The organism is Tenacibaculum sp. E3R01, from assembly GCF_003318185.1.
Classification (GTDB): Bacteria; Bacteroidota; Bacteroidia; order Flavobacteriales; family Flavobacteriaceae; genus Polaribacter; species Polaribacter halocynthiae.
Genome location: NZ_QOCC01000012.1, coordinates 64,113 through 121,783 on the forward strand (window position 1 = coordinate 64,113; position 57,671 = coordinate 121,783).

Below are 57,671 nucleotides of genomic sequence, written 5' to 3' on the forward strand. Positions count from 1 at the left end.
AACAACATCACCAATAGCATATATATTAGAAACATTAGTTTGTAAATGGTCATTAACCTCTACCATTCCTCTTTCAGTAACCTTAACACCAGCTTTTTCTAAAGCTAATCCATCAGTATACGGACGACGACCAACAGATACTAAACAATAATCACCTGTAAAAGTAACTTCTTCACCTTTTTTATTAGTAGCTTTAACAATTACTTCTTCACCATTTCTTTCAACAGAAGTTACACCATGGTTCGCATTAAACTTCATTCCTTGTTTCTTTAAAACTTTAGTAAGTTCTTTAGAAACATCTTTATCCATAGTTGGAGTAATTGTAGGGGCATATTCAATAACTGTTACATTAGCACCTAAACGCTTGTAAACAGAACCTAATTCTAACCCAATTACACCACCACCTATTACTAATAAATGTTTAGGTACTTCTTTTAGTTTTAATGCTTCAGTAGATGTTATTACACGTTCTTTATCGATAGAAATAAAAGGTAATGTTGACGGTTTTGAACCTGTAGCAATAATAATATTAGTTCCTTCAATTACTTCAGAACTACCATCATTTTTTGAAACTTTAACATGCGTAGAATCTTCAAAAGAACCTAAGCCTTCAAAAACTTCAATGTTATTCTTATCCATTAAATACTTAATTCCACCTGTTGTAGTTTCAACTACATTCGCTTTACGAGCAACCATTTTTCCAAAATCGAAAGATGGTTTTTCAACAGAAATTCCATGCTCTTCAAAATGATGTACAGCATCATAGTAATGATGAGAAGAATCTAATAAAGCTTTTGAAGGTATACAACCTACATTTAAACAAGTACCACCTAGAGTAGAATATTTTTCTATAATAGCAACTTTTTTTCCTAATTGAGCAGCTCTGATAGCAGAAATATATCCTCCAGGACCAGAACCAATAACGATTACATCGTATTTCATGAGTCGTGTTTTTATTGTTTTGTATTTGCTAGTTAGTATTTTATGTTTCTACCTAGCTATCTGTTTTGTTTTTCAGAATAATAACCGCAAAATTACATATAATTGTTGATTTGTTGAAGAATGTTTAAGATTAGTTTTTAGACGAGTAGTATTAAAAGAGAAGATAAAGAATCTCAATATAAAACTACTATTTTTGCAAAATGAACCATCTTCTTATTATAGGGTATGTTTGGGTAGAGCCAAATTCATCTGCTGCAGGTACTAGAATGTTACAACTAATAGAGTTGTTTTTACAACAGAATTATAAAATAACATTTGCTTCACCATCACTTAAAGGAGAAAAAGCTTTTGACTTATCTTCTATAGGAGTTAATGAAGAAACTATTGAGTTGAATAACTCATCATTTGATGATTTTATACAAAAGTTAAATCCTACTACTGTACTATTTGATCGTTTTATGATGGAAGAGCAATTTGGTTGGCGTGTAGCAGAAAATTGCCCTAAAGCGCTACGTATATTAGATACTGAAGATTTACATTTTTTACGTAAAACACGTCATAATAAACTAAAAAGAAACGAAATATTTACTACTGAATCATTATTGACTTCAGATGATGCTAAACGAGAAATAGCCTCTATTTTAAGATGCGATTTAAGTATAATAATTTCATTATATGAAATGAAATTATTAATAGACGTGTTTAAAATTGATAAAGAGTTGTTATATCACCTTCCTTTTTTACTTCCTAAAATAGATCGATATGTTATTGAAAATTGGAAGCCTTATGAAAAGCGAAAAGATTTTGTTTTTATAGGGAATTTCTTTCATGCTCCAAATGTAGATGCTGTTTTACAACTAAAATCAATTTGGAAGGATATACGAAAGAAATTACCTGAAGTAGAAGTTCACATTTATGGTGCTTATGCTACCCAACAAATAAATCAATTACATAAACCAAAAGAAGGTTTTATAGTAAAAGGATTTGCAAAAAATGCACTAGAAGTAGTAAATAAAGCAAGAGTAATATTAGTACCATTACGATTTGGTGCTGGCATTAAAGGAAAGTTAACAGAAGCAATGATATGTGGAACTCCTAGTGTAACAACAAAAATTGGAGCCGAAGGGATGCATGGAAACTTACCTTGGAATGGCTTTATAGAAGATGATCTTGATCAGTTTTTAAAAAAAGCTATTGAATTATATACTAATGAAAAACTTTGGAAAAGTTTCCAGACTAATGGAATTGATATTATTAACTCAATATATGATAAAGATAAAATTAGTCAACCTTTTATATATCAAATAAAAATACTTCAAAAAAATATTGTAGACCACCGTAATAAAAATTTTCTAGGAAATCTATTGCAGCATCAAACTTTACAAGCTACAAAATACATGAGTAAGTGGATTGAAGAAAAGAATAAATGAAAAATGTCTATCACTTTTTTGTGATAGACATTTTTTTTAATTACTAATTAGTGTTCCTTTTTTTAATTTATTTTTAAAATTAATCCATGCTATACTTATGAAGAATAGAGAAAATAGACATAATGAAATTAGCTTTATTAATATAGAAAAAGATTTAGGAGCTTTGTATTCAAAGCTTGGAAGCTTAGAGTATAAGTTTGTGCTAAATTTTTCATTTTTATATAATAAAGGAACAAAGAAGTTACGCCATTCTTTAGCAAAAGAACTGGTTTGTTTTCTGTAATTTTGATAGTGTAAGGTTGATGTTCCTGCTAAGTTATTAAAAGCTTCTTGTAAAATTATAGCAGGGGAACTGTATTGCCACCTTTGTATCCATCTCTGTTGCTGTTCTAATTGAACATCGTAAGAGGTTATTAGAGGTTTTAATTCATCTTCAACTAAATCTTGAGAAGCCATGTATTTATGCCAAAAAGAGTAGTTTTTTGAAGAGTCATTGCTTGCATATTCCGGATGGTCTCTTAAATAATTATCTAAAATTTTATCTTGTTTTTTAGAAACTTTATCTTTTAGTTCTCTTACCTCACTTATTAATTTTGATCTTGAAGGGATGGGATAAAAAACATTACTAAGTTGACCAATTATAGCAGGAATTATCAAAATAATAAATACCCAAACTGCTAATAAACTTACAGCGTTTTTTGCTGAGTTATTGATAAATATGTTTATAAATAAGACTACAACAAACCAAAAAAGGATATAAGCTATAACCAGTAAAAGAGTATTGATATAAGCTATAAAGTTTGTTGAAAAATCAAATTCATTAATTACAAAAGTGATGGTTAAAATAACGAGTGTAATTAAGGTTAACCAAAGAAATCGCAAACCAATTTTTTGTAAAACCCAAGTAAACATTGAAACTGGTTGAGAGGCTAATAATTTTAATGACCCAGATTCTTTCTCTGAAGAAAATATATTATAGCTAAAAGCAATAACAATGAGAGGGAGTATGTATATAATAACAAAAGATAAATCGAAACTTCCAAAAAGCAATTGAATTGGGTTGGATAATTCAGCATAATTAAATAAAAAACTGTCACCATAGGCTTTTGGTTGTACATAATGCGTAAACAAGTCACTTTGCCCAGTCGATATAAAAGTTAAGGCTTGAGGAGGCATTGCTGCTACTCTTGGAAAAGAATATCCAATATGCATTGGCCTAGTTGGTTTTGCCCATGACCTTACACTAGTTTCAAATCCTTTTTCTAGTGAATCTAAGACCTTTAACATTTTTGAATCTTTCTTTTTTACTGCACTATACGCTTTTTCAATGTCTGAAAATCGTTTGTCTACTTTTTGTTTCCCATTATAACCAGCAAAAAGAATGATAGTAAGCATAGTAAAAAAAAGTAACAAGAGCCATTTACTACGGAGTAATATCTTTAATTCGTATTTAAAATTATGTATAAACATTTTAATAGGTTTTATTAGTGAATATTAATACTATAGCAGTAAACGAAAACCATAATGCAAGTATTAAAAACAAGAATGTGTTTTTTTTAAGCACAGTAGAAAATGTTGTAGCTTGATATTTAAATTTTGGTAGTTTACTCCAAGTATTTGCAGGAGCAACATATCGTTCTCCATATTTTGAATTTTTCTCAGTAGTTCCATTTAAAAAACGTTGTGTTTCAACTCTATATTTTTCTGCAGATTCTGCAAAATCCCAATGATTTTGATAATCAGTTTTTGCTACAGCCATTGATAAAAAACGTGTGGGAAGAAACGGAGAAATAATCGCTAATGATTTATAAATTCCATCTTGATTTTTAGCTTGTTCATTTAAATAATCATAATGCTTTTCATATACTTTCGCTTGATATTCTTCTCCTTTTTGCATTCTATAGGCACTATAATTAAATGGAAGTTTATGTACGCTGTCAACATTATATTTTTTAAGAACTTCTTTTTCAAGCTTTTTTGCTTCTTTATTCCAAGGATTATGGCCATCTAAGCCTTTTTTGTTTTCTTCTGAAATTCTCTTTGAAAATTCTTGATGTGTAGGGTATGGATATTTTGTATCTGCTAAATTACTCGCAACTTTTGGGGCTATAAAACAAGCTAATACCCAAAAAGATAAATTAATAACTAAAGAGATTCCTGATTTTTTTGCTAATGAGGAAATTAGTAATGTAATATTGGTGAAAATTAAATAATAGGTGATATATATAAGATATAAAGTGCCAAAAGCTGACCAGTTAAAAATACCATAATTTTCAATGCTTGATAAAATAATACCACCTAGTAAAAATAAAAATGTAGTGATTGTAACAGAAGGTATCAAGGTAGCAAACCATTTTCCTAACAATAATTTCCATCCAACAATTCCTTGACTTTTTAATATGTAAACTGTATTACCTTCAATTTCTTTTGTAAAACTGTTGTAGCCAATTAAAATAGTAATTAAAGGAAGTATGTATAATAAAATAAAGTCTACAGTTAATTCTCCAAAGCGAGATAAAGCTGTTTGATCAGAAGCATTACTAAATTGTGCTTGGTTTCTACTATGTGCTTCTAAAAAAATAGATATACCTGTGTATTTGTCTACTCCTTGATCGATAAGAGATAATGGAGATTTTGGTTTGAAAACATAATTACCATAATGAGCAGCCGAATGTGGATTTTTTTCCCCTTGAGAATCCCAAGCATTACGTTCACTGTTTTTAGCTTCATTATATTGAATATTTGTAGTTTCATATTGTTTAGCAGTAATTAATAGAGCTATAACCAACAATACTAAAACAATACTTAAAGAAATTTTAAAACGACCATCTCTTAAAATTTCTTTAAGTTCTTTTTTTATTATGTGATAAATCATACTGTCTCTTCTTTTAAAGTCATTGTTTCTAAATATAATTTCTCCAAATCTTGAAGTGAAATGTCTTCACTTGAGAAATAATGTTTTAGTTTTCCCTGTTTCATTATACCAATATGGGTACCTATTTCTTTAGCTCTAAATATATCGTGTGTAGCCATTAATGTAGCTACATTGTCTGATTTCATTTTTTTTAGAAGTACACCAAATTCGTTACTAGATTTAGGGTCTAAACCAGAAGTGGGTTCGTCTAATAATAAGACTTTAGCGTCTTTAGCAATAGCTAAAGCAATACCTATTTTTTGTCTCATTCCTTTAGAGAAATACTGAGTGTGTTTATGATAGGCTTCTTGTTGTAATCCTGCTTCATCTAAAAAGAACTCTAATTCTATTTTAGAAAACTTATAGCCACCTATACCTAAAAAATAATCTAAGTTTTCTACTGCTGTTAAAGCAGGGTATAGCATTAAGTTTTCAGGAATATAGGTTAAAAAAGATTTTGTTTTTTTAGTGTTCTTATTAACATCTAGGTCATTAATAAAAGCTTCTCCCGACGATGGAGTAATAAAGTTTAATAGTAAGTTTATAGTTGTTGATTTACCTGCGCCATTGGCTCCAAGAAGGCAGAATATTTCTCCTTTTTTTATTTCTATATTTAAATTGTCCAGAGCGGTAAAGTCGCCATATTTTTTAGTTAAGTTATTTGTTTTTATCATATCGTACTTTTTGTGATATTTATTCGTTTTTTGATTTATTATTGTTGAGGTTTCTTAATTTATAACTACTAAAATATCAAAGTTATGTAAGGCAAAACACCCTCTGTTTTATTTATAGAGAGCATTTTTTTTGATAATTAGATGTGCAGTAATAATTAATTATTAATATCCAGAAAAATAAGAGAATCAAAAAATGAAATAAATAAGTAGTTAATCATTTATCACAAAATGAAAGATGTCTTACAAATTATAGAAATTAATTTATGCGTTACTTTATAATTATAAAAAGAAGAGATATTATATAAAGTATGGGGGAGCTCTTAGTTTTTTAAGCGATTCAACACTAGTTAATTTAATAAAGTAATAATTATCAATTTTTACAGTATTGTAAAAAGAAGAGATAAAATATTGAATATTTAAATTAAGCGAGTAGAAACTTGAAAATGAAAAATAACAAATATCACAGTCATTAATGATTTCTTGATGTAAATGAGTTGATTCAGTTTTACAATCAATATGAGTATCATTTTCATGATGATGATGAATTGTTTTTATAACAATAGGGGCAATAAGAAAAAGCATCAAAAAAAGAGATGCTATTTTTTTTATTGAATTATTTTTTATTGTTAAAATCATCTTAAAGTAACAAAACTAATTACTTAAACTTTTTATTTATGATATATACTGTTAATTTTTTCAAAAAAGTAACTTTTTAAGTTAAAACCCTTGTAGTTATTTGTTTAAAGGTCGGTAATCTAAAGGAAGCATATTAGCAAAAGCTTCATATCCCCAATATCCTTCATGTAAAACAGTAAAAGGTTCAATTAAAACACCTTTTTTACTTATCGGTGTTTCTTTAGTATTAATAAGAGATATGAAAGATTGTTGATAGTCTAGCTTTGCTTTACCAAATCTATAGTTGTCTTCTTCTGGTTCATTAAGGTAATTAATTTCAAGTAAGTAAGGAAAACTTAAATAAAAAGCAGTACCCTTTTTAATAATAAAATCATCTAAAATTAAGTTTTTCTTTACAGGCTTATTAATATATTTTTTTAAATGCTCTTTCCTAGCTATGAAGCTTAATGAGTCAGTCTCTTTATCATATAATTTTGTTTTTGGTGTGGCATAATAAAGTCCTTTACTATCTTTTCTTACATGAAAAGGACCATTTATAATTTTATTTATTTCTTCTTTAGAGAATTTAATTTTAAACTTTTTTGTAAAGTGAGTTTCTTTTGTAAGCATTCTTCTAACTAATGAACTTCTTATTTTTTTATTAAAAAGATTCAATTTATTAGAGTGAAAAGTTGGGAGTTTTTTAAAATTATTGAAATTAGGTTTAGAAGCTAATTTTAATTTCGCTTCATTTATAATACTATCATGAGGCCTTTCTGGGTTAAGTACTTTTTGTAATTGATTTATTTTAAAACCAGCAATATCTAATTCATCTTTAATGATTGATCTGTAAAAATGCATACGAGAACCATTATATGCTTTTAACCTATTGGTTTTCCATTTACTTTTAATAGTAATATTTAAATTTTGATATTTAGTATATCCACTGAAAAGAATACGGTTATTGATTAATGAAAACTCTACTAAATCATAATATATTAAGTAACCTAAACCTTTATGTTTTATCTGAAGAGGTTTACTAGCATAAGCAGACAGTTTATTTGTTTTTTTGTCAAAGTCAAAATGCAAAACTTTAGGATTTAAAATCAAACATTGTGATGCTAATTCGGTTTTTCCTAAGAAAGCTTTTTTAAAACGAGATAAATTATATTTCCAATCATCATCGTATTTTGTTTTCTGAATAACAACTTCATTTAAAATATTAGTATCAGGTTTTAATTTACACAATAATGGCTTAGTTCTAATATTACTATTTATGTTAAGCTGTATGGTTTTAAATCCAATGAATGAAACAATTAATTCATAATTACCTTTATGACTTTTTAATTGAAATTCACCTTTTTCGTTAGTAGTGGTTCCAATAGTTGTGTTGTTTAAATAAACTGAAGCACCTTCTAAAGGTTCGTTTTTGTGAGTTGTAACTTTTCCTTTTATAATAGATTGAGAAAAACTATTAGCAGTAAAAAACAGTACAATAAATACAAAAATCCCTATTCTCATAAAAAATATTTTTTATAAAAATAGGAACTTATTTTTGTTATAAAAAAATAAAAAAGTTAAATGCTAACTTATTAACCCTGCACGTTTTAATAAGGCATCTGAGTTAGGCTTTTTACCTCTAAAACGTTTGTATAAATCCATAGGTTTTTCTGTTCCTCCCTTAGAAAGAATATTATCTTTAAATTTATAGGCTATTTTTTTATTGAAGATTCCTTCTTCTTTAAAATACTCAAAAGCATCTGCATCTAAAACTTCTGCCCATTTATAAGAATAATAACCAGCAGAATACCCACCTTGAAATATATGAGCAAAAGCTGTACTCATACAATTTTCTGAAACATCAGGATATAATTGAGTATCTGAAAAAGCGGCTACTTCAAAATCTTTTACATTTTTAATGTTGGTAGGATTTGTTCCATGCCATTGCATATCTAACAAGCCAAAACTTAATTGACGTAATGTTTGCATACCTTCATGGAAACTAGCAGATTCTTTTATCTTTTCTACATACTCCATAGGAATAGTTTCTCCAGTTTCATAATGCTTTGCAAAAAGCTCTAAAGCTTCTTTTTCATAACACCAGTTCTCTAAAATTTGACTAGGTAATTCAACAAAATCCCACGAAACAGATGTACCTGATAAACTATTATACGTTGTGTTTGCTAACATTCCATGTAAAGCATGACCAAATTCATGAAATAAAGTAGTAACTTCATTAAATGTAAGTAAAGAAGGTTTTGTATCTGTAGGCTTTGTAAAGTTACAAACTATAGATACCTGTGGGCGCTCATTTATTTCATTTTTTATTTGTTGAGATTTATAAGAAGTCATCCATGCACCATTTCTTTTTCCTGGTCTAGGATGAAAATCTGCATAAAAATGAGAGATAAAGTTATCTTTGGAGTCAGAAACAGTATATGTTTTAACATCTTCGTGATACTTATCAATAGTGTCAATTTCTTCAAATTTTAAATCGAACAATTTACCAGCAATAGCAAATACTCCTTCAATTACATTTTCAAGTTTAAAATAAGGTTTTAAGAGCTCTTGGTCTAAGTTAAATAATTCTTTTTTTAACTTTTCAGAGTAGTAAGAACCGTCCCATTTTTCTAACTTTTCAATTGAATCTAATTTTTTAGCATAATTTTCTAAGTTATTAAACTCACGAATTGCTGCTGGTTTTGCTTTTTCTAATAATTCATTTAAAAAAGTTAAAACATTCTCTGGAGATTCTGCCATTCGTTCTTCTAAAACAAAATTAGCATGTGTTTTATACCCCAACAAATTTGAACGTTTATGACGAAGGTTTACAATATCTAAAACAATTTTCTCATTGTTATATTCATTTTTTTGAAATCCTTTTTTCCCCATTGCAATAGCTAGTTTTTTTCGTAACTCTCTATTATCAGCATATGTCATAAATGGGATATAGCTAGGATAATCTAAGGTAATTAACCAGCCTTCTTTGTTGCGTTGAGTGGCCATCATTTTAGCAGCTTCTTTTGCACTTTCTGGTAATCCAGAAACATCTCCTTCGTTGGTAAGAAGCATTTCAAAAGAGTTTGTTTCTGCTAAAATATGTTCTCCAAATTGTAATGATAGTTTTGAAAGAGCAGCATCTATTTTTCTCAATTCAACTTTCTCATCATTATCTAAATTAGCACCATTACGTGCAAATCCTTTATATTGCTTTTCTAGCAACATTTCTTGCTCAGGCGTTAAGCTTAAATTTGTGATTTGATTATAAACTGCTTTTACACGTTTGAATAATGCTTCATTTAAAACCATATCATTTTTAAATTCGCTTAACCAAGGAGAAATTTCTTTGGCAATTTCTTGAATCTCTTCGTTTGTTTCAGCAGAATTGAGGTTAAAAAAAATGGAAGTTATTTTATCTAGTTTTTCACCTGTGTTGTCTAAAGCTACTGTAGTATTTTCAAAAGAAGGTGCTTCTGTATTATTAATTATGTCATTAATTTCTTTTTTAGCTATTTCAATAGCTTCTTTAATGGCAGGTTTATAGTTTTCTTCCTTTATTTTAGAAAAAGGAGGAGTATTAAAATCTTGTAATAATGGATTCATTTTTTACTTTCTTAAATAATTAATGAAACCTCATAAATTTAAAATCTATGAGGTTTATAACTATATTTTTTTACTAAAATACTTATTTTTTTACTCTTTCAGAAGCTTTTTCAACTTTGAGTTTTAAGCCTTCTTTATAAGCTATAATTTTATCTAAAACACATGTATCAGAAGCACCAATAATTTGAGCTGCTAAAATACCTGCATTTTTAGCACCATCAAGAGCTACGGTAGCTACAGGAACTCCTCCAGGCATTTGAAGAATAGATAAAACAGAATCCCATCCATCAATTGAATTTCTACTTTTTACAGGTACTCCAATTATTGGTAATGGACTCATACTAGCAACCATTCCTGGTAAATGAGCAGCGCCACCAGCACCAGCCACAATAACTTTCACACCTCTTTTGTGAGCATTAGTAGCATAGTCAACTAATTTTTCTGGAGTTCTGTGAGCAGATACAATATCAACTTCAACTTGAATATCAAAGCTCTCTAATATGTCTATCGCTTCTTGCATGATTGGAAGATCTGAGTCACTTCCCATTATAATACCTACCATAATTTTGTTGTTTTTAGTTTGTTTAAGTAGCTCTTTACTCCAAATTCTGGACTAGAAAAAACTTCTTTATTTAAATTTATAAGATGCTTCTTAGCATCTTCCATAGATGCTTGAGCAAGAAAAATAACATCTACTTGTGATGCTAATGTATTTATTTTATTAGCAATTGTAAGTTCATAATTGTCAAATTCATCGTTTTCAAAATATTTCCAAGAGCTTGAACAATTAATACTTACAATTTCAATTGTTTTGTTAATTAACTTAGCTTCATTAATTAACATGTCTTCACTTATTTTTTTAGTAGTGTTAACAGTAAAAGCAATACCAATTTTCTTATAGTTTTTAACTAAAAAATTAGCAATAGGTAAATCAATCCGTTCTACATCATCTCTTTTGTCACATTCTTCACCATAAGTAGAACAAGTACAAATGATAAGTTGAGGAGCATCGCTTTTTATAGTTAGTAGCTCTTTTTCAAAACCATCTTTGTGTAAAGAGTTATTTTTAAGAGCATACACTAATAAATCATTATTTACATAATGTTTCACATTAATTTTTTTGTCAAATTTTCTAACTAAATTTTCAAAACGATTAATGTGAATTTTTGATGTATGTAAAAAAGCAATCATTTATTTAAACATTACTTAGCTATAACCTGTATGGTTTCTTTTACTTGCTGAGCAACTTTTCTTGCTTCATTTATATCAGTGTTAACAATAGTAACATGTCCCATTTTACGGAAAGGTTTTGTTGTTTTTTTACCATATAGATGAGGTGTAACGCCATCTATTTTTAAAATTTCTTCGATATTTTTATAAACAACTTCACCAGTATGCCCTTCAGCTCCTACTAAGTTTACCATGATGCCAGCTAATTTACTATCCGTATTACCTAAAGGAAGGTTTAATATACTACGAAGGTGTTGCTCAAACTGATTTGTATAACTAGCTTCTATTGAGTAATGACCAGAGTTATGAGTTCTTGGAGCTACTTCGTTTACTAAAATGTCATCATTTTCAGTTTGAAACATTTCAACAGCTAATAATCCAACAAAATCAAAAATATCAGCTACTTTTAAAGCTATTTCACGCGCTTTTTTAGCTACGCTTTCTTCTATTCTTGCAGGGCAAATTACATATTCTACTTGGTTTGCTTCTGGATGAAATTCCATTTCAACAACTGGATAAGTTTTAACTTCTCCATTTGTATTCCTAGCTACAATAACAGCTAATTCATTTTTAAAAGGAATTAATTTTTCAGCGATACATTCGTCAGTAGGTAAATTATTTAAATCTGTAATAGATTTAACAATTTTCACACCATTTCCATCATAACCAAACCTTGCAGATTTCCATACAAAAGGAAAATTTACCGCTCCATTATCGATAGAGTGTTTTAATTCTTCTAAAGAAGCGAATCTAGAAAAATCTGCTGTGGGGATATTATGATCATGATAAAACACTTTTTGACGTGCCTTATTTTGTATTGTTCTTAAATTTTCTGGTTTAGGATAAATGGTATGCCCTTCAGCTTCCAGTTTATCTAAAGCATCAATGTTTACATTTTCAATTTCAATAGTTAAAACATCAACTTTTTTTCCAAAATTGTAAACAGTATCAAAGTCTAATAAATCTCCTTGATGAAATTCATTACAAATTTGTGCGCATGGAGCTTCATTATTTGAATCTAAGATAACCGTATAAATATCTAGCTTTTGTGTTTCTGTAAGTAACATTCTCCCTAATTGTCCGCCACCAAGAACGCCCAATTTAAAGTTTGAAGAAAAATAATTTTTCACGATAAATTTGTTAGTAAGTGTTGTTGTTACTGCAAAAATAAGAATCTATTTCATAGTATGTTTAAATTAATTACTTATTTGTAAACTACTTCCGTTTTGGGTAACAGTATAAATTCTAGCACCACCTTCACAATTATTAGTGCCTTTTATAAGGCTACCATTTAACATACTGTATTTACTGCCATCACAAGAACATTCCAATACAGGAGAATTTATTGTCATTGGAGTAGTACAATCTTTATTAGGGCATTGTCTATCTATTGCTATATAAGGAGAAAAAGATCCACCAGTTCCTTTATTAAATAGTACAATACCATTAATACCTCCGCTTATAGCAGCAGTTCCATTTGGAGTTAATAAACCATTTAATTGAGGATTGTTTAGAAATACGGTAATAGGGGCTATTGTATTTCTAAAACAGCTATTTATAGAGGGAGTACTACTGCAGTTTGATAAGATTGTAAGAAGTAGCAATAAAGATAATTTTTTCATGTTTTTTTGTGTATCTATAAATATAACGTCACGAATTTACGAAAATTTTGTACATTTGTAATACTATCTCATTCCGTTAGGGATGAGATTTTTAAATTTATTGAAGTTATGAGTAACGTATCATATTACACAGAAGAAGGGCTAAAAAAATTAAAAGAAGAATTAGCTCAATTAGAGCAAGTTGAAAGACCACGTGTTACACAAGAAATAGCTGATGCTAGAGATAAAGGGGATTTAAGTGAGAATGCGGAGTATCATGCAGCTAAAGAAGAACAATCATTATTAGAGTTTAAAATAGCAAAATTAAAAAATGTTGTAGCTAGCGCACGTATTATAGATGAAAGTCAGTTAGATACATCTAAAGCTTTAATTCATTCGGTTGTTAAAATAAAAAACTCAGCAAACGGAATGGAGTTTACGTATACTTTAGTAGCCGATTCTGAAACTGATGTTAGAAATGGAAAGTTATCTGTAAATTCTCCTATAGGAAAAGGATTGTTAGGAAAAAGTGTTGGAGAGATAGCTGAAATTAAAGTGCCAAACGGTATTATGAAATTCGAGGTGTTAGAAATTTCAAGATAATTAAAAAAATATACTAGTTAAAAGCGTTACAGAAGTAACGCTTTTTTTATTTTTACTAAAAATTATATTAATGGCAAGTATTTTTACAAAAATAATAACAGGAGAAATTCCTTCATATAAAATTGCTGAGAATGAGGATTTCATTGCTTTTCTAGATATTAATCCTAATGCAAAGGGACATGCTTTAGTTGTACCGAAGAAAGAAGAAAATAAAATTTTTGATTTATCTAAAGATGAATATTCTAATTTAATGTCTTTTTCTTATAGAGTGGCAAAAGCATTAGAAAAAACAATTTCTTGTGAACGAATAGGAATGAGTGTTATTGGGTTAGAAGTACCTCATGTTCATGTACATTTAATACCAATTAATACAATGGTAGATATGCAATTTACTCAAAAGGTAAAATTAACAAATGATGAATTTATTTCTTTAGCTCAACAAATAGGAAAAAACTTTGAATAATGAAAAAATGGACTAAGGTTGGCTTGTTATGGGGAGCAATAATGTTTGTAATTATGAGTATTATTTACCCGTTAATTATAGGAGAGAAAATAACAACAATAAGTATTTTAATTGGTGTTGTAATATGGACTATTGGCGGAATATTGTTTGGGTATTTACAGAGAAAAAGAATAGAAAAAGTGAATTAAAATTTATCTAATAAAATTTGAAATGTAGTTCCTTTTCCTATTTCTGATTTTTGAACAAAAATTTTACCCTTATGATAATCTTCAATTATTCTTTTAGAAAGAGATAAGCCTAATCCCCATCCACGTTTTTTAGTTGTAAATCCAGGTTTAAATACTTGTTTAAACTGTGATTTGTGCATTCCTTTTCCAGAGTCTGAAATTGTAATTTTAACTTTTTTAGAAGTGTTTTTTATAGATAAGTCTAAGGTGCCCTTACCTTGCATTGCATCAATTGCATTTTTGATAAGGTTTTCTATTACCCACCCAAATAATTCAGTGTTAATTTGAGTGTTAATTTCTTCTTGAGATGCGTTAAAAGAAAATGAAATTTGCTTAGAACTACGAGATTCTAGGTAATTAAATACTGTTTTGGTGATAGAAACAATATTGTGTTGTTTTAATTCTGGTAGAGAACCAATTTTAGAAAAACGATTCGCAATAATATTCAAACGATCTACATCTTTTTCTATCTCATCAACGTACATTTGGTCAATATTTTCTGTACGAAAAATAGCAATCCACCCTAACAAGGACGATAAAGGTGTACCAATTTGATGAGCAGTTTCTTTTGCCATTCCTGTCCAAAGCTTATTTTGTTCAGCAACTTTACTAGATTTAAAAACCATATATATTATAGTTATAAATAAACCTAGAATTAATAATAAAGCTAGTGGATAATATTTTAGTTTATATAATAAATCAGAATTTCTATAGTATACGTATTGCTTCTGAGTGTTTTTATAACTTATTTCAATAGGATCATTCTGATCCTTCATGATTTGAAGTTGTTTTTCTAAATATTTAGGGTTTAATACTTTTAAACTATCTAAATTTTGGCTTTCAATAATTTCACCTTTTTCACTTGTTAAAATTAAAGGTATACTTTTAGTATTTTCAATAACCTTTCCTTCAATATTAAAGACATCATCTAAATTTGAATTATTGCCAAATTCTTTCATAGCAGCAGCAAATAATTCCATTTTATTACGTTCTTCCTCTTTAAACTTCTGAAAGAAAATATACGTATTCCATAAAATTAAGGAAACAATAACAATAGAAATTAATACCACTATGCGTTTTAACCAAAATGTATTTTGAAAAAATTTCATAGAGAATAAAAAAACACCTAACTAAAAGTTAGATGTTTGAAGTTAATTAGTACATTCTTTTACCAAGTACATTCCATATCCTACCTGTTTCAGGATCTCTAAAATACATTCCTTTAGGTAGTCCTAACATATTTTTCTCATTAGTAACCATAAATCTAACAATCCTACCTCCTGATATAGAATTCATTTCTTTTTTACTTAAAGAATCATAGTTTTTTGTAAATGTTTCTAAATTTTTCATAATATTTGTTTTTTAATCAATTAGCAATATACAAAATAAATTAAACAATGTTATCCATAAATCCTAAAGATATACCAACAGCTAAACTTCATGGTTATTTATTAGGAGCCATAGCTCCTAGACCTATAGCTTTTGCAAGTACTATAGATGAAGAAGGAAACCCAAATCTATCACCATTTAGTTTTTTCAATGTTTTTGGAGCAAACCCTCCAATAATGATTTTTTCACCAGCAAGAAGTGTAAGAGCAAATAAAACAAAGCATACATTAGATAATGCTGAGGCAACTAAAGAGGTAGTAATTAATATTGTAAATTATGATATTGTTCAACAAATGTCTTTGAGTAGTTCAATGTACCCTAAAGGTGTTAATGAGTTTGAAAAATCTGGATTAACAATGTTGCCTTCAGATGAGGTTAAGCCTTTTAGAGTAGCAGAATCTCCTGTACAATTTGAGTGTAAAGTAACAGACATAATTTACACAGGAAACGAAGGAGGAGCAGGTAATTTAATAGTATGTGAGGTTGTTAAGTTACATATAAATGAAAGTGTTTTAGATGAAAATGGAGGTATAGATCAACATAAAATTGACCTAGTAGCCAGAGCAGGAGGTAATTACTACACAAGAGCTAAAGATGGTTTCTTTGAAATACCAAAACCCATAGCAACTTTAGGTATAGGTGTAGATAAAATACCATTTGAAATTAGAAATAGTACTGTATTAACTGGGAATAATTTAGGTATGTTAGGTAATGTAGAACAGTTGCCAACAGCTGAAGATGTTAATAACTTTGCTAAAGAACATCCACAATTAGTTGGGGTATCTGAAGAAAAAAAACATATTTTTGCACAAGAGTATTTAGATAACAATGAAGTAGAGAGTGCTTGGAAAGTACTTTTAATTAAATAAACAGTAATGGAAGTAATTGGTAAAATTAAATTAATTAACGAAACGCAAACCTTTGGAAGTAATGGTTTTAGAAAGCGTGACATAGTAGTGACTACTGATGAGCAGTATCCACAAATGATTTTGATTGAATTTATTCAAGATAAATGTGATTTGTTAAATAGCTACCAAGTTGGACAAGATGTTAAAGTATCTATTAATTTAAGAGGTAGAGAGTGGATTAATCCACAAGGTGAGGCAAAGTATTTCAACTCTGTACAAGGATGGAGAATTGAAAATTTAGCACAAGCTGCACCTCAAAATGTACCACCAGCAGATCAGTTTGCACCAGCACCAGATTTGTCTGATAATGAACCAGATGATTTACCTTTTTAAGTAAAAAAGTTATATCTATAAAAAAAGACCTATGAGTAGTATGTATTCATAGGTCTTTTTTTTGTTATAAATTTTCATGATTTTTTTCTAATAAAATTATTGATCTAGTTTTACGAATTATTTTTTTATTTAATTCTAAAGCTTTTAATCCTCTAGAAATTGCTTCTCTTGAAAAATTTAAATCTTCTGATATTTCTAATAAAGGAGTTTTAATTTCATTTTTATTGTATAGTTTTGATTTAGTTTTGATGTAATTAAATAAATTATTTTCTAATGATTGATTACTGATTTCTTGCATTTTATTAACAATTGACATGTAATGATATTGAAAGGAACTAATCATGAAATCACGTAATTCAATATACGTATTTGTCCATTCTAAAAATAAATTATTAGGAATTCTTAAAATAGAAATATCCTCAACAACGATACTACATATTTCATCTGTAGGTATGTTAGGAGAGTTTGTATAATTCATAATTTTTGAATTACTACTTTCTATATAATAGAGAAGCGTTCTTTTATTATGATGATTTATAGATATCTTAACGATACCTGTTAATAAAATACAAACTCCGTTATTGAATTCATCACAGTTTTGTAATAAATCTCCTTTTTTATAATGTAATATTTTTCCATAAGTTTCAAATAGTTTAATTACCTCTTTAGAGAACGGTAAATCTTTTAGCATATATTTAGTTTGGTTAAATTAGATTGCTTTTAAAATTCAATTAAGTAAAAAAGGTAGTAGGCTTTTTTAGACACCGGCATAGTGTCTTTTTAATAGGTAGTATGTGATATTGTGTTATTATACAACTAATTGTATGGACCTGGGTTTACCAATAACTCTATGTTGGTCTTCTAAACGTTTAATGGCTCTAGAAATAGATGAAAGTGGCACCTTTAAGTCTAATGATATCTCTGATCTTGAAATGCGAATATCTTTTTCCTTGTAAATTTCAGATTTGTTTTCGAGATAATAAAACAAACGATTTTCTAATGAATGAGTTAGTAAGTTTTTTATTCTAGAAAACATAGTACTAATATTATATTCACTAGAGTTAATTATAGATTTTTTAAATGATAAACATTCTGTTTGCCATTGAGCTATTAGTTCGTTTGGAATCCATAGTAGTGTACTGTCTTCAATAGCAGTAATTGAAATTGGAGCAGCAAAGGTTTTCGTCATATTCATTAAAGCAATGAAAGGGTTTTTTTGAGGATAAATATGATATAGAAGTAAGGAGTTGTTTTCTTGATCTAAATGAGCTTTTAGCACTCCTTTTATAACAATAGCTGTGCTGTCAATTGGCACATCTTTTAATAAAATAGGATCGCCAGAAACATATTTTTTTTGGATAGCTTGAGATTCAATTAATCTAGCTATTGATTTTTTACAATTAATGAGGGACTCTAAAATCATTATAAATTATTTTAAAATTAATTATTACATAAATCTTTAAGCTGTTACTGAGTAGTAAAATATAAAGTGTACTTACATTTTTTTAAACAATTCAAAAAAAGAAAACCCTATTTGTTTCTGATATAAAAAAATTATAAAGTATAAGAATTTTTTATCATAAGTCTTGCTTTGTAGTATTTACAGTAGGTGCGACTAATTTATTGAAAATGAATAATATGTTTTCTTATTGTTAGTTTTTTTTAAATAAAATAAGTAAGACAAGGTACAAATTTATTAAAAAGTGTTAAATAAATGTTAAAGAAAAAAGTTAAAAAAGTTTTTTTTACTCCATTTAACGTTTAAATAATAATGAAAAAGACTTGAATTAAACTATAAGAAACATAGTATTCCTAATACTTCAAGAGAATAAATCAATTAAAAATTAAATAATGAAATGTGATGTATGTCAAATATTGATGTATGTGAAATAGTGACTCTTGTAAAATAGAATGATTCTTCTTACTTCAATTTTGTGGACTTATAAATAGTTAAAAAACAATCATAACCATAAAAGAAGTATACATGAAAAAAACAATTTTAATAGTAATTGCATTAATATTTACTACCTATAATTTAAAAGCACAAGTAAGTGTAAGTGCAGGTTATAGTATTAGAGTAGATAATAACAATAATGATCCTGGTGTAGATTATTTTAGGATTTTTCAAGGAAAAGGAAATGACCCTTTCTTTAGAGGTTCAAATCAGTATGTGAAATTTAAGGCTGATGAAATACTCCATTATGCTAATGATAGATTCTATTTAATGTCTGCAAAAGACGTAGAAATGCGAATTGGAGATCATAGAAATACAAATGCGGTTTTTAAAGTTCAAATTGGGCATGATCAAAAAAATCAGGTTTTTAAAACTTCACTAAGCGAATCAGTTTTTCATACCAATTCATTTAAGTTATTTGGTTATAAGAAAACGAATAGTTTTTTTAATGTTAATGAAGGAACCTTTAATTCAAACCAAAGTGCATCGTTTAATATTCATATTGATACCAATAGTAATGACCCTAATGTAGATACTTTTAAAATATTTCAAGGAACACAAAAAAGTAAAATACTTGATGTAGGAATAAGTTATACTAAATTATTTTCAAGAAATTTTATTTCTGAAAACGATGGAGGGTTTGTAGTAAACATTGATAAAAATAACAATTCACAAGTAGATAAATTCAAAGTACTATACGGTAGAGAAAAGAGTGAAGTTTTAGTAGCAGGAAAAGATGATGTTACTGTTCATAAAAAACTTATAACTCAAAAGAACATTGAAACAAAAAATATAAAGGCACAAGACATTATAGCTAATAATGTGGTATTAAATGTTGGCTCATTTCCTGACTATGTTTTTTCAGAAGACTATGAGTTGATGCCTTTAAAAGAAGTAGCTACTTATATAAAAAAATATAAACACTTGCCTAACATGCCATCCGAAGCTGAAGTTATAGCTAATGGGATGAATGTAAAACAAATAAATACTGTTTTAGTAGAAAAAGTAGAAGAACTTACACTACACACTATTTTACAAGAGCAGAAGATAAATACACTTTTAAATGAATTAAAAGAAATGAAAGAGCATTCTGAAAAAATAATGAAAGTTCTTTCAAAAAAACTGTTGAGTATAGAACAACAGAAAAATTAACCAAAATAATATAAAATGATAAAAAAAATTACAATAGCCGGCTTACTATTATTAGGCGCAAGTACAGCAAAAGCACAACATGTTATACAAACAGTTAGAGGTATACATATAAAAGCAGATACAGATGCAAAAGGAGGTAACGAAGGAATTTCATTGTTTGCTGCAAATAAAGAACTAGCTTATTTTACTCCAGCTAATAATGTTCATTTAGTTAGAACCTTTTTTAAAAAAGAAACTATTTTTCAAGATTTAACTCGTTTTTATGGAGTTGCTCATTTTCATAGAGATGCTAATGTTTATGGTAATTTTAGTGTGTCGGGCAATAGTACATTTTCAAAGATAGGAATAGGAATTACACCACAAGAAGGAATACACCTTAGTGGTAGAAATATTAGAGTAGATGGAGGGGAGTTTCAAAGTCATGGACCTATAGTATTGCATCCAGATGTAGATAATAATGGAGATGATATTATTTCTTTTAGAAATAGCACAAACGTAGAAATGGCAAAAATACACGATGGTGTTTTAACTACGAATGCAGGTGTATTTAATACTAATATATCAACAGATAATGCTCAAATACAACAAGGTACTTTTGGAAGTGTTTCTTACACAAAAAGTACTGGGAGACTTAATTTAGGCCATGGGAAAAATGATAAAATATCTTTTATAAATGGAGATAATAATGAAATGGCTAGTTTGCAAAACGGAATTATGACTTTAGATAAAGTAGTGTTAAATATAGGATCATTTCCTGATTATGTTTTTTCAGAAGACTATTATTTAATGCCTTTAAAAGATGTAGCTACTTATATTAAAGAAAATAAGCATTTGCCAAATATGCCTTCTGAAAAAGAGGTAGTATCAAAAGGTATGGATGTGAAACAAATTAATACTATTTTGGTTGAAAAAGTTGAAGAGTTAACATTACATACCATCGCACAAGAAGAAAAAATAAATATTCTTTTAAGAGAACTAAAAGCGATTAAAAACCAACTTAAATTGAATCAAAAATAGTTTATAGATATGGGAAACAAACTTATTTTGTTCTTGTGTCTATATGTTTTAGGTACAGGAATAACAATGGCTCAAGATATAGAGCTATTCAGGTTTACTAATGCAAGTATAGTTAGTGGAAATGAAATGATACTACATCATAATTATTCTGATAACTCAGCAAGTTTAATTAAGAAATCGAGCTCAAAGCTTAATGAAAAAGATGGCTTTTTACAATCATTTATATTAAAGCGCTTAGAAAGTGGAAAAGTATTAATAGCGTCAGCTAAAGAAAAAAAATACTTTTTACACTATAATCCTACGTCTAATAAAGTTAGTTTTTTAACGATTCAAGACTCTAAAAAGTTAAATAACTATACTTGGCAAGTTCAATTTGCAGGAAAAGGAAAAGTATTGATTTCACCTTTAAATAACTTAGATAAAGGATTGGTAAAAAGAAATAATAATGCAATTGAAGTAGATGTTTTTAAGTCTTCTGAAAATGAATTATTAACCAATGGTAAAAAAGTAGGAGATCAATACAGATTTATGATAGAGAAAATAGCTAACGTACTTTAAAATATTAATAATGAGAAAAAATAAAATTATAGGCTATTTATTAATAGCCCTATTAAGCTCTTTTTCTTTTGTTCATGCACAACAATCGTATGATTTAGCAGTGTTACAAATACAAAGTAAAGGAAAATATAGTAGAGTTTTTAATCCACAAACTAATTTAAACAGTTTATTAAGCAAAGGAATAACTAATAGGGCAACTGTTGAATTTTGGGCAATGCATAACACAGCAAGTTCAGGTAATTCAGAAGCTGTAAATTGGGAATTTTCAAATTTGAAAACAGGAAGCGAAGAATTCAAATTAAGTATCCAAGAAAATAAAGTTTCTTTAAAAATAGGAGTAAGTGAGCAAGTTAAAAACTTGCTGTTAGATAACAAAGTATTTAAAAATATATGGCATCATTATGCTTTTTCAATAGATAAAAGTGCTAATGAATTACGAGTGTATATTGATGGAATTGAGCACTTTTTTAAAAATATTTCCAATTTTAATGTAGAGGAAATATATTTTTCAAGTGATAAAAAAACGGACTTGTTTTTAGCTGAATACAGAGGTTGGTCAACTGCAAAGAGGAAAAAACAAATCAAAGAGCAGCAATATCGTACTTTTTATAAAGAAGCAAAAAATTCATTATTAGAACAAAAAAATAATGGGCTAGAAATTGTATATACTAATACAAATTATAAAAATGAAGACTTCTTTGGTGGTGATGTATTAACATCTATTTCTTGGCAAAATTTATTATATGAATATTTTCCTGATGAAAATTTAATAAAAGAAGCTGAGTTTTCTTCAAAATTAAAATCTAATAATATTAGTAATATTAGTTCAGAAATTCAACATCCAGTATTAAACTTGAATAAAATTATTGTAAGAGCGAGTGATGGAGATGGTATTGATAACCCTTTGCTATCAGGGAGTGATGGCATATTTGTAGAATGGCAACATGTTAGAAATGTTGATGAATATATTATAAAAAGAAGAAACTTAAGAGCTGGTACTATAAGTTCGGTAGTACATACAATGAAAGATACAAAAACAAAGAATCCTTCAGAATCATTGTTTTATGTTGATAAAGGAATTTTGCCAAACGAGTTGTATGAATACACTATTGAAGCAAAGCATAATGGAGTAACTACCTTAACGGGGAAAGACGTTGGCTTTGTATTGCCAAATGGTAAAGTTAAAGGACTTATAGAAACCTCTTCTAGTGTTGCTACTAAATTTGCAAAAGTAGAAGCTATTGCTTCTGGAAACATTAATCCAGGAGGTGCTTTAAAGTTTATTCAAGGTAAAAAACCGCTGTTAATAAAAAATATAGACGCGTTTAGAAAAGCAAAAGGTGGTGCAACTTTTGAGTTTTGGTATAAAACTCCTACTATAACCGAAGGAGAGAATACCGTACTTTCAATTGGAAATAGTGAGCTGATCTTACAAAAGAGTAAAATAGTTGTGAAGTTAAACGGCTCTACTTATGTTGCAGGAACAAGAAAGTCAGATACTAATTGGCATCATTATGCATTTACATTTAATGCATCTGGAGGAACTTTATTTGAAGATGGGACTCCTATTTCTAATGGAAGTAGTGCTACTTTATTTGCGTTGAGTTTAAATAATGTAAATACTTTTTCTTTAAACAAGATAACGAATGTTACGTATTATATAGATGAGGTTCGATTTTGGAATGCTCCTCGTTCGCCATTACAAATTAATGAATACGCAAATCATATAATTGGAGGTAATGTTGAAAACTTATTTGCTTATTATCGTTTTGATTTTAATGATGCACATAAAGCATACAATTTTTCAACAAAAAAAAGAGGTGAGTATTTAATTGAAAGTGAAAGTGTATTAGAGCACTTGTCAGCAAACGAACAACCCCAAATAACGTATGCTACTTATACAAATAAAAAAGGTGATTATAAATTTACATCATTAAATACAGGAATACAAGGAATAACAAATAATGATAATAAGTTTGAGTATACTATAAAACCTTCAAAACCTCGATTTGAATTTTTGCCTAAAACGAAACAGGCAAGTGTACCTAGAAGATTAAATGGTGACTTAGCAACTAATGTGAACTTTACAGATGTATCTAGTTTACCAATAACAGGTGTTATTTCTTATAGAGTAGGAGATGAATTATATCCTGTACTTAGGGGGACAGCTTTAAAAGTTGATGGCTCAATCGTACAAAGTAACGAAGATAGTAAGGTAACTACTGATAATACTGGTACTTATGCAATTAAAACAGCTCCAGGTAACCATGTAATAACGCCAAATCCTATGCCATCACTAGCTAATGAAGAGCGTTTAAACGAAGGAAGTTTACGATTTGATGGAAAAACAGGATATGCTCGTTCTATAAATTCTATTACTAATAATGGAAATAGTTTTACCTGGTCTGGTTTTGTAAAACCATATCTTAAAACTAGTAATGAAGATAAAGTACCAGCTATACAAACTGTTTTGCAATGGGGGAATTTATCTTTAAAACTAATTAACAATACAATATTAAAAGTATATACAGGAACTCAAGAAAGGTTGTCAGAAAACTTACCAACTAATAGCTTAGGACAGTTTTCTTTTTTTAGTATAAGTTTCGATAAAGAAAAGGGAACGATGTCACTTTATGTGAATGATAGAAGAAAAAATACTTCAATAAATAGCTTAGAAATAGCGAGTAATTTAATAGTAGGAAGTGAAGAGGAATCTAATACATTTAAAAACTTTTCAAAATCACATATTGATTTATTAGAATACAGAGCAGTGTCACTTCTAGAAGATGACATAGCTAAATTAAAACAAGGAAAGTATTTAGCTATTGAACAATCAAAGTTACAATTATCATATAGTTTTGATCAAAAATATGGAACTAAAGCAATTAATACAGTTGTTGATGGGGTAAATAATAATTATTTACAATTTGAAGGAGGGTGTAATTTTGATAATACATCGCATAAACAATATGTCAGAGAAATTAAGTACACCTATAAAGCAACTAATTCTAAATTTAATCCAACAGGAAATCATTATGAAGTAGTATTAGAAGAGCCATTGCAAAATGTAAATTTTGAAAATATAACTAGACGTAGTTTTATAGGTAATATTGTAGTACCTTGTAATAATAGTGTTGGGGCATGGACTGGAAAAATAATTCGAACAGATATTGAATTTCCAAAGTTTGAAAAAACAATTAGTTCTGCTGATTTTAATAATGATACAACTGTTTTTACAATAAATGATTTGCTACCTGGTCAATACCGAGTTGAAATTACAAATACAAATGCAAATAGAGTTTTGAAAAGTCCTATAATAGATTTACGACGTAAAAATATTGTATACGATTTTGAATTTAGAAATCCTATTGAATTAGAAATTGAGTTGTTTAAATTTGATATGGCTGGTGTTAGAGATATAAAAAACATGAGAGATTATGTTGGAGATAAAATTAGCAGTACTTGTGAAGGAAGTTTTACTTTTAAGTCTCATGATGGGTTTAAAATGAATGTGAATGTTTTTGAAAGGTATGGAGTAAATAAATGCCCAGTTGAAGGAGCCGATGTAACACTTGGTGGTGATGCTGTTTTAGCAGATAGTAATTTAACTGATAGAACTTTAAGTAAAGGAGTGTTAGAGTTTTTTACACAAGTTTCATCTCCTAATTTTTTAGGAGATCATTCAAGAAACTTCTTAATATCAGTAAGTCATAACGGTAGAACTGCATCTATAACTAAAAAAGCAATTATACTAGGTGCTCGCCAAGGAAATTCAGATTTTACATTGATAGAACCTCAAGTTGGTTTTGTATTACATGATCCTCCAGGAGATAATAGTTCTGCAACTTTAGCAAAAGGAGCTACATATTCGTACTCATTTTCTGCTGAAAATGGAATAGGTTTAGAAATAGATAATTCAATTGGAGCTAAACTAAAAGTAAAAAAACAAATTTTAACAGGAATTGTTGCAGCTCCATTAGGAGTAGGAACTGTAGCAGGATTTGTGAACCCTGTTTTACAAACTAGTAGTGATACTCAAGGTTTAATTGGAGGAAAGTTTGATTATTTAAGGCATAGCGGTAATTCAGAAACAGTTACTTTAGAAAAGTCAATTTCTACACCTTCAGATCCTACGTATGTAGGAGAAGATGCCGATGTATTTATAGGTACATCTAAGGTAATAACTTTTGGAACTGGTCAGGTACTTAAATTGAATGGATGTTCACCAGTTGTGCAAAATTCAAATAAAGTAGCTAAACCTTCGTCTGTAACCCCTTTTGCATATACAAAACAAAGTTTAAATGATATTGTAATACCTAACTTATACCAATTAGCAATTGCTAAATATGATAAGAATAATGGTATTGTATCACCTCCTAAAGATAGAAATCATTTAGATTTAAAAGGTACTTTGGAAAAATTATTAGCGAAAACTCCGAAGGATAAAGAAGATAAAGATATTATTAATTATTTACATCAAATTAGTAGATGGACTTCTATCATTGATAAGAATCATAACAAAAGAACGAAGGCATATTTTGATAGTGCACCTAATTTTAGTAGCACTACAAAAAAACTAACAAATGATAATGATGTAGGACAAAGTGGAGCTGGGTTAAACGCTTCTGCTTTAGATAAACGAATTACATTTGATGCGTTAACTGAAATCAGTTACACATTATCAAGAGAGAAAACGAAGAGTTCTGGAAACTCATTTAGTGGTGGTCCATATGTAGGTGTTAGTTTCTCAACAGATTTTACAATTTTTGGAGCAGGTCTTACATTTAATAATCAAACGAAGGTTCATAATTTTAATAGTAGAACTGATTCAGACGAAAATGGAAATAACAGAGTAGATAGTTTTACATTAAACGATGATGATGCAGGAGATCATTTTGATGTATTAATTAGAAGAGATCCTGAATATGATACCCCAATGTTTTTAACCAATGCAGGTAGAAGTTCTTGTCCGTTTGAATCAGGAACTGTACCTAGAGAAGGTGTTGAGTTGATTGTTGATAAAGTAGTAGGATATGGTACTGGAGATGAATCGATATTATATAACTTAACGTTACGTAATACACAAGTAGCGAAAGATGCTACTAGAAAAACGTATATAGTAGGAATGGCAGGTGCTTCAAACTCATTAGGGGCAGTTGTAAATTTGAATGAGTCACCTATTTTTGAGCCAACAACTTCTTCAAAGTTTGTTTTTGATTTAGATCCAAGTTCACCAACTGGTGTAAAACAAGAAATTAAAGCTCAATTGCGTATTGCAAGAGGAACCGATGCACCTTCGGTTATTTCTTATAAGGATATAAAAATTCAAATGTATTCTGAATGTGAACAAGCTGGTGATCGATACCGTTCGTATGGAGTAGATGAATATAATGAAGTAGGAGTGAAGCCGTATGCAGAAATTTTAGTAACAGCTCATTTTACAGGAGCTTGTATTGAAACGATTACTTCAGATTCACCTCAAAATGATTGGATTGTAAATGGTTCTGATAAAAAGAAGTTAGATTTTAATTTTAGAATACCTGAATTAAAAGGAATGTCAGAGAGTACTGATTTTTCAGTGGATTTAGAATATACAATTAAAGGGAATAATGATCCTAAAATATTAAAGAAGTTAGATTTAAAAACATTAAAAAAGTATTTAAATTCTGAAACTGATCAAGTAGAGTACAGTGCAGATGTATCAGCTTTAACAAACGGAGAGTATAATTTTAGAATTGTACCAGTATGTGGAGATGGTGGTTCTGATAATCCTAATAATCGTAAGAACCCAACTCCTTTTGTAAAAGGGAAAATAGCAAGAAATGCTCCACAGTTGGTGCTAACAACTCCAGATAATGGAGGGATATTTACTTCAGGAACGATTTCTGCAAAATTCTCAGCACCAATAAATCCAGCTACTGTAAATTTAAATTCGTTAGCAATGAGAGGTGTTTTAGGTGGAGTTCCAAAACCATTAACATCTGTTAAAATGGATAATGTTACTGATGTTATCAACATTCCTCATAATAATAAATTTAATTTAGAAGATAAATTAACTATTGAAATGTGGGTAAATCCATTAAAATACCCCTCAGGAGTTAATGTTCCTATCATTCAAAAAGGAGGAAACTATCATGTTTCTTTGATGCCAGATGGTAAAATAATAACGAATGACGGCGTTAAATCTTCTAAAGGAATTCAACCATTTACATGGACACATGTATCTGTAGTTTATGATAAAACTAATGGAAATGCTGTTATTTATTTTAATGGAGAAAATGTAGGTTCTGGTAATATTTCTACTATTGAAAATAAAGTAAATTCAGAAAAGCTTGTAATATCTCCAATGGTAACTACTGATTCTTTTGTAGGTTCTTTAGATGAAGTACGAGTTTGGCAATCAGCAAGGTCCCCATTACAAATAGCTAGTAATATGAAAAATCAATTATTAGGTAATGAAGATACTTTAGAAGCTTATTTCGTTTTTAATGATAACACATTAGCAAAGCAAGGTATAAATGGTGCTCCTAATGAAGCAATTCAAGATTTTACAGGAAATGCTCAAGGAACAACAGCTACTGGAATTAATTTTGTTACTAATGAAGAAGCGGCTCCTTTAGATAAAACGAAAACCGTAGAAGATATTCAGTTTACAACAACTATGTCTGAAAATAATACGATTATTAATTTTAATATGAAGATATCAGATTTAGAATTTGTTGAAGGTGCTAGATTAACAGTTTTTGTAAAAGATAAAAAACTACAAGATCCTTTAGGAAATAAAATAGATAAAACCTCATGGAGTTTTATTATTAATAGAAGTAAGTTAAAATGGAGTCATAATAATTTATCAATAAGTCAAAATCAAGGAGAAACGACTATCATTGATAATATAGATTTAATAAATTCTGATGGAGGGATTGATGTAGCGTATACTTTTGAAAATCTACCGGTTTGGTTTAATGTGAAAAAAGGAGCTAACCCAGCTAAAGACGCATTAAATATTATTAGGGCTACGGAAACGAATAGAGATTTAGAGTTTGAAATAAAAAACTATTTAAACCCAGGAGTACATACTGCTATTATTTATATAAAAACAAGTAATAAAAATACGGGACAAAAATTAGGTGTTGAAAGTTTTAGATTGGAAGTTACAGTTAATTGCCCAGAGCCAGCAATAGCATCAGGGTTTGAAAACAATTATCCACTTTCAATGAATTTTAAAGGAAATTTAATTATTAATTCTCAAAATTCAGTAGATATAAATGATGTTGTAAAAGTATATGTTGGTAATCAAATACGAGGTTATGCTAAAGTAGGAGCTTCTGGTTTGGTTGATTTAACAGTGTTTGGGAATATTGGAGAAACATCAGTGCTAAATTTTAAAGTATGGGATGCTTCAAAATGTACCGAGTATGAAGGAATTATTGAAAATTATAGCTTTAATTCAAATCAAACTATAGGTTCTAATTCAGTGCCTGTTAAATTTACGGTTGGTGAAAAAGTTACTAGAAGAATACCTGTTGTACAGGGATATCAAGAATTAAGTTTCAATTTAAAGGACAATCAAGCTTCTAATAAATTGTCTTTAACAGCTATTAAAGGATTACCAGTGAATTCTCAAATTCTTGATTTGTTAAATAATAAAGTAGCGGTTTTAGGAAGTAATAATATTTTTACAGGTGGATTAACTGAAATTGACGTAACTAAAGCTTATTTAGTAAGTATAGCTCCTACTCATGAGGTTGTAAAATATATAGAAATAAGTGGGGTGCCAGTTGATTTAGATAATAACTTATCAATCAATGGAGGAAATATTAAAAATGCAATTCCTTTTTACCCTAATGATTTACAACGAACAGGATATGCATTGCGATCATTTACATCAACAAAAGTAAGTGAAGGTGATAGAATTGAGCGAAGAGGTTTATTTGCAGAATATACAACTTCTAGTGGTTGGCGTGGTAGTTTAACGCATTTAACACCAGGATTAGGATATATCTTTAAATCACAAAATGCAGGAGCAATTAATTATTCCGGAATTATTAAGAATGCAGTTGCAAGATCTGTAGCTAAGAATACTAAAGTTAATAATGCTTTATCAAATTCATCAAGTGAGTTAGAAGAAACACCTTCATATAAGGAGTTAGATTTAACAATTGATCTTAATCAGTTTGCTGACTTTATGTATATCAATGGAGTACTTGAGACTGCTGATTTAGATACAAATAAAGCGTATACTATTTTAGCATTAGTTGATAATGAATTAAGAGGAGCTTCTAAAGCTGAATTTATTAACGGAGAATACCATTATTATATCGGTATTGGAAGTAATAGTGATGAAAATGTTCAGTTTAAGTTATACGATGGAAATAGCGTTTTAGATTTAGAGAATACAGAAATGTTCTTTTCAAATAAAACAATAGGTACCATGAATAGTCCTTATAGCTTTACCGTAAAATCAAAAGAGGTTGAGTTAAGTAAGAATTACACATTAGCATTATCTCAAAACAGACCAAACCCAATGAACGAACATACGCAAATTAGCTTTAGTACCCCTAAGGAAGTATTTGTGGATCTTAGTTTATACAATATGTTAGGTCAAAAACTTCATACTTTTGTAGCAAGAAAAGTTACAGGAAATAGAATGCACACTATAAATTGGAATGGTGTTGCACAAGGTCATAAATTGCAAAGTGGAGTTTATGTGTATGAGTTAAGAGTTGAAGGAAAAAGATTACAACGTAAGTTAATTATTGAATAAAAAATGTAAGAACCTTAAAGAAAAAGAGACTGATAAATTATCGGCCTCTTTTTTTTATTTAGTTCTAATTTTAAATAGCTTAAAATTAGAGTAAAATATATTCCATTTATTTTCAATCTACTTTTTTATTTTTTATGTTAGAATTAAACTCACCAGTTTTTTTTGAATTATTTTTCTTATTCTTTTTATTAATTATTTGTGCTATTATTTTTAATAATAGAATATCTCACACTTCTGTAAAAAGTGAATATTTATTGAAGTTTCTTTTAATAAATTTAATATTTGAGTCTATTGAAAGACTATATGAAATTAAATATAACACTTATATTATTCCAACAAAGTATTATTATTTTTCAATATCAGAGACTATTCTATATTCATTTTTAATTGAAACTTTAAGAATTAAATCTAAATATATTTATCCTATAATAATTACATATATACTGGGAATTAATATCTTATATAATCCACAATATCCTCCTTACTTTATAGCGTTAGATAATGTATATAATTTTGTAATGCTGCTTTATTTTTATTTTAAACTAAAAACTTTTATAAGGGGTAAGTCTAAACGATTTTTTATTCAAAATAAATTTGTTATTTATTTTGTTTTTATATTACTATTTTTAGGGTTCACTTATTATGCTTTTAATTCTTTTTACGTAATAATCTTTTATTTTTTTCCTAGTCTAATTAAGCAACTTTCTTATTTAGATGGTATAGTAAGTATTATTTACTTAGTTTGTTTTGGGGTTTTAATAAAGCAAAAAATTTCATTTAAGTTTAGAAAAGTTAGAAAGAGAGTAGCAGTTTTTAATTATAATAAAAGAAAGAAGGAAATATGCAGTATTAATGAAAAAAAGGATTTTGATGAATTAATTAAAACGATAACATTAAATAGCATCTATAAACAGTCTAAAGTAACTATATTAAATATTTCTAATAGTACTCAAATGCATCCGAAGTATATCTCTAAACTGATCAATACTTTTTCAGATGGGAATTTTAACGATTTTATAAATAGGTTAAGAATAGAGGAGTTTAAAAGAAATTTAGAAAAAGAAATTTATAAAAATTATTCCATATTAGGAGTAGCAAAAGAATCAGGCTTTAGCTCAAAGTCTACTTTTTATAAAGCTTTTAAAAAACATGAAAACATGAGCCCTAGTATGTATATAAAAAAATAATAATATTTAAAAAATAAGTTTATTTAAACCAGAGAAGTTAACTTCTCTGGTTTTTTATTGTCTATAAAGTTTCAAGTTTTCATTTTATTAGGGGAATGTAGTTTTTACTAAAATAAATATTAATAGGTTTCTTTGTTATTGGTTTGAACTCTTGATTATTTTAATAGTGTAATAAATCGATTTTACGCAAACTTTTTAACACTAATTAGAATGAAAGTTACTAATTAGGGATGTAAATGTAACTAGTTTGTAAATTAATTTTAAACAAGTTAATTTTCTTTTTTTTATCCTAAAAATTAGTATAAATATTTAAAATACTAGGGAATGCTATTAGAGGAGTGAGTCCTAAAAACTGAATTAGGACTTTGTTACAGAGATGTTGTTTTTTACAAGGTCTCGTATTCAGATTTTAGGACTTTATGGTCTTGTTTTACAGTGGGGTAAGTAGGAGTTTTGCTGTCTTACTATTAAACAATCCCTCGAAAAATGAATTACTTAAAGCACATTTTATTACTTTGTATTAGTCCTGTTTCTAATACCATTTGTAAACAATTACAATCACCAAATATGTTAGCACGATATGGAATTTGTATCGGTATACTTCGCATATGATTATCAAATAGTCATCACTGTTTGTGTGAAATTCAAAAAAACTTATTGAAATAGTATTTCATGAAATCTGATTCTATTCAATTGGAAAAAGGAAGTATTGATCCTTCTATACTTATGTGTAAAGAAGCAGAAGGTCTCCTGTTTTTTATCGAAACAATTGATTGAACTCTAATAGTAAAAAATACAGGCATAAAAAATAATCACTTTTAATTAAATAAGATAAAATGAAGATTTCTATGTATCATTTTATGATACGAAAATTAAAAATCAAAATGAGCAAATCCTCTTTTTTTGACCCTTAAATAAATTAAGTAGACATATAAAATATTTAAAGTAAGAAATGTTAAAGTCTAAAAACAAATACATAAATAATAATATAAAAATATATAAGAATGAAAAAAATAATATTTATAGGACTATTACTATTGTCAACTAGTAATTTTAAGTTAAATGCACAAGATTTTAAGGAACCAATACTCAATTTTTTTAGGGAAAAAGTTATTTCGAATGGAAATGCAATAGTCTATAAAGCAGATACTAATGGAGGTTTCTTTGATCGTGTAGAAGGTCATAGTTTTGTTATTGGTCGTACACAATATGCTGCATTTTTACCTGAATTTACATGGTTTCGTAATAAAATGAAACTAGCGGGAAGTTTAGAGGTTAAAAACAATGCGAAATTTTATAGCAGTTTAAGTGTAGTAGGGGGATTAACAGTTCTTTCAGCTTCTAACTTTAGTGGTAAAGCTAATTTTAGTGATGAAGCTAATTTTACGGGTAATACAAATTTTACGGGTAATGCAAATTTTGATAATGGTACTGTAGCTTTTAAAGGAGCTGATTTTTCAAATCTTGTATCTTTTAAAGGAACAACAAATTTGAGCGGAACAACAAATTTGAGCGGAACAACAAATTTCTCTAAAGGTTTTTCAGCCAAAGAAGGCACAAAGAAATTATTGGTGGTAGATAAAAATAAAGTTGAATCTCAGTTACCTTTTTCTTCATATTCAGTAACAACAGGAGATATAATAGCAAATAAAGTTACCTTAAGAGTGGGGTCTTTCGCAGATTATGTATTTGCCAATGACTATGACTTAATGCCTTTACAAGAAGTAGCATCTTTTATTAAAAAATACCAGCATTTACCAAATATGAAATCTGAGAAAGAAGTGGTAAAAGAAGGGATGGATTTAAAAGAACTTACATTAAAATTAGTAGAAAAAGTAGAAGAGTTAACCTTGTATACCATAGAACAACAAAAGTTAATAGATGATTTAGAAACAAAAATTGGAACAAACAAAAGTAATACAAAATGAAAAAATCAATTTTAGTACTAGGTGCCTTTTTGGCCACCAGTTTAACAACAATTAATGCTCAATATGTAATAGGTAGTCAGAGATCTATCAATATAAGTTCAGATACAGATAGTGCAGGAGGAAATGAAGGTATAAGTTTACTAGCTAGAAATTCAGTAATGGCTAGTTTTACACCTGATAATATAAGCCATAAAATACGCACTTTTTTTGAAGCTCCAACTATTTTTAAGGGTACTGCACATTTCGATGGAATTCCTTTTTTTAACAAAGCAGCCAAATTTGGTCAAGAAGTTGATTTTAAAAATGGATATAAAGTAACATCTGGTTCTGTAGATTTTAATATAGGTAGTTTTACTTCAAAAAGTTTTGCTTCATTCATTGCTCATATAGATAGAAATAGTAATGATCCAAATGTTGATACGTTTAAAGTTTTATATGGTACCGCTGGGACCAAAATATTAGATGTAGGAATAAGTAAAACTCAATTACTTTCGAGAAACTTTGAATCAAGAAATGAGGAAGGATTTGTGGTAAATGTTGATATTAACAACAATTCAGTAGTTGATAAATTCAAGGTGTTGTATGGTAATGAAAAAAGAGAGGTTTTATCAGCAGGAAAAGATGATGTAACTATTAGTACCAAGCTTGTAACAAAAAATGATATTTCAACGAATAATATAAAGTCTAAAAATATTGCAGCAGAAGATATTGTAGCGAATAAAGTTACCTTAAGAGTTGGATCCTTCCCAGATTATGTATTTGCCGATAATTATGAATTAATGCCTTTAGAAGCAGTAGCATCTTTTATTAAAAAACACCAACATTTACCAAATATGAAATCTGAGAAAGAAGTGGTAAAAGAAGGGATAGATTTAAAAGAGCTTACCTTGAAATTGGTAGAAAAGGTAGAAGAATTAACCCTGTATACAATACAACAACAACAATTAATAAACGAACTACAAGCAAAACCAACTGTAAATAAAAACCAACAGTAAATGAAAAAAATTAGTATAACAATGCTGTTTTTATTACTTGGATTCGTAGTAAAAGCACAGGATGATATTACCTTATATCGATTAATGAATAAACAACTTACAGCAGGAGGTCTTATGGCTTTACAGCATAACACAGTTACTAATAAAGCAACACTTATACAACCTCATGGAGTTAAGTTTGATTTAAATACGGGGTATTTACAAGCGCTAATTATTCAGCAAGTTAAAAATAAAGATGGTGTAGTTTTTATTAGTTCCTTAAAAAATAAGGGCTTTTTTTTAAAGTATAATGAACCTGGTAATTTCAGTTTTGCTAAAATGGATAAAACAAAGCAGGCTAATTTCATGTGGGAAGTTAATTATGCAGGGCCAAGAAAAGATGGTATTCTAAACGAAGATTTAGTGTATTTATCTCCAATAAATGAACCAAGCTTATCGATAGTAAATGAAAATGGAGAATTAAAGCTGACTTCTATTTTTGATGGAAATGGAGCTGTAGTAGATAATGAAAAATCAAAATTAGCGGATAAATTTATTTTTTATTTACAAAAAATGAATAACGCTTTTTAAACATATTATAGAATGCAAAAAATAAAAATAAATAAAAGACATAAACTACTTAGGTTATTGTTAGTAGTTTTATTGAGTCCTTTAGGATTATTGCAAGCACAAGATAGTGAGTTATCTGTATTGCATGTACAAAGTCATGGGAAATATGAACGAATATTTACACCTCAAACCAATATAAAAGAGTTATTACAAGCAGGAAGTAACAAACAAGCAACAGTTGAGTTTTGGGCAAAGCACAATACAGCGGGAAGTACAAATGGTGCGCCTGTTTATTGGGGAGTAACTAACTTTGAAGGTGGAAATGCTAAATTTTCTTTAGATGTTTCTTCAAATGAAGTGTCTTTATCAATAGGAGGTAAAGAAATAAAAAGCAGTTTGTTGTTGAACGAACAGTTGTTTAAAAATAGCTGGCATCATTTTGCAATTACCTTTGATGCTAATGTGAATGAAGTTAGAGGTTATATAGATGGTCAAGAAAAATTATTTATAAAAAACTCTAATTTCGATATTGAAGATTTGTACCTGATAAGTGATGCAAAAACAGACTTGTTTCTAGCGGAATACAGGGCTTGGTCAGCAAAAAAGAGTAAAGAACAAATTCAATTAGAACAATACCGAAGTTTTTACCAAGAGAGTAAGAATAGATTATCGGAGTTAAAAAACAATGGATTACAAACATTGTATACAAACGATATAGTTTCTAATGAAGATGTTTTTGGAGGAAAAGTGATGGTAACCACTTCTTGGAAGAATTTATTATATGAACATTTTCCAAATGATAATTTGGTAAAAGAAGCCTCTTTTGTAAGTGCATATAAAAATACTGGAATAGCTACAGTTAGCTCAAAACTTAAACATCCTATTTTAAGCCTGGATAAAATTATTGTGAAGGCAAGTGATGGAGATGGTAGTAGTCATACCTTATTGTCTGGTGCGAATGGGGTTGTTGTAAGTTGGTTACATGCAAAAGATATGGATGAATACCAAGTACTAAGGAGGAATATTCGTGCAGGTACAACCAGTACGGTAATTCATACAGAGCGTAATGTAAGTAGTAAGCAGCCCTCAGATGAAATAATATATGTCGACAGAGGAGTATTACCTAATGAGCTATATGAGTATACCATTCAAGCAAAAAAACAAGGTGCAGATGCCTTAGTAGGTAAAGATGATGGTTTTGTGTTACCAAATGGTAAGGTAAACGGAACCATTGAAACCTCTTCTAAGGTAGCAACAAAGTTTGCAAAAGTAGAAGCGAAAGCAACTGTAAATCCAGGAGGAGCTTTACATATAGAAAAAGATGCAATACCTATTTTTATTAGAAATATAGAAGCTTTTAGAAATGATAAAAATCAAGCCACTTTTGAGTTTTGGTATAAAACACGAGTAATAGGTACAGAAACTAACAAAATTCTAAAAATAGGAAATGCCGAGTTAGAAATGGCTAAGAATACTATTGTTGTAAAGTTGGCTGGTAAAGAATATGTAAAAGGAATAAGAACTTCTGATACGCAATGGCATCATTATGTATTTACTTTTGGATCAAAGGGTGGAAAGTTATTTGAAGATGGAAATTTAATAGAAAATGCTAGCACTTCAAATTTGTTCAATATTGATTTAAGAGGAACAAATTCTTTTTGCTTAAGTGCAGTTACTAAGACAGGATATTATTTAGATGAGGTACGTTTTTGGAATGTAGCAAAAACATCAGTAGAGGTAGCGAATTATGCAAAGCATATTGTAGGAGGTAATGAAACTAATTTATTTGCCTATTACCGTTTTGACTTTAATGATCCTCATAAAGCATATAATTTTTCTTCAAGGAAAAAGGGAGAATATATTGCTGAAAGTAAAGGTGTTTTAAAACATTTAACTGCGAACGAGCAACCTAAAATAAGTTATGCTACTTTTACCAATGAAACAGGTAATTATGAATTTACATCATTAAGTACAGGGGTTCAGGGAATAACTAATAATGATAATAAATTTGAATATACCATTGAACCTACAAAACCTCGATTTGAGTTTTTGCCAAAAACAAAACAGGTAGGAGTACCTAGGAGATTAAATGGAGCAGAAGTAACCAATGTAAACTTCACAGATGTTTCAAGTTTACCTATTACGGGAGTTATAGAATATAATTTAGGAGGTGAAAATAAGTTTCCTGTAATTCAAGGAACTTCATTATTCATAGATGGGAAGCCAATTCAAAGTAATGAAGACGCTAAAGTTACTACAGATAATACAGGGACCTATGCTATCAAAGCTGCTCCTGGAAAACATATCATTACGCCTAATCCTAGACCAAATTTAAAAAATGAAGATCGTTTAAATGAAGGGAGCTTAGGTTTTGACGGAAAAACTGGATATGCAGAGTCAAAAAGTTTTGTGACTAATGAAGGAAAAAGTTTTACTTGGTCAGGATTTGTAAATCCTCATGTAAAACTAGGGAATAAAGACGAAATACCTGCCATTCAAACTATTCTAGATTGGGGAGACTTAAGTTTAAAATTAGTGAACAACAATGTTTTAAAAATTTATATTCAGGAGCAAGAAAAGTTATCTGAAACAATAAAAAGTAGCTTAAAAGGTCAATTTGTTTTTTGGGCGATAACTTTTGATAGTGAGTCGAATACATTAAGTTTATTTTTAGATACAACTAAGAAAACAACGGCATTAAATTCTTTTAACACGAATGATGTAGTAATTTTAGGGAAAGATACCAAACAAGGTAAAAATGTTAACTTTTCTAGAGCGAAATTAGATTTGTTAGAGTATCGAAAGGGAGCACTTTCTCAATCAGATATTGCAAAGGTTAAAGATGCTAAAATAATAAATAATGATGCTAACTTATTAGAATTATCTTACACTTTTAATCAAAAATACAGTACTAGAGCTGTTAATATGGTTGAAAAAAATGAGAATAATAACTATTTACAATTAAAAGGTAATTGTCGTTTTGATAATAACAATATTAAACAATATTCGAGAGAAGTAGTTTATGCTTATAAAGCAACGAATACAAGATTAAACCCCAAAGGAAATAGTTATGAGGTAGTAATAGAGGAACCTTTACAAAATGTGAATTTTGAGAATATAACTAGGCATAGTTTTATTGGTACCATTGTAGTTCCATGTAACAATAATGTGGGGGCATGGACAGGTAAAGTTATACGTACAGATGTAGAGCACCCTAGATTTGAAAAAACAATTAGTAATGCTAACTTTAATAGTGATAATACTATTTTTACTGTAAATGATCTGGTACCTGGGAGGTATAGAGTTGAGATTACGAATGAAGGGTCAAATAGGAAATTACTAAGTCCGGTAATCGATTTGCGACGTGGTAATGTAGTATATGATTTTCAATATAGAAATGAGCTTCAAATCGAACTTGAAATGTATAAAGTTAAAGATGTGGCAGGAGTAGCTTTAACACCTAAATTGGCTGAAAAATATGTAGGAGATAAAATAGAACCAAGTTGTGACGGAAAGTATATTTTGAAGAGTAGCGATCCATTTAAAATGGTAGTTAAAGTTTTTGAGAGCTATGGTGCTAATAAATGCTTAGTGGAAGATGCAATAGTTACTTTAGGAGGAGATGCTCTTTTTTCAAATAAAAACTTAGTTATTAATAAACGTGCTAGTATTAAAAACTTTTTTGCGAAAACTTCTCAACCTAATTATGTAGGTGATCATACAAGAAACTTTTTAATATCTGCTAAACTTAATGATAGAAATGCTTCATTTACTCAAAAAGTAATCATTACAGGTGCCAGTCAAGAGAATTCTGATTTTACGTTGATAAATCCTCAAGTGGGATATGTATTACATGATCCACCAGGAGACAACAGTTTTGCAACCTTAGGAAAAGGAGCTAGTTATACGGTTTCAATGTCTACTGACGAAACAGTTAATCTTAATATTGATAATTCAATTGGTGGAGTTGAAGTAATAGAAACAGAATTCTTAGCAGGTGTTGTAACAGGTGTTGGAGCAGCTACTATAACGGCTACAGGTGTACGTGTTTTTAATGCGAATTCAGAGCATACAATAGATATTAATGGAGAGTTTGAACATATAACACATAATGGTAATGAAACAACAGTAGTTTTAGATAAAGAAATTTCTACGCCATCAGATCCAACTTATGTAGGGGAAGATGCAGATGTATTTATTGGTTTGTCTAGAATAGTTTCTTTTGGAACAGGGAAAGTACTTGAAATGAATGGTTGTACTCCAGTGGTGAAAAGTTCTGGTAAAGTTGCAAAGCCAACAGGTTTTGTCCCTTTTGCTTATACAAAGCAAAGCTTGGGAGATAATGTAATTCCTAATTTATATCGATTGGCAATTGCAAAGTCAGATAAGAATAATAATGTTGTTTCTCCTCCTAAAGATAGAAATCATTTAGATTTAAAAGGAACACTAGAGGAGCTGTTGAAGAATAATCCAGCGGACAATAACGACAAGGAAATTACAAAGTATCTCAATGAAATTAAGGGTTGGGAGAAGATTATAAAAAATAATCATGAGAAGCTTACTTCGAATTCTTTTAAAAATGCTCCGGGGTTCAGTTCTACTACGGAAAATTTAACGAATGGAAATACTCCAGGACAGAATGGAGTAGGTCTAAACCCAGCTGTTTTAGATAGACGAATTACTTTTGATGCTTTAACATCTGTTAGTTATACGTTAACTAGAGCTAAAAACATAAATAAAGGAGACTCTAATGGAGGTGGAGCTTCTCTTGGTTCTTCTTTCGATGTAGAAATTGGAACTGTAAAATGGGTTAATCAGTCGTCAATACGTAGTACTAGGACAGACTCTGAATCTACAGATAAAGAAAATAGTAGAATCGATAGTTTTACTTTTAACGACGATGATGCAGGAGATCAATTTGATGTGTCTATAAGAAGAGACCCGCAATATGATACTCCAATGTTTTTAACCAATGGAGGTAGAAGTTCGTGTCCGTTTGAATCAGGAACTGTACCTAGAGAAGGAGTTGAGTTGATTGTTGATAAAGTAGTAGGTTATGGTACTGGTGATGAATCGATATTGTATAACTTAACGTTACGTAATACACAAATAGCAAAAGATGCTACTAGAAAAACCTATATCGTAGGAATGGCGGGGGCTTCAAATTCATTAGGAGCTGTGGTAAACTTAAATGAGTCACCTATTTTTGAGCCAACAACCTCTTCAAAGTTTGTGTTTGGTTTAGATCCTAGTTCACCAACTGGGGTACAACAAGAAATTAAAGCGCAATTACGTATTGCAAGAGGAACCGATGCACCTTCGGTAATTTCTTATAAGGATATAAAAATTCAGATGTATTCTGAATGTGAACAAACAGGAGATCGTTACCGTTCTTATGGAGTAGATGAATATAATGAAGTAGGTGTAAAACCTTTGTCAGAAATATTAGTTACTGCACACTTTACAGGTGCTTGTATTGAAACTATTACGTCAGATGCACCTCAAAATGACTGGGTAGTAAATGGTTCTGATCAAAAAAAGCTAGATTTTAAATTTAGAATACCAGAATTAAAAGACAAACCTGATACCGATGATTTCTCAGTAGATATAGAGTATACTATTAAAGGCAATAACATGCCAAGGATTTTGAAGAAATTAACTTTAAAAACTTTAAAGAAAAATTTAAAAAAGGATAGTGATTTTGTTGAATATAGTGCTGATGTTTCTGGTTTAACAAATGGAGAATATAATTTTAGAATTGTACCTGTGTGTGGAGATGGAGGATCTGATAATCCTAATAACCGTAAAAACCCAACTCCATTTGTAAAAGGAAAAATAGCAAGAAATGCACCTAAATTAGTGTTAACAACTCCAGATAATGGTGGGATACATACTACTGGAACTATTTCGGCTAAATTTTCAGCGCCTATTAATCCAGCTACAGTAAATTTAAATTCATTAGCAATGCGTGGTATTTTAGGAGGAATTCCTAAGCCATTAACGTCTGTGAAATTAGATAATGTTCAAGATAAGATTACGATACCGCATAATATTAAATTCAATTTAGAAGAAAAAGCAACCATTGAAATGTGGGTGAATCCATCGAAATACCCAACTTCTGGTAGTGTGCCAATTTTACAAAAAGGTAATAATTATGCGGTTTTATTAGCATCAGATGGTAAAATAGATTTAGGAAATGGGGTGAAATCATCTGTAGGATTACAATCATTTACTTGGACACATGTAGCTGTAGTTGCCGATAAAGTTAACGGTAATGTTACTATTTATTTTAATGGTAATCCTGTAGGATCTGGAAAAATATCAACGGTATTGAAAACTAATGAAGATCCTATTGTAATTGCACCAGTGGTTAATAATGATGCTTTTGTTGGTTCTTTAGATGAAATTCGTTTATGGAGGTCCTTAAGAACACCAGCACAGTTAGCAAGTAAAATGAAAAATCAATTATTAGGTAATGAAGATACTTTAGAAGCGTATTTTGTATTCAATAATAATACATTAGCTAAACAAGGTATTAATGGAAAACCAAATGAAGCGATTCAAGATTTTACTGGAAATGCTTCAGGAACAACAGCAAATAGTATTGAGTTTGTTACTAATGAAAATGCTGCACCTTTAGATCAAACAAAAACGGTAGATGATGTTCAGTTTACAACCACGATGTCTGAAAATAACACGATAATTAATTTTAATTTGAAAATTTCAGATTTAGAATTTGTGGAAGGTGCTAGGTTAACTGTTTTTGTAAAAGATAAAAAGTTAGAAGATCCATTAGGAAACAAAGTAGATAAGACTTCTTGGAGTTTTATTATTGATAGAAGTAAATTAAAATGGAGTCATAATAACATTTCTATTTCGCAAAATCAAGGAGAAGCTAAAACGATTGATTATGTAGATTTAATTAATAAAGATGGAGGTGTAGATGTAGCGTATACTTTTGAAAATTTACCAGTTTGGTTTGAAGTTAAAGCTGGAGCTAATGGAGCAAAAGGAGCTGTAAATACTATCAATGCTAGAGAAACCAATAGTAGTTTAGTATTTGAAACCAAAAGCTTTTTAAACCCTGGAGTTCACAGTGCAAACATTTACATTAAAACAAGTAATAAAGAAACAGGTGTAAAGCTTGGTGTAGAGAGTTTTAGAGTAGAGGTTGTTGTTACATGTCCAGAGCCTGTAGTTTCTCAAAGTTTTAAAAATGACTACCCATTCTCAATGGATTTTAAAGGAAATTTATTGATAGATGGTCAGAAATCTCTAGATATTAATGATGCAGTTACTGCTTATATTGGAAATACACCAAGAGGTTATGCTAGAGTAGCTAGTAATGGAATAGTAAATTTAACAGTATTTGGAAATGCAGATGAAACTAGTGCGTTAACTTTTAAAATTTGGGACGCTTCTGAATGTACAGAATATGAAGGTATTATTGAGAATTATAGTTTTGCTTTTAATACAAGTAAAGGAACAAATGCAGCTCCAGTAACTTTTACGGTAGGTAAAAAAGTAAAAAGAAGAATACCAGTTGTAAGAGGATTTCAAGAATTAAGTTTTAATCTTAAAGACAGTAAAACGTCTAACACTTTAGCACTTTCAGCGATAAAAGGCTTGCCTAATGGATCTGAAATATTAGATATTACTAATCCAACTCAAAAAGCAACAGTTGGAACCAATGGTAATTTTAAAGGAAACTTAACTGTAATCGATGTATCAAAAGCTTATCTAGTAAAAGTAGCAACAGATGCGGTTAAATATATAGAGATTGTAGGTGTGCCAGTAGATCTAAATACGAACATAACTATTATTGGAGGAAAAGTATCCAATGCTCTTCCTTTCTATCCAAATAATTTGGAACGTACTAGTTATGCTTTACGATCATTTACATCAACAAAAGTAAGTGAAGGTGATAAAATAGAGCGAAGAGGTTTATTTGCAGAATATACAACTTCTGGAGGTTGGCGTGGTAGTTTAACGCATTTAACACCAGGATTAGGATATGTTTTTAAATCTCAAAATGCAGGAGCAATTAATTATTCTGGAATTATTAAGAATGCAGTTGCAAGATCTGTAGCTAAGAATACTAAAGTTAATAATGCTTTATCAAATTCATCAAGTGAGTTAGAAGGAACACCTTCATATAAGGAGTTAGATTTGTCAATTGATCTTAATCAGTTTGCTGATTTTATGTATATCAATGGAGTACTTGAAACTGCTGATTTAGATACAAATAAAGCGTATACTATTTTAGCATTAGTTGATAATGAATTAAGAGGGGCTTCTAAAGCTGAATTTATTAACGGAAAATACCATTATTATATCGGTATTGGAAGTAATAGTGATGAAAATATTCAGTTTAAGTTATACGATGGAAATAGCGTTTTAGATTTAGAGAATACAGAAATGTTCTTTTCAAATAAAACAATAGGTACCATGAATAGTCCTTATAGCTTTACCGTAAAATCAAAAGAGGTTGAGTTAAGTAAGAATTACACATTAACATTATCTCAAAACAGACCAAACCCAATGAACGAACATACGCAAATTAGCTTTAGTACCCCTAAGGAAGTATTTGTGGATCTTAGTTTATACAATATGTTAGGTCAAAAACTTCATACTTTTGTAGCAAGAAAAGTTACAGGAAATAGAATGCATACTATAAATTGGAATGGTGTTGCACAAGGTCATAAACTGCAAAGTGGAGTTTATGTGTATGAATTAAGAGTTGAAGGTAAAAGATTACAACGTAAGTTAATTATAAAATAAATATTCTTAATTATTTATATAGAAAAGGGGGCTGTTTTACAGTCCCTTTTTTACTTTTAGGGTATAGCTTAACTAAGCTGTTTTTAGCCAAAATCACTGATTTTGTTAAAGAAATTAAGAAAAGTATAAGGGAAACGTAATTATTTGTTAATGAATTAAACAAAATCTCTAAAAATTACATTTTTTTTAACGAGAAATACGTTTTTAAAATAAAAAAACATATTTACCTTTGTAGTATCATCACTCAGTTACTAATCTGAGAGAGGAATTTTAAGGGGAAAACAAACCTTCTAGAGTACTTCTAGAAGGTTTTATTTTTATAAAAATAGTTATTTCTTTTTTGGAGGCATTGGACCTCTTAGATGTATGATAAGTCCATTTAAAAAGTTTCGTAGTATTTGATCACCACATTCCATATATTTAGGATGGTCTTCAGCTCTAAATAAAGCACCTAATTCTCCTTTAGAAACTTTAAAATCAACCAAAGCACAAATTTCAATGATATCAGTATCACGCAACTTATGTGCTACACGTAATTTTTTAAAAACGTCATTGTTAGATAATCCACCCATAAAGTATTTATATTTTTTATTAATTAACCATGCTAAAAATAGCCCAAGCGTAAATTGCAAAACGTAAAAAACGAAATAAACCAACAATTACTACATTTTTAAAAGGGTATTTAATCATACCAGCAGTTAAACAACTAATAGCAAAAGGTAATGGTAATAAGGCTCCGACTAAAATTAAAAAACCTCCCCATTTACTAGTGTTTTTAAGGTTTTTAGCCATTTTTACTTCTAAATAATTTCTTACAGAATCAATCTTTAAAGAAGCTCTTCCTATAAAGTAGGCGGCTAATCCACCAGAATAAGATAATACTGCTAAAATAGAAAGATTTAAAACAGGACTTGAAGTCTTTTTAGACCAAGCAATAAAAATTTCAGGAGGAATTAACCCTAAAATTGTTTCAGATATGAAAAAAGTAATTAATATAGCAACTCTAGAAAAAGTTTCAGTCATGGTTTGTAAACCATCATTAATATTATAAACATATTTATTAAATAATATTAAAGCAATAACTACTCCAACTATAGGGAAAAAAGCTTTTTTTAAACTTTCCCAAATAAACATATAAAAACCAGTACGATTATAATAATTATGTAATCGTTTATAATGTGGTTTATCTATTTTCTTTTTATTCTTTTTTTGGCTCATGACGTAAATAACGAACTCAGTTTTTATAAGTTGCAAAAGTACAAGGTAATTAGAGATAAATCAAAGAAATCTTGTTAATTATAAACGTGCTATTGCAGCTTCTGCACAACGCTCTCCATCCATAGCTGCAGAAATAATTCCACCAGCATATCCACCGCCTTCACCACAAGGAAATAAGCCTTCAATTTCTGGATGCTCTAAGTTTTCTTTTCGAGGTATATTAACAGGAGATGAGGTACGTGATTCAACTCCAATAATATTTGCTTCTGCTGTATAGTATCCATGCATTTTTTTACCAAAAGCGGCAAATCCTTTACGTAACTTTCCTCCAATTAATTTAGGAAGTAGAGAATGCATTGGAGATGAGTTTATTCCTGGTTGATATGAAGTTTCGTTTAAAGAGGAAGATAATCTACCTTCTACAAAATCGGTTAATCGTTGTGCTGGCGCAACTTGGCTTCTGCCACCAGCATTAAAAGCTAATTTTTCTAAATCTTTTTGATATTGAAGCCCTTTTAAAACTCCATACTTTTCGTATTTAGGTAAGTCTTTGTCAATATTTATTTCAACTACAATACCTGAGTTAGCAAATTTGTTATTTCTGCGTGAAGGAGACATTCCATTCACAACAACCTCGCCATTAGCAGTAGCTGCAGGAACAATAAATCCACCTGGGCACATACAAAATGAGTATACTCCACGGCTTCCTACTTGATGTACTAAACTATAAGCAGCAGCTGGCAATAATTCATCTCTTTGTCCAGTACAACTATATTGAATTTGATCAATTATTTCTTGTGGGTGTTCCACCCGAACTCCCATTGCAAAAGATTTTGCCTTTAATAAAATATCTTTTTTATGAAGCAATTCATAAATGTCTCTAGCAGAGTGACCTGTAGCTAAAATTACAGAATTAACGGCCATCTCAGTACCATTTTGTAATTGTATAGCTTTTAATTTATTGTTTTTTATAATAAAATCAGTAACTCTTGTTTCAAAATGAATTTCACCACCATATTTTAAAATGTTTTCACGAATATTTTGAATTATTTTAGGTAATTTATTAGTCCCAATATGAGGATGTGCATCAATTAAAATTTCTTCAGTAGCCCCGTGATAAACTAGGTTTTCAAAAATTCTACGAACATCACCACGTTTTAAACTACGCGTATATAGTTTTCCATCGGAATAAGTTCCAGCACCACCTTCACCAAAGCAATAATTGGAATCTTCATTTACTTCATGAAATTGATTAATAGCACGTAAATCTCTACGACGGTCTTGCACATTTTTACCACGTTCTAAAACTATTGGTTTATAGCCTAATTCAATACAGCGGAGAGCAGCATACATTCCAGCTGGTCCAAATCCTACTATATGCACTTCTTTTGCATTAGAAACATCTTTGTATTCAAAAATATAATCTGGAGTATCAGGAATAGACTCATTTATATATACAGCTACTTTATAATTGAAAATAGTTTCTTTTTTACGTGCATCAATAGATTTACGCAGAACTTTTACAGCTGTAATATCTGTAATTGGGATTCTTAATTTTCTAGAAGCTTTCTTTTTTAGAATATCTTCTTTTCTTTCTTCTATTAAATTAACACGTAACTGTAGTTCTTTTACCATGCTGCAAAGCTAGTTAATTTTTGATTTACACTATTTGTTTATTTTAGCAAAACAAACGTAGTTTTATGAAAGTTACTCAGGTTATTGAAAATGTGTTTAAAAAGTATTTGCCATCTCCATTTACGATAGCAATTTTATTAACGTTAATAACTATCTTTTTAGCATTAATACTTACCAAACCAATTAGCACAACTACTTTTGAATATTCACTAAACATAGTGCGTTTTTGGGAAAAAGGTATTTGGACTAACGGTTTATTGGTTTTTGCATATCAAATGATGTTAATTTTAGTGTTAGGCCATGTGTTGGTTTTAAGCACACCAGTAAGCAATTTAATTTTAAAAGTAACAAAATATTGTACTAATACTGCTACGAGTGCTGCTATAGTAAGTTGTTCTACAATGTTTATCGCTTTTTTTAATTGGGGATTAGGGTTAATTTTTGGTGCTTTATTAGCTAGAAAAGTTGCAGAGCATGCACAAAAAAATAATTTCAAATTAAATTATCCAATTATTGGAGCAGCAGGTTATGTTGGATTGATGGTTTGGCACGGAGGTATTTCTGGATCTGCGCCCATAAAAATAAACGAGAATGGGCATATAAAAAGTATAATGAAGTCTATTTCTTCAGATGAAATATTAGTACAAATACCAAATCTTATTGATTATTCACAAACAGTATTTAGTTGGTGGAACTTAGTCATCTTTTTTATGGTGGTAATTGCTGTAACTACAACTTTTTATTTTTTAGGAAAAAGAGCAACGCCTACTAAAATAAATTTACCAGAATACGGAATGGGTAAAGAAGATAAGGGAACTACCCAAGCCGAAAAATTAGATAGTTCATCGTTATTAGCTTATGCCTTTGGTATACTAATTTTGATAACTTTTTTTTATCGTTATTTTGAAGATATTAAGAGTTTGAAAATCACACCTAACCTAATCAATTTTTTTATGTTAGGTTTAGGGATAGTATTACATGGAAGTTTTAAAAAATTCACAAGTGCAGTAACTGAATCAATAAGTGATGTATCTGGTATTCTGATTCAGTTTCCTCTTTATTTTGGTATTATGGGAATAATGAAAAGTACAGGGATGGTTACTTTAATTTCTGACTTTTTTGTGTCAATTTCCACAACTACTACGTTACCAATTTTTACTTTTTTTAGCGCAGGTATAGTAAATGTTTTTGTTCCAAGTGGAGGCGGGCAATGGGTTGTACAAGGGCCTATTGTAGTTGAAAGTGCTTTGAAGTTAGGTGTTCCATTACCTAAAGCTATTATGGCGTTAGCCTATGGAGATCAAATAACCAATATGTTACAGCCTTTTTGGGCATTACCTCTATTAGGAATTACAAAGTTAAAAGCAAAAGAAATTTTACCTTATACATTAATTGCTATGGTAGTAGGAAGTTTAGTGTATTTAATAGGTTTAGTTGTATTTTAGCGGTGAAATTTAAGATGTTATAAATAATGATTTGGATTGGTGAAGAAATAAATTTTCCTCCGTATGAAGTAGCAAATGAAGATGGTGTATTAGCTTTTGGGGGTGATTTATCTGTTGAACGATTAATATACGCTTATAAAAAAGGAATCTTTCCTTGGTTTAATGAAGGTGAACCTATTGTTTGGTATGCTCCTCAAGAAAGAATGGTACTATTTCCAGAAGACGTAAAAATATCTAAATCAATGAAGCAGATTCTTCGTAAAAAAGATTTTACTATTACAGAAAACAAAGTATTTGCAGAGGTTGTATTTAATTGTAAATATATTGATAGGCATGATCAATATGGAAGTTGGATTACTGATGATATGGAGCAAGCTTACATTGAATTACATAAGAAAGGGTATGCAAAGTCTATTGAAGTATGGCATTTTGATACTTCTCAAAATAAAAACAAGCTAGTTGGTGGTTTGTATGGAGTAGATTTAGGGAATGGTGTTTTCTGTGGAGAAAGTATGTTTAGTAAAGTAAGTAATATGAGTAAAGTAGCTTTTATTCATTTAGCAAAAAACTTAGGATACAAGTTAATAGACTGCCAAGTATACAATGAGCATTTGGCTAGTTTGGGTGCCTATGAAATAGATAGAAGTGATTTTTTGAAGTATTTATAAATTATACTTCTATTTCCTTTAGTATATTTAAATTATGGATAACATAAATTCTGCCACTAAAGTCATATTTTAAGCCAAAAGGAATTGAATTGTCAGCATTCAATTCTTCAGCAATTAAGATTTTTATTTTTTTTCCATTTTCAAAAGATATCTCAATTAAAGAAGGTATAAGCTTGGCTTTATCTATATGAGATATTTTAAAATTTATAATAGACGAATTTAAAACATCAATCCATCTATTATTTGCTTCCCATGATTTAATTATATCTAAACTTAAATGTGAGTTTTTTTGATATAAACCTTTTCCAAATTCAAAAAAATCATCATCCTTCCATGCTAAATGCCACCAAAAATCATTTTGCATTTGGATATTAATTGCAAAGTCAAAAGTATCAAACCCGTCAAAATAAAATTCACCTTTATTATTGTTAACTTCACTGTAAATAATTTTCTGAATCTTTTGACCAACAATTTTTTTCGATACATCCATGAAAATTTAGTTGAAATACAGAATTAAATAGAAAGTGTTAATGATTATAATAATTACTCTTTTTTATTAGGATTGTTTCTATTCCTGTTTCTATTACGATTCCTGTTTCTATTTCTTGAAGAATTAGTTCGATTCCCACTTTCATTACCACGAGGCTTAGTGTTGTTTTTTGATCGTTGTTTTGAAGGTTTCTTAACAGACATTTCTTCAACATGATCATCTTCTTCCATAAAAGGATGCTCACCAAGTCTTGGAACTTTTTGTTTTATTAGTTTTTCTATATCTTTTAAGTATGGTCGTTCTTCTGTCATACAAAAAGATAATGAAACACCACTGGCATTTGCTCTACCTGTTCTACCAATTCGATGTACATAAGTTTCAGGTACATTAGGTAGATCGTAATTGATTACTAAAGATAAATCATCAACATCAATACCACGAGCAGCAATATCTGTAGCTATTAAAACCTTTAAAGAACCATCCTTAAAAGCTTTTAAAGCTTTTTGACGCGCCATTTGTGATTTGTTTCCATGAATAGCAGCCGATTTAATACCTGCTTGTCCAAGTTTAGTTACTACTTTATTAGCACCATGTTTAGTTCTAGAAAATACTAAAACTGATTCATTAGGTTTTTCATTTAATAAATGAATTAATAACTTAGGTTTATTCTTTTTACTAACAAAATAGACACCTTGTTCAACTTTTTCGGCAGTAGCTTGTTGAGGTTTAATAGTAACACGTTCAAACTTGCCTAGCATTTTTTTAGACAATTCAGCAATAGTTTGTGGCATGGTAGCTGAAAAGAAAAGAGATTGTCGTTTAGGGGGTAACTTAGCTATGATTTTTTTAATATCATGTATAAAGCCCATATCAAGCATTTGATCAGCTTCATCTAAAACAACATGTTTAAGATCACGAAATGTAATATGTCCAAGATCCATTAAATCTAACAAACGTCCTGGGGTAGCAACTAAAATGTCAACGCCATTACGTAAGGTTTTTATTTGTTGAGCAGGTTTTACTCCTCCAAAAATAACAGTATTTCTAAGATTAGTAAATTCACTATAAGCAGTAAAGCTTTCCCCTATTTGAATTGCTAATTCTCTAGTAGGAGCAACAACTAAAGCTTTTATTTTTCTTTTCCCTTGAGGTTTGGATACCTCTTTAGATAGGGTATTTATTATTGGTATTCCAAAAGCAGCTGTTTTTCCAGTTCCAGTTTGAGCTACACCAAGTAAATCAGTACCTTTTAATAAAATAGGTATTGCTTGTTCTTGAATAGGTGTTGGATTTGTATAGCCTTGTTTTTCAAGTGCTTTTAATAATGGAGCTTCTAGCCCTAATTTTTTAAATGTCATATAGCGTTCTAATACTGCAAAAGTACACTTATATTTTATAAGAAAGCTATTAAGTACTAAATAGTAAGAGAAGAGTTCTTTTTGGTAAAAATTTCAAGAAGATTTAGGATTAAAGCATAATTGAAAAGGGATGTAAATAACAAACTCGTAATTTGTTAGATTACGAGTTTGTTTATAAAAATATGAGATACTAAGTTTAGTAGCTCTTCTTAATTTGTTTTGTTCCACCAATAATTGGTAATGTTAGTTTAGTATCTTTTAAATCTACAGTTAGTTCTGTACCAGGTTTAGGTAATAATGTAAATTGACTATCACTAGAAAAAATCATCAGTCCTATTTGTTGTCCTTTTTTTATGATTTGATCATCTGGTTGTAAATCAAAAGTCATTTCATAAAACTTCCCTGGTTTTAATGGATTACTTTTTCTTAATGACTTATGGTTTTGTATATCTGCCCAACCACGAGTAATAATATTATCTGTTATTTTAGCATTGTTTGTGTCGTTCCAAGGTAAAGATACCAACCATATAGATAAATTTGCAGCAGGTTTACTACTTGCAATTTTTACCTTAATACTAGGAACCCCAGAAATATGAATGTCTTCTTTTAAAATAGGAGTAACATATAATAATCTATTTTTTGATTCAGATGCTTTGGCTAATTGTTTACCTGAAAAATTATAATCATCAGTTAAAGTTTCTCTTATTTTTTTTGAGTTCTTTTTTAATTTTAATTTTCCTGTTTTTGAACCGTCTTTACCTAAGTGAAAAACAACTTCTTTAGCTTCAGGATTAGGATATTCATTATAAGCTGTTGGTTCAGTTCTTTTATCATCTTCTCTAACAATCCAAGCTCTTTTATCATTTTCAACATCGTTTTTTATTCCATGTAAATAACGTGTAAACCATCTGTTCATCATTTTAATTGGAGGTGGACCTCCATGACCATTTTGATGATAGAAAATTTGAGCAGGAATCCCCATCTCTTTTGCTCTTTTATAAATTCTATAACTATGTTCAGGCATTACATTCCAGTCGTTAAAACCATGCGACATTAATAAAGCAGCCTTCATAGGTTTCATATCATTTAAATAATCACGACCAGCCCAAAAATCATTATAATCTCCAGTTACTCTATCCATGTTATTTAGCATTTCAGTATCTCTAACTGTTTTATTGTTATAAGGTCTTTTAGCTTCATCACCACTATGAATAAAGTCATATAAAACATCAATGTCTTCTCCTAAATAACCTCCAGGAGAACGAACTAAACCGTTAGATCTGTAATAGTGATAATAAGAAGTGTTTGGTGCAATTGGTATAATGGCTTCTAAGCCCTTAACACCAGTTGTGGCTGCAGCTAATGGTATTGTTCCATTATAAGAAGTACCTGTCATACCAACTTTTCCTGTTGACCAAAACGCTGTTACAGTTTCATTACCATAAGGAGTAGTGTATCCTTTTATTCTTCCACATAACCAATCTATAACGGCTTTCGGAGCTAAAGATTCGTTATCTCCACCAACAGTAGGAGCACCTTGTGATAAACCTGTTCCAGGTGAAGATGAATGTACTACAATGTATCCTCTTGGAACCCATTTTCTAATATGTGAATTAGAAATAATTGGTCTTTTTCCTCTTCTAACTACTTCTGGATGCACAGGCCTTTCTGTTTTTTCACCAAGCTCGTGTTTTACATTCCAAAAAGCACCATCTACTTCTGGAGCTACTCCAGCGAAATACGGACTAGAAACATAGATTACTGGAAGCTTTAATCCTTGCTTTTCTGTTTGATGTGGCCTTGTTACTGCTACATGCATTCTGTCTAGTTTTCCATCACCGTCAGTATCAAATTCTGTTTCTACCCATAAGTCATGACGCAACCATTTATCCGGAGAACTAAAAGCTTCAACAATTTGAGCTTCTCCGTTTTTAAATACTGGTTTTGCTTTCTCTTGAGCGTTACTGTTTATAGTTAACGCTATAGTTAATAATAAAATTAGTTTTTTCATTTTTATTGCTATTATTTTAGAACAGAAAATTCTATACTAGAATCTGTAAATACAGAATGTGTTTGTGTTTTAAAATCTTTTTTATCCGCTTTGTAAATATTATCTACATAGGTTTGAGGATTTAAATCGATTAAAGGAAACCATGTACTTTGCACCTGAATTTGAAGTTTATGTCCTTTCTTGAATGTATGAAATACATCTTGCAATTTAATATTTACTGAAGTTTTTTTGTTAGGAGTAAAAGGCTCAGGTTTAGCAAAACTGTTTCTAAAACGTCCACGCATAATTTCACTACGTACCATAAGGTGATAGTTACTTAATTTTAAATGTGTTTGCATTTCCTTATTATCATTTTTTAAATCAGAAGGATGAACATCTATAACTTTTACAATCCAATCAGCTGCTGTTCCAGTAGTAGCAACATTTAATTTAGCTAATATATCACCAGAAAGCGTAAAGTCTTCATTTAAAACATCAGTTTCAAATACTAGAACATCAGGTCTTCTAGCTGCAAATCTTTGATCATCAGTCATGTATTTACGAGGAGTGAAAACAGTTTTTATATCTTCTGAATACGGTACAGGACGTTTAATGTCACTAATAAAATTGATTTTAGAGTTTCCTTTTTTAGAAGTTGTTAATTCTTGATTTCCAGATAAGAAAAAAGTTTCTTTTTGTGAGTTTTTTGGAGGCCAAACATCGTATGATTTCCACGATTTTCTTCCTGTATCAAAGACATAAGCTTCAGGTAATCCTGAGCTTTTTGAACCATCTCCTTTTAAGAAATGATTAAAAAACTTTGTTTCTATTTTTTTTTGGAATTTTAATGAAATTGAGTCTCCAAAATAATAGTTACCTACTTTATTAGGTACTTTATTTCTTGACCATCCTCCATGATCCCAAGGACCAAACACAAGTGTGTTATAATTGTTAGGTTGATTTTTTTCTATTCCTTTATAGGTCTCTAAAGGACCATATAAATCTTCTGCATCAAACCATCCTCCAACAACCATGGTTGCTACAGTTGAAGGAACTTTATTTAAATGTTGAATAATTCCTTTGCTTTGCCATATTGAGTCGTAATTTGGGTGCTCTACAATTTCTTTCCAGAAAAAATCATCAATACGATTTTTGTTTTCAGTTGTTTTAACATCTAATTTCTCATATTGAAAATATTCGTTTAAATTTTTTAAAGGGCCTTTGTCTAAGAAAAATTGGTATTGATCTTGGGTTTTCATATTAGGAAATGAATACCAAGCAGAATCAGTTGGTTGATCTTTATAGGTTCCAAATAAAGAGATGGCTTTAAAATAACTTAATAAGAAGGCACCATTGTGGTGAAAATCATCAAAGAAAAAGTCACCGATACAAGCTTGTGGTGAAGCAGCTTTTAAAGCAGGATGCGCATTAATAGTTGAAACTGTTGAATAATGACCAGGATAAGAGATTCCCCAAGTACCTACTTTTCCGTTATTGTTATCTACATTCTTTACTAACCAATCAATCGTGTCATAAGTATCTGTAGTTTCATCCGATTGTTTTTCAGTTTTATTAGGAATAAAAGCACGCATATTATCATAAATACCTTCACTCATCCAGCGTCCACGAACATCTTGATATACAATAATATTTCCTTCTTTCATTAAGTTTAAGTTTGGTCCAATTTTGGTTCTAAACTTATCTTCTCCATAAGGTCTACAACTATAAGGAGTACGTTGAAACAGAATAGGGTATTTTTGAGTTGTATTTTTAGGTGAGTATATGGTAGTATGTAGTTTTGTACCATCTCTCATGGTAATTTTTACTTCTTTTTTTGTATAGTTATCTTTAACATACGTATCTTCTTGAGGTTTTGTAACAACTTCTTTTTCTGTTGTTTTTTTAGTGCACCCTATTGTAACAAAAAGAACTAGTAGTAATAATTTAAAGATTGCTTTCATAGTAGGTTAGTTGTTATTTAGTAAGTAAATATATAAAAATAACAGCAACCTTTCGATTGCTGTTGTTTTTTGTAATACATTATTTTTTAGGCTTTAAAATAGTATCAATTCTATCTGCAATATCTTGTAAATGATAACGAGTTATTGTGTTTTTTGCAGGAGGAATACTTCTTTTTACATCACGTTTTAAACGCTTTAATTCACCCCTTACTACTGCTTTAATATCAGATTGATTAATAGTAACAGCAGTTTGTTTAAAGTAACCACCACTTCTTCTTGGACTCCTTTGGTTTTTCGCTTTATTTAACAAGAAGTTTAAACGATCAATATGAGCTCTTTGTAAGTTTCTTCTATAAGTATCTATTGTTTTATTAGTGTATAACTCACTCCAAATACCTTTTCTAAGATCGCCCATCATGTTTACAATAGTGTAGGCTTTGTTTCCATTTAAAACTTCATTTTCTATTAAACGAGTAAGTCTTCCAGTTTTTAATATTCTATTTAGCGTTCTTGTTTGTAAACTACTAATACGTTCTATGGAACCAGAATACTGTGTTTTTGAAATTATATTCTTGTTAATTAGCCAGTTCGGTGTTTTAAATAATTCATTATTAATAAACTTTAAAGCTTTCTTTTGATGGTTTTTAGGAACATGAACATAAACTGCACCTTTTTGATCGGAAGTTTTAAAATACTCATATACACCTCCAATATTAGAACTCACATGCCCCATATATCTATTAAACTGCCCCATTAATTGGCCATACATGGTTTTCAATTCTTTGTAATCTTCTCCATCTTCAGTAGTCCATTGTTCTAATTTAGGCAAAATACGTTGTAAGTTTTTAATACCATAAGTACTTGCTTTTATTGCATCATCACCTAAATCTTCAGTTTGTGAGCTAGGGTCAATAACATTACCAGCTTGTTGATGTCCAAATCTATAAATAGGATCGTTAGCTTTTTCAATGATCCACTTATTCAAGATAGCTTTTTCGTTTTTTGCAGAAGTGTTTAAAATTGGTCTATACCCCCAATTAATAGCGTATTTGTCATATGGACCAATATTAGGCATCATTGCTACGCCTTTATCTTCTGGCTGTGCTACGTAATTAAAACGAGCATAATCCATTATAGAAGGAGCTGTACCATATTTTTTTGTAAAATTAGCAGAGCGTAAAGAATCAACAGGATAAGCAACTGAACTTCCCATATTATGTGGTAATCCCATTGTATGTCCTACTTCATGTGAAGAAACAAAACGAATTAATCGTCCCATAATTGCATCCTTAAATTTGTTACTCCTTGCTTCAGGGTTAATAGCTGCCGTTTGAATAAAGTACCAGTTATGTAATAAACTCATTACATTATGATACCAATTTATGTCAGACTCTAAAATTTCACCAGAACGTGGATCACTAACATGCGGACCGTTAGCGTTAGGTATTGGTGAAGCCAAATAACGAACAACTGAATAACGAACATCTTCAGGGCTCCAGTCTGGATCTTCTTCTTTTGAAGGAGGATCTTTTGCTATGATTGCATTTTTAAAACCTGCAGCTTCAAAAGCAATTTGCCAGTCTTCAATTCCTTGTTTAATGTATTTACGCCACTTTTTAGGAGTAGCTCTATCAATATAGTAAACAATTTGTTTTTTTGGTTCTACTAATTCACCTCTTTTAAATTTTTGTAAATCTTCGTCTTTAACTTCTAAACGCCATCTATCTAAATAAGTAACAGATTTACTTTTTTGAGTATCTAAACCATAATCCGTTTGAGAGCTTGTAAACCAACCTACACGCTCATCAAAATAACGACGCTTCATAGGAGTTTTAGGTAATAAGATCATTGAGTTACTTAATTCTAATGAAACAGCACCTACACTTGCATTTGATGGTGGCTTATTTGAAACATATGTTTTTACATGACGAACTTCAATGTTTTTTGGATAACTACTCATGCGTTCTATGTATGAGCGATTTTTATCTACTTTAGAAATTTTATAAGCTTTTCTTCTAAATTGAGGAAGTCCTATAGCTTTTACATCGTTAGAGAATAAACTTGTAGCATCAATTACTGTTGCTGTAGAGTCTTTACTAAAAGCTTTAATAGGAAAAGCATATAAAATAGGTTCGAAATTTGAATTAACTACAGCTTCATGAATTGGTAAAATAGAGTCAGCAACTACATTATGAGATACTACTCTCAATAATATTTTTTTATGTTTTTTAACCCATCTTAAAACTTGAGTGTTTTGCTTTCCTCCGCCAAAACCAATACCATTGGCCGTTTTGGCTATTCGTGTAACCATTAACATTTCACGATTTAATAAAGAATCAGGAATTTCAAATAAGTATTTATTGTCTTTAGAATGGACTTTAAATAAACCGTTGTCTGTTTTGTGCTCTTTGGTAACTACTTTACCATATGGTTGTATACCTTTTTTAGTAGGCTTTTTTTTGGGAGTAGTCGTTACTTTTTTATCATTTTTTTTCTTTCTTCTTTGTGCTTCAGAGTTTAAAGTTATTCCTAAAGAAAAAAATACAAATAAAATAGTTGAGAGTATTTTTTTTGTCATTGTGTATGTATTGAAAAAATTGGACTCGAAGTTAAGGAAAAGGCTATTGATAGGTTCTTAATTAAATGTTAAAGAGAAATTTAAACAGATTTATAGAATTGATATAAAAAATGTAATTTTAAAGCTTAATTAAAATATAAAAAATGAAGAGTATCTCTTATTTGTTACTGATAATTATATTGGTGAGCTGCAATCCTATTAAAAAAGAAGTAGTTAAAAAGGAATTTCCTAAGTTAGAAGCAGATAGGTATAATGTTGCTTTTTTAATTATGGATGGTACTTTTAATACAGAATTAACTGCTCCGTTTGATATTTTTCAGCATACTATTTTTAGAAAAGGGATTAAAGCAATGAATGTTTTTACAGTTGCTGATACAGATGAGTTTATTACAACTTTTGAAGGAATGAAAATTATACCAGATTTTAATTATTTAAAAGATAGTTTACCTAAAATAGACATCTTGGTTGTACCAAGTGCCGAACATCATTTAGATACTGATTTGGAAAATAA

The 57,671-nt window shown here is 29.6% G+C and carries 41 protein-coding genes (2 of these 41 cut by a window edge); 18 read left to right on the forward strand and 23 right to left on the reverse strand.

Going from position 1 to position 57,671, the window contains the following annotated elements; translation table 11 throughout:
- Nucleotides 1–942: the 5' portion of a dihydrolipoyl dehydrogenase gene (gene lpdA / locus DS884_RS01820; protein ID WP_113785557.1), read on the reverse strand. It extends 459 nt beyond the left edge of the window; 942 of the gene's 1,401 nt are visible here — the first part of the coding sequence; the start codon lies at nucleotides 940–942; its stop codon lies off the left edge, out of view.
- A gap of 200 nt (nucleotides 943–1,142) precedes the next feature.
- Between lpdA and DS884_RS01825 the strand changes: the two genes are divergently transcribed.
- Nucleotides 1,143–2,372, forward strand: coding sequence for a glycosyltransferase (locus DS884_RS01825; RefSeq protein WP_233487092.1), 1,230 nt, complete (start codon nucleotides 1,143–1,145; stop codon nucleotides 2,370–2,372).
- Between the two features lie 36 nt (nucleotides 2,373–2,408).
- Here the strand turns inward: DS884_RS01825 and DS884_RS01830 are convergent, their stop codons facing one another.
- The 10 genes from DS884_RS01830 to DS884_RS01875 all read right to left on the reverse strand — a co-directional run bounded on the left by DS884_RS01830 (nucleotide 2,409) and on the right by DS884_RS01875 (nucleotide 13,030).
- A complete protein-coding gene (locus tag DS884_RS01830; protein ID WP_113785558.1) occupies nucleotides 2,409–3,842 on the reverse strand; it encodes a DUF3526 domain-containing protein in 1,434 nt (477 codons plus the stop codon).
- Between the two features lies 1 nt (nucleotide 3,843).
- A complete protein-coding gene (locus DS884_RS01835) occupies nucleotides 3,844–5,247 on the reverse strand; it encodes a DUF3526 domain-containing protein (RefSeq protein ID WP_113785559.1) in 1,404 nt (467 codons plus the stop codon).
- Nucleotides 5,244–5,960 (reverse strand): ABC transporter ATP-binding protein, encoded by a 717-nt coding sequence (locus DS884_RS01840; RefSeq protein WP_113785560.1) that lies wholly within the window; start codon nucleotides 5,958–5,960, stop codon nucleotides 5,244–5,246. The genes DS884_RS01835 and DS884_RS01840 overlap by 4 nt, the downstream gene beginning before the upstream one ends.
- A gap of 297 nt (nucleotides 5,961–6,257) precedes the next feature.
- Nucleotides 6,258–6,596, reverse strand: coding sequence for a hypothetical protein (locus DS884_RS01845; protein WP_113785561.1), 339 nt, complete (start codon nucleotides 6,594–6,596; stop codon nucleotides 6,258–6,260).
- A gap of 96 nt (nucleotides 6,597–6,692) precedes the next feature.
- The gene (locus DS884_RS01850; protein WP_113785562.1) at nucleotides 6,693–8,096 is read right to left on the reverse strand and encodes a carboxypeptidase-like regulatory domain-containing protein; all 1,404 of its coding nucleotides are present in this window, start codon (nucleotides 8,094–8,096) and stop codon (nucleotides 6,693–6,695) included.
- 63 nt (nucleotides 8,097–8,159) lie between these two features.
- Entirely contained in the window at nucleotides 8,160–10,178 is a 2,019-nt protein-coding gene (locus DS884_RS01855; RefSeq protein WP_113785563.1) for a M3 family metallopeptidase, read from the reverse strand.
- A gap of 82 nt (nucleotides 10,179–10,260) precedes the next feature.
- Complete coding sequence (gene purE / locus DS884_RS01860; RefSeq protein WP_093870466.1) at nucleotides 10,261–10,740, reverse strand: 5-(carboxyamino)imidazole ribonucleotide mutase; 480 nt, start codon at nucleotides 10,738–10,740, stop codon at nucleotides 10,261–10,263.
- On the reverse strand, nucleotides 10,734–11,369 hold the full coding sequence (locus DS884_RS01865; RefSeq protein WP_113785564.1) for a hypothetical protein: 636 nt from the start codon (nucleotides 11,367–11,369) through the stop codon (nucleotides 10,734–10,736). Before DS884_RS01865 ends, purE begins: the two co-directional genes overlap by 7 nt.
- 11 nt (nucleotides 11,370–11,380) lie before the next feature.
- On the reverse strand, nucleotides 11,381–12,538 hold the full coding sequence (locus DS884_RS01870) for a 5-(carboxyamino)imidazole ribonucleotide synthase (protein ID WP_093870468.1): 1,158 nt from the start codon (nucleotides 12,536–12,538) through the stop codon (nucleotides 11,381–11,383).
- 66 nt (nucleotides 12,539–12,604) lie between these two features.
- The gene (locus DS884_RS01875; protein WP_113785565.1) at nucleotides 12,605–13,030 is read right to left on the reverse strand and encodes a hypothetical protein; all 426 of its coding nucleotides are present in this window, start codon (nucleotides 13,028–13,030) and stop codon (nucleotides 12,605–12,607) included.
- Between the two features lie 108 nt (nucleotides 13,031–13,138).
- Here DS884_RS01875 and greA point away from each other — a divergent pair, with 108 nt between their 5' ends.
- From greA to DS884_RS01890, 3 genes are all read left to right on the forward strand, one after another.
- Nucleotides 13,139–13,612 carry a transcription elongation factor GreA gene (gene greA / locus DS884_RS01880; protein ID WP_093870470.1) on the forward strand — a complete coding sequence of 158 codons (474 nt, stop codon included), beginning with the start codon at nucleotides 13,139–13,141 and terminating at the stop codon, nucleotides 13,610–13,612.
- Between the two features lie 70 nt (nucleotides 13,613–13,682).
- Nucleotides 13,683–14,075, forward strand: a complete 393-nt coding sequence (locus DS884_RS01885; RefSeq protein ID WP_093870471.1) for an HIT family protein — start codon at nucleotides 13,683–13,685, stop codon at nucleotides 14,073–14,075.
- Nucleotides 14,075–14,263 carry a hypothetical protein gene (locus DS884_RS01890; RefSeq protein ID WP_093870472.1) on the forward strand — a complete coding sequence of 63 codons (189 nt, stop codon included), beginning with the start codon at nucleotides 14,075–14,077 and terminating at the stop codon, nucleotides 14,261–14,263. Before DS884_RS01885 ends, DS884_RS01890 begins: the two co-directional genes overlap by 1 nt.
- Here the strand turns inward: DS884_RS01890 and DS884_RS01895 are convergent.
- Both DS884_RS01895 and DS884_RS01900 read right to left on the reverse strand, forming a co-directional pair.
- Nucleotides 14,260–15,411: a sensor histidine kinase gene (locus DS884_RS01895; RefSeq protein ID WP_113785566.1), complete on the reverse strand. Its 1,152-nt coding sequence runs from the start codon at nucleotides 15,409–15,411 to the stop codon at nucleotides 14,260–14,262. The genes DS884_RS01890 and DS884_RS01895 overlap by 4 nt on opposite strands.
- 46 nt (nucleotides 15,412–15,457) lie before the next feature.
- Nucleotides 15,458–15,652 (reverse strand): bacteriocin, encoded by a 195-nt coding sequence (locus DS884_RS01900; protein WP_113785567.1) that lies wholly within the window; start codon nucleotides 15,650–15,652, stop codon nucleotides 15,458–15,460.
- Between the two features lie 47 nt (nucleotides 15,653–15,699).
- On the opposite strand from DS884_RS01900, the gene DS884_RS01905 reads away from it, so the two are divergent.
- Both DS884_RS01905 and DS884_RS01910 read left to right on the forward strand, forming a co-directional pair.
- Nucleotides 15,700–16,560, forward strand: a complete 861-nt coding sequence (locus DS884_RS01905; protein ID WP_113785568.1) for a flavin reductase family protein — start codon at nucleotides 15,700–15,702, stop codon at nucleotides 16,558–16,560.
- A 6-nt stretch (nucleotides 16,561–16,566) separates the two neighbouring features.
- A complete protein-coding gene (locus DS884_RS01910; RefSeq protein WP_093870475.1) occupies nucleotides 16,567–16,932 on the forward strand; it encodes a DUF3127 domain-containing protein in 366 nt (121 codons plus the stop codon).
- Nucleotides 16,933–16,996: 64 nt separating this feature from the next.
- On the opposite strand, the gene DS884_RS01915 is transcribed toward DS884_RS01910, so the two are convergent.
- Both DS884_RS01915 and DS884_RS01920 read right to left on the reverse strand, forming a co-directional pair.
- Entirely contained in the window at nucleotides 16,997–17,623 is a 627-nt protein-coding gene (locus DS884_RS01915; protein WP_093870476.1) for a Crp/Fnr family transcriptional regulator, read from the reverse strand.
- Between the two features lie 117 nt (nucleotides 17,624–17,740).
- Nucleotides 17,741–18,355, reverse strand: coding sequence for a Crp/Fnr family transcriptional regulator (locus DS884_RS01920; protein ID WP_093870477.1), 615 nt, complete (start codon nucleotides 18,353–18,355; stop codon nucleotides 17,741–17,743).
- Nucleotides 18,356–18,916: 561 nt separating this feature from the next.
- On the opposite strand from DS884_RS01920, the gene DS884_RS01925 reads away from it, so the two are divergent.
- From DS884_RS01925 to DS884_RS01965, 9 genes are all read left to right on the forward strand, one after another.
- Nucleotides 18,917–20,038 (forward strand): hypothetical protein, encoded by a 1,122-nt coding sequence (locus DS884_RS01925; RefSeq protein WP_113785569.1) that lies wholly within the window; start codon nucleotides 18,917–18,919, stop codon nucleotides 20,036–20,038.
- Nucleotides 20,039–20,053: 15 nt separating this feature from the next.
- Nucleotides 20,054–21,055 carry a hypothetical protein gene (locus DS884_RS01930; RefSeq protein ID WP_113785570.1) on the forward strand — a complete coding sequence of 334 codons (1,002 nt, stop codon included), beginning with the start codon at nucleotides 20,054–20,056 and terminating at the stop codon, nucleotides 21,053–21,055.
- 9 nt (nucleotides 21,056–21,064) lie between these two features.
- Nucleotides 21,065–21,613, forward strand: a complete 549-nt coding sequence (locus DS884_RS01935) for a hypothetical protein (RefSeq protein WP_143032776.1) — start codon at nucleotides 21,065–21,067, stop codon at nucleotides 21,611–21,613.
- A gap of 10 nt (nucleotides 21,614–21,623) precedes the next feature.
- Entirely contained in the window at nucleotides 21,624–30,377 is an 8,754-nt protein-coding gene (locus DS884_RS01940; protein ID WP_113785571.1) for a LamG-like jellyroll fold domain-containing protein, read from the forward strand.
- Between the two features lie 134 nt (nucleotides 30,378–30,511).
- On the forward strand, nucleotides 30,512–31,564 hold the full coding sequence (locus DS884_RS01945) for a helix-turn-helix domain-containing protein (RefSeq protein ID WP_093870482.1): 1,053 nt from the start codon (nucleotides 30,512–30,514) through the stop codon (nucleotides 31,562–31,564).
- A gap of 1,004 nt (nucleotides 31,565–32,568) precedes the next feature.
- Entirely contained in the window at nucleotides 32,569–33,492 is a 924-nt protein-coding gene (locus DS884_RS01950; RefSeq protein ID WP_143032777.1) for a pentapeptide repeat-containing protein, read from the forward strand.
- Nucleotides 33,489–34,487, forward strand: a complete 999-nt coding sequence (locus DS884_RS01955; RefSeq protein WP_113785572.1) for a hypothetical protein — start codon at nucleotides 33,489–33,491, stop codon at nucleotides 34,485–34,487. Before DS884_RS01950 ends, DS884_RS01955 begins: the two co-directional genes overlap by 4 nt.
- The gene (locus DS884_RS01960; RefSeq protein WP_113785573.1) at nucleotides 34,488–35,057 is read left to right on the forward strand and encodes a hypothetical protein; all 570 of its coding nucleotides are present in this window, start codon (nucleotides 34,488–34,490) and stop codon (nucleotides 35,055–35,057) included.
- Between the two features lie 12 nt (nucleotides 35,058–35,069).
- Nucleotides 35,070–43,817 carry a LamG-like jellyroll fold domain-containing protein gene (locus DS884_RS01965; protein WP_113785574.1) on the forward strand — a complete coding sequence of 2,916 codons (8,748 nt, stop codon included), beginning with the start codon at nucleotides 35,070–35,072 and terminating at the stop codon, nucleotides 43,815–43,817.
- Between the two features lie 329 nt (nucleotides 43,818–44,146).
- Here DS884_RS01965 and DS884_RS01970 read toward each other — a convergent pair whose 3' ends face one another.
- From DS884_RS01970 to DS884_RS01980, 3 genes are all read right to left on the reverse strand, one after another.
- The gene (locus DS884_RS01970; RefSeq protein ID WP_093870487.1) at nucleotides 44,147–44,389 is read right to left on the reverse strand and encodes a DUF1456 family protein; all 243 of its coding nucleotides are present in this window, start codon (nucleotides 44,387–44,389) and stop codon (nucleotides 44,147–44,149) included.
- 19 nt (nucleotides 44,390–44,408) lie between these two features.
- A complete protein-coding gene (locus tag DS884_RS01975) occupies nucleotides 44,409–45,035 on the reverse strand; it encodes a YqaA family protein (protein ID WP_093870488.1) in 627 nt (208 codons plus the stop codon).
- A gap of 78 nt (nucleotides 45,036–45,113) precedes the next feature.
- On the reverse strand, nucleotides 45,114–46,670 hold the full coding sequence (locus DS884_RS01980) for an NAD(P)/FAD-dependent oxidoreductase (RefSeq protein ID WP_093870489.1): 1,557 nt from the start codon (nucleotides 46,668–46,670) through the stop codon (nucleotides 45,114–45,116).
- A gap of 65 nt (nucleotides 46,671–46,735) precedes the next feature.
- On the opposite strand from DS884_RS01980, the gene DS884_RS01985 reads away from it, so the two are divergent.
- On the forward strand, nucleotides 46,736–48,115 hold the full coding sequence (locus DS884_RS01985; RefSeq protein ID WP_113785575.1) for a short-chain fatty acid transporter: 1,380 nt from the start codon (nucleotides 46,736–46,738) through the stop codon (nucleotides 48,113–48,115).
- A 26-nt stretch (nucleotides 48,116–48,141) separates the two neighbouring features.
- Entirely contained in the window at nucleotides 48,142–48,783 is a 642-nt protein-coding gene (gene aat, locus DS884_RS01990; RefSeq protein WP_113785576.1) for a leucyl/phenylalanyl-tRNA--protein transferase, read from the forward strand.
- Between the two features lies 1 nt (nucleotide 48,784).
- Here the strand turns inward: aat and DS884_RS01995 are convergent, their stop codons facing one another.
- From DS884_RS01995 to DS884_RS02015, 5 genes are all read right to left on the reverse strand, one after another.
- The gene (locus DS884_RS01995) at nucleotides 48,785–49,273 is read right to left on the reverse strand and encodes a hypothetical protein (RefSeq protein ID WP_113785577.1); all 489 of its coding nucleotides are present in this window, start codon (nucleotides 49,271–49,273) and stop codon (nucleotides 48,785–48,787) included.
- Nucleotides 49,274–49,326: 53 nt separating this feature from the next.
- Nucleotides 49,327–50,631, reverse strand: a complete 1,305-nt coding sequence (locus DS884_RS02000; RefSeq protein WP_113785578.1) for a DEAD/DEAH box helicase — start codon at nucleotides 50,629–50,631, stop codon at nucleotides 49,327–49,329.
- 196 nt (nucleotides 50,632–50,827) lie between these two features.
- Nucleotides 50,828–52,642 carry a Xaa-Pro dipeptidyl-peptidase gene (locus tag DS884_RS02005; RefSeq protein WP_113785579.1) on the reverse strand — a complete coding sequence of 605 codons (1,815 nt, stop codon included), beginning with the start codon at nucleotides 52,640–52,642 and terminating at the stop codon, nucleotides 50,828–50,830.
- An 11-nt stretch (nucleotides 52,643–52,653) separates the two neighbouring features.
- Nucleotides 52,654–54,582 carry a CocE/NonD family hydrolase gene (locus DS884_RS02010; protein WP_113785580.1) on the reverse strand — a complete coding sequence of 643 codons (1,929 nt, stop codon included), beginning with the start codon at nucleotides 54,580–54,582 and terminating at the stop codon, nucleotides 52,654–52,656.
- A gap of 79 nt (nucleotides 54,583–54,661) precedes the next feature.
- Complete coding sequence (locus DS884_RS02015) at nucleotides 54,662–57,160, reverse strand: zinc-dependent metalloprotease (protein WP_113785581.1); 2,499 nt, start codon at nucleotides 57,158–57,160, stop codon at nucleotides 54,662–54,664.
- Nucleotides 57,161–57,303: 143 nt separating this feature from the next.
- Between DS884_RS02015 and DS884_RS02020 the strand changes: the two genes are divergently transcribed.
- Nucleotides 57,304–57,671 carry the 5' portion of a DJ-1/PfpI family protein gene (locus DS884_RS02020; RefSeq protein ID WP_113785582.1) on the forward strand. The gene runs 352 nt beyond the window's last position, so 368 of the gene's 720 nt are visible here — the first part of the coding sequence; its start codon is at nucleotides 57,304–57,306; the stop codon falls past the right edge of the window.

Bases quoted from the DNA above. Each gene is read 5' to 3' on its own strand.
- DS884_RS01825 (WP_233487092.1), top strand. From the start codon at position 1,143: ATGAACCATCTTCTTATTATAGGGTATGTTTGGGTAGAGCCAAATTCA.
- DS884_RS01830 (WP_113785558.1), bottom strand. From the start codon at position 3,842: ATGTTTATACATAATTTTAAATACGAATTAAAGATATTACTCCGTAGT.
- DS884_RS01835 (WP_113785559.1), bottom strand. From the start codon at position 5,247: ATGATTTATCACATAATAAAAAAAGAACTTAAAGAAATTTTAAGAGAT.
- DS884_RS01840 (WP_113785560.1), bottom strand. From the start codon at position 5,960: ATGATAAAAACAAATAACTTAACTAAAAAATATGGCGACTTTACCGCT.
- DS884_RS01845 (WP_113785561.1), bottom strand. From the start codon at position 6,596: ATGATTTTAACAATAAAAAATAATTCAATAAAAAAAATAGCATCTCTT.
- DS884_RS01850 (WP_113785562.1), bottom strand. From the start codon at position 8,096: ATGAGAATAGGGATTTTTGTATTTATTGTACTGTTTTTTACTGCTAAT.
- DS884_RS01855 (WP_113785563.1), bottom strand. From the start codon at position 10,178: ATGAATCCATTATTACAAGATTTTAATACTCCTCCTTTTTCTAAAATA.
- purE (WP_093870466.1), bottom strand. From the start codon at position 10,740: ATGGTAGGTATTATAATGGGAAGTGACTCAGATCTTCCAATCATGCAA.
- DS884_RS01865 (WP_113785564.1), bottom strand. From the start codon at position 11,369: ATGATTGCTTTTTTACATACATCAAAAATTCACATTAATCGTTTTGAA.
- DS884_RS01875 (WP_113785565.1), bottom strand. From the start codon at position 13,030: ATGAAAAAATTATCTTTATTGCTACTTCTTACAATCTTATCAAACTGC.
- greA (WP_093870470.1), top strand. From the start codon at position 13,139: ATGAGTAACGTATCATATTACACAGAAGAAGGGCTAAAAAAATTAAAA.
- DS884_RS01885 (WP_093870471.1), top strand. From the start codon at position 13,683: ATGGCAAGTATTTTTACAAAAATAATAACAGGAGAAATTCCTTCATAT.
- DS884_RS01890 (WP_093870472.1), top strand. From the start codon at position 14,075: ATGAAAAAATGGACTAAGGTTGGCTTGTTATGGGGAGCAATAATGTTT.
- DS884_RS01895 (WP_113785566.1), bottom strand. From the start codon at position 15,411: ATGAAATTTTTTCAAAATACATTTTGGTTAAAACGCATAGTGGTATTA.
- DS884_RS01900 (WP_113785567.1), bottom strand. From the start codon at position 15,652: ATGAAAAATTTAGAAACATTTACAAAAAACTATGATTCTTTAAGTAAA.
- DS884_RS01905 (WP_113785568.1), top strand. From the start codon at position 15,700: ATGTTATCCATAAATCCTAAAGATATACCAACAGCTAAACTTCATGGT.
- DS884_RS01910 (WP_093870475.1), top strand. From the start codon at position 16,567: ATGGAAGTAATTGGTAAAATTAAATTAATTAACGAAACGCAAACCTTT.
- DS884_RS01915 (WP_093870476.1), bottom strand. From the start codon at position 17,623: ATGCTAAAAGATTTACCGTTCTCTAAAGAGGTAATTAAACTATTTGAA.
- DS884_RS01920 (WP_093870477.1), bottom strand. From the start codon at position 18,355: ATGATTTTAGAGTCCCTCATTAATTGTAAAAAATCAATAGCTAGATTA.
- DS884_RS01925 (WP_113785569.1), top strand. From the start codon at position 18,917: ATGAAAAAAACAATTTTAATAGTAATTGCATTAATATTTACTACCTAT.
- DS884_RS01930 (WP_113785570.1), top strand. From the start codon at position 20,054: ATGATAAAAAAAATTACAATAGCCGGCTTACTATTATTAGGCGCAAGT.
- DS884_RS01935 (WP_143032776.1), top strand. From the start codon at position 21,065: ATGGGAAACAAACTTATTTTGTTCTTGTGTCTATATGTTTTAGGTACA.
- DS884_RS01940 (WP_113785571.1), top strand. From the start codon at position 21,624: ATGAGAAAAAATAAAATTATAGGCTATTTATTAATAGCCCTATTAAGC.
- DS884_RS01945 (WP_093870482.1), top strand. From the start codon at position 30,512: ATGTTAGAATTAAACTCACCAGTTTTTTTTGAATTATTTTTCTTATTC.
- DS884_RS01950 (WP_143032777.1), top strand. From the start codon at position 32,569: ATGAAAAAAATAATATTTATAGGACTATTACTATTGTCAACTAGTAAT.
- DS884_RS01955 (WP_113785572.1), top strand. From the start codon at position 33,489: ATGAAAAAATCAATTTTAGTACTAGGTGCCTTTTTGGCCACCAGTTTA.
- DS884_RS01960 (WP_113785573.1), top strand. From the start codon at position 34,488: ATGAAAAAAATTAGTATAACAATGCTGTTTTTATTACTTGGATTCGTA.
- DS884_RS01965 (WP_113785574.1), top strand. From the start codon at position 35,070: ATGCAAAAAATAAAAATAAATAAAAGACATAAACTACTTAGGTTATTG.
- DS884_RS01970 (WP_093870487.1), bottom strand. From the start codon at position 44,389: ATGGGTGGATTATCTAACAATGACGTTTTTAAAAAATTACGTGTAGCA.
- DS884_RS01975 (WP_093870488.1), bottom strand. From the start codon at position 45,035: ATGAGCCAAAAAAAGAATAAAAAGAAAATAGATAAACCACATTATAAA.
- DS884_RS01980 (WP_093870489.1), bottom strand. From the start codon at position 46,670: ATGGTAAAAGAACTACAGTTACGTGTTAATTTAATAGAAGAAAGAAAA.
- DS884_RS01985 (WP_113785575.1), top strand. From the start codon at position 46,736: ATGAAAGTTACTCAGGTTATTGAAAATGTGTTTAAAAAGTATTTGCCA.
- aat (WP_113785576.1), top strand. From the start codon at position 48,142: ATGATTTGGATTGGTGAAGAAATAAATTTTCCTCCGTATGAAGTAGCA.
- DS884_RS01995 (WP_113785577.1), bottom strand. From the start codon at position 49,273: ATGGATGTATCGAAAAAAATTGTTGGTCAAAAGATTCAGAAAATTATT.
- DS884_RS02000 (WP_113785578.1), bottom strand. From the start codon at position 50,631: ATGACATTTAAAAAATTAGGGCTAGAAGCTCCATTATTAAAAGCACTT.
- DS884_RS02005 (WP_113785579.1), bottom strand. From the start codon at position 52,642: ATGAAAAAACTAATTTTATTATTAACTATAGCGTTAACTATAAACAGT.
- DS884_RS02010 (WP_113785580.1), bottom strand. From the start codon at position 54,582: ATGAAAGCAATCTTTAAATTATTACTACTAGTTCTTTTTGTTACAATA.
- DS884_RS02015 (WP_113785581.1), bottom strand. From the start codon at position 57,160: ATGACAAAAAAAATACTCTCAACTATTTTATTTGTATTTTTTTCTTTA.